Origin of the sequence: Novipirellula herctigrandis, assembly GCA_007859835.1 — a bacterium.
Lineage (GTDB): Bacteria > Planctomycetota > Planctomycetia > Pirellulales > Pirellulaceae > Novipirellula_A > Novipirellula_A herctigrandis.
Genome location: SJPJ01000001.1, coordinates 8,030,524 through 8,088,194, shown reverse-complemented (window position 1 = coordinate 8,088,194; position 57,671 = coordinate 8,030,524). Strand labels below are relative to the sequence as shown.

31 protein-coding genes and 1 riboswitch (2 of these 32 only partly in view) are annotated in these 57,671 nt (G+C 52.3%); of the genes, 14 read left to right on the top strand and 17 right to left on the bottom strand.

What is annotated here, in order from left to right:
* Positions 1–98: the 3' end of a Gfo/Idh/MocA family protein gene (locus tag CA13_RS29405; RefSeq protein WP_146402742.1), read on the top strand. The gene continues 928 nt to the left of window position 1, outside the view; 98 of the gene's 1,026 nt are visible here — the last part of the coding sequence; its start codon lies off the left edge, out of view; the stop codon is at positions 96–98.
* Positions 99–126: 28 nt separating this feature from the next.
* Here the strand turns inward: CA13_RS29405 and CA13_RS29400 are convergent, their stop codons facing one another.
* Positions 127–756, bottom strand: coding sequence for a hypothetical protein (locus CA13_RS29400; RefSeq protein WP_146402740.1), 630 nt, complete (start codon positions 754–756; stop codon positions 127–129).
* Positions 757–921: 165 nt separating this feature from the next.
* On the opposite strand from CA13_RS29400, the gene CA13_RS29395 reads away from it, so the two are divergent.
* The 3 genes from CA13_RS29395 (at position 922) to CA13_RS29390 (ending at position 4,219) form a co-directional block, all read left to right on the top strand.
* The gene (locus CA13_RS29395) at positions 922–2,319 is read left to right on the top strand and encodes a putative collagen-binding domain-containing protein (protein WP_419194984.1); all 1,398 of its coding nucleotides are present in this window, start codon (positions 922–924) and stop codon (positions 2,317–2,319) included.
* A gap of 14 nt (positions 2,320–2,333) precedes the next feature.
* The gene (locus CA13_RS35840; protein WP_419194983.1) at positions 2,334–2,456 is read left to right on the top strand and encodes a hypothetical protein; all 123 of its coding nucleotides are present in this window, start codon (positions 2,334–2,336) and stop codon (positions 2,454–2,456) included.
* A 569-nt stretch (positions 2,457–3,025) separates the two neighbouring features.
* A complete protein-coding gene (locus CA13_RS29390; protein WP_146402738.1) occupies positions 3,026–4,219 on the top strand; it encodes a sialidase family protein in 1,194 nt (397 codons plus the stop codon).
* Between the two features lie 431 nt (positions 4,220–4,650).
* Here the strand turns inward: CA13_RS29390 and CA13_RS29385 are convergent, their stop codons facing one another.
* The 5 genes from CA13_RS29385 to CA13_RS29365 all read right to left on the bottom strand — a co-directional run bounded on the left by CA13_RS29385 (position 4,651) and on the right by CA13_RS29365 (position 12,343).
* Positions 4,651–6,438, bottom strand: a complete 1,788-nt coding sequence (locus CA13_RS29385; protein WP_146402736.1) for a proprotein convertase P-domain-containing protein — start codon at positions 6,436–6,438, stop codon at positions 4,651–4,653.
* Positions 6,435–9,338, bottom strand: a complete 2,904-nt coding sequence (locus CA13_RS29380) for a secretin N-terminal domain-containing protein (protein WP_419194982.1) — start codon at positions 9,336–9,338, stop codon at positions 6,435–6,437. Before CA13_RS29380 ends, CA13_RS29385 begins: the two co-directional genes overlap by 4 nt.
* 536 nt (positions 9,339–9,874) lie before the next feature.
* Positions 9,875–10,300 carry a TadE/TadG family type IV pilus assembly protein gene (locus CA13_RS29375; protein ID WP_146402734.1) on the bottom strand — a complete coding sequence of 142 codons (426 nt, stop codon included), beginning with the start codon at positions 10,298–10,300 and terminating at the stop codon, positions 9,875–9,877.
* Between the two features lie 98 nt (positions 10,301–10,398).
* Positions 10,399–11,607, bottom strand: coding sequence for a TadG family pilus assembly protein (locus CA13_RS29370; protein WP_146402732.1), 1,209 nt, complete (start codon positions 11,605–11,607; stop codon positions 10,399–10,401).
* A gap of 337 nt (positions 11,608–11,944) precedes the next feature.
* Entirely contained in the window at positions 11,945–12,343 is a 399-nt protein-coding gene (locus CA13_RS29365; protein ID WP_146402730.1) for a hypothetical protein, read from the bottom strand.
* 56 nt (positions 12,344–12,399) lie between these two features.
* Positions 12,400–12,480, bottom strand: a riboswitch (cyclic di-GMP riboswitch).
* A gap of 476 nt (positions 12,481–12,956) precedes the next feature.
* Here CA13_RS29365 and CA13_RS29360 point away from each other — a divergent pair.
* From CA13_RS29360 to CA13_RS29350, 3 genes are all read left to right on the top strand, one after another.
* Positions 12,957–13,544 (top strand): RNA polymerase sigma factor, encoded by a 588-nt coding sequence (locus CA13_RS29360; protein WP_419194981.1) that lies wholly within the window; start codon positions 12,957–12,959, stop codon positions 13,542–13,544.
* Complete coding sequence (locus CA13_RS29355) at positions 13,541–16,705, top strand: vWA domain-containing protein (RefSeq protein ID WP_146402728.1); 3,165 nt, start codon at positions 13,541–13,543, stop codon at positions 16,703–16,705. The genes CA13_RS29360 and CA13_RS29355 overlap by 4 nt, the downstream gene beginning before the upstream one ends.
* A 66-nt stretch (positions 16,706–16,771) precedes the next feature.
* Positions 16,772–23,773 (top strand): hypothetical protein, encoded by a 7,002-nt coding sequence (locus CA13_RS29350; RefSeq protein WP_419194980.1) that lies wholly within the window; start codon positions 16,772–16,774, stop codon positions 23,771–23,773.
* Positions 23,774–23,889: 116 nt separating this feature from the next.
* Here CA13_RS29350 and CA13_RS29345 read toward each other — a convergent pair whose 3' ends face one another.
* Positions 23,890–25,977 carry a cellulase family glycosylhydrolase gene (locus tag CA13_RS29345; protein WP_146402726.1) on the bottom strand — a complete coding sequence of 696 codons (2,088 nt, stop codon included), beginning with the start codon at positions 25,975–25,977 and terminating at the stop codon, positions 23,890–23,892.
* Between the two features lie 418 nt (positions 25,978–26,395).
* Here CA13_RS29345 and CA13_RS29340 point away from each other — a divergent pair, with 418 nt between their 5' ends.
* The 4 genes from CA13_RS29340 (at position 26,396) to CA13_RS29325 (ending at position 34,158) form a co-directional block, all read left to right on the top strand.
* On the top strand, positions 26,396–28,885 hold the full coding sequence (locus CA13_RS29340; protein ID WP_146402724.1) for a polysaccharide biosynthesis tyrosine autokinase: 2,490 nt from the start codon (positions 26,396–26,398) through the stop codon (positions 28,883–28,885).
* Positions 28,886–29,088: 203 nt separating this feature from the next.
* A complete protein-coding gene (xrtU, locus tag CA13_RS29335) occupies positions 29,089–30,999 on the top strand; it encodes an exosortase U (RefSeq protein WP_419194979.1) in 1,911 nt (636 codons plus the stop codon).
* Positions 31,000–31,002: 3 nt separating this feature from the next.
* Complete coding sequence (locus CA13_RS29330; protein ID WP_419194978.1) at positions 31,003–32,532, top strand: tetratricopeptide repeat protein; 1,530 nt, start codon at positions 31,003–31,005, stop codon at positions 32,530–32,532.
* A 396-nt stretch (positions 32,533–32,928) separates the two neighbouring features.
* The gene (locus CA13_RS29325; protein ID WP_146402720.1) at positions 32,929–34,158 is read left to right on the top strand and encodes a pyrophosphate--fructose-6-phosphate 1-phosphotransferase; all 1,230 of its coding nucleotides are present in this window, start codon (positions 32,929–32,931) and stop codon (positions 34,156–34,158) included.
* Between the two features lie 69 nt (positions 34,159–34,227).
* Here CA13_RS29325 and cmk read toward each other — a convergent pair whose 3' ends face one another.
* The 4 genes from cmk to CA13_RS29305 are packed head-to-tail and all read right to left on the bottom strand — an operon-like array spanning position 34,228 to position 39,795.
* Entirely contained in the window at positions 34,228–34,896 is a 669-nt protein-coding gene (gene cmk, locus CA13_RS29320) for a (d)CMP kinase (protein WP_146402718.1), read from the bottom strand.
* A gap of 44 nt (positions 34,897–34,940) precedes the next feature.
* Entirely contained in the window at positions 34,941–37,604 is a 2,664-nt protein-coding gene (locus CA13_RS29315; RefSeq protein WP_146402716.1) for a transglutaminase TgpA family protein, read from the bottom strand.
* A complete protein-coding gene (locus CA13_RS29310; protein ID WP_146402714.1) occupies positions 37,597–38,853 on the bottom strand; it encodes a DUF58 domain-containing protein in 1,257 nt (418 codons plus the stop codon). The genes CA13_RS29315 and CA13_RS29310 overlap by 8 nt, the downstream gene beginning before the upstream one ends.
* A 45-nt stretch (positions 38,854–38,898) precedes the next feature.
* Positions 38,899–39,795 (bottom strand): AAA family ATPase, encoded by an 897-nt coding sequence (locus CA13_RS29305; RefSeq protein ID WP_146403965.1) that lies wholly within the window; start codon positions 39,793–39,795, stop codon positions 38,899–38,901.
* Positions 39,796–40,009: 214 nt separating this feature from the next.
* On the opposite strand from CA13_RS29305, the gene CA13_RS29300 reads away from it, so the two are divergent.
* Both CA13_RS29300 and CA13_RS29295 read left to right on the top strand, forming a co-directional pair.
* Entirely contained in the window at positions 40,010–42,724 is a 2,715-nt protein-coding gene (locus CA13_RS29300) for a choice-of-anchor Q domain-containing protein (protein ID WP_146402712.1), read from the top strand.
* Between the two features lie 233 nt (positions 42,725–42,957).
* On the top strand, positions 42,958–43,494 hold the full coding sequence (locus tag CA13_RS29295; RefSeq protein ID WP_146402710.1) for a hypothetical protein: 537 nt from the start codon (positions 42,958–42,960) through the stop codon (positions 43,492–43,494).
* Between the two features lie 58 nt (positions 43,495–43,552).
* Here CA13_RS29295 and CA13_RS29290 read toward each other — a convergent pair whose 3' ends face one another.
* On the bottom strand, positions 43,553–44,437 hold the full coding sequence (locus CA13_RS29290) for an SMP-30/gluconolactonase/LRE family protein (RefSeq protein WP_146402708.1): 885 nt from the start codon (positions 44,435–44,437) through the stop codon (positions 43,553–43,555).
* Positions 44,438–44,986: 549 nt separating this feature from the next.
* On the opposite strand from CA13_RS29290, the gene CA13_RS29285 reads away from it, so the two are divergent.
* Positions 44,987–47,464, top strand: coding sequence for a hypothetical protein (locus tag CA13_RS29285; RefSeq protein ID WP_146402706.1), 2,478 nt, complete (start codon positions 44,987–44,989; stop codon positions 47,462–47,464).
* Positions 47,465–47,469: 5 nt separating this feature from the next.
* Here CA13_RS29285 and rimO read toward each other — a convergent pair whose 3' ends face one another.
* The 5 genes from rimO to CA13_RS29260 all read right to left on the bottom strand — a co-directional run.
* Positions 47,470–48,891, bottom strand: a complete 1,422-nt coding sequence (gene rimO / locus CA13_RS29280; protein ID WP_146402705.1) for a 30S ribosomal protein S12 methylthiotransferase RimO — start codon at positions 48,889–48,891, stop codon at positions 47,470–47,472.
* A 138-nt stretch (positions 48,892–49,029) separates the two neighbouring features.
* Positions 49,030–52,140: a PSD1 and planctomycete cytochrome C domain-containing protein gene (locus CA13_RS29275; RefSeq protein WP_146402703.1), complete on the bottom strand. Its 3,111-nt coding sequence runs from the start codon at positions 52,138–52,140 to the stop codon at positions 49,030–49,032.
* Positions 52,137–53,564, bottom strand: coding sequence for a DUF1501 domain-containing protein (locus tag CA13_RS29270; RefSeq protein WP_146402701.1), 1,428 nt, complete (start codon positions 53,562–53,564; stop codon positions 52,137–52,139). Before CA13_RS29270 ends, CA13_RS29275 begins: the two co-directional genes overlap by 4 nt.
* A 38-nt stretch (positions 53,565–53,602) precedes the next feature.
* Positions 53,603–55,693 carry a hypothetical protein gene (locus CA13_RS29265; RefSeq protein ID WP_146402699.1) on the bottom strand — a complete coding sequence of 697 codons (2,091 nt, stop codon included), beginning with the start codon at positions 55,691–55,693 and terminating at the stop codon, positions 53,603–53,605.
* Between the two features lie 11 nt (positions 55,694–55,704).
* Positions 55,705–57,671, bottom strand: partial view of a serine/threonine-protein kinase gene (locus tag CA13_RS29260; protein WP_146402698.1) — the 3' portion only. Its footprint extends 193 nt past the window's final position; only the last 1,967 of its 2,160 coding nucleotides appear in the window; the start codon falls outside the window, past its right edge; it ends in the stop codon at positions 55,705–55,707.

Below are 57,671 nucleotides of genomic sequence, written 5' to 3'. Positions count from 1 at the left end.
CGTTTGAGACGAATGGACCTGACTATCTAAAGAACCTCGCTGTGCAAGAGGCCGCATACATGTCTGCTGAATTAAGGCAACCAATACGAGAATTTTAGCGGGAATCCAACATCGCGGTTGGCTCATTCATGGCAATGTTTCGCCGCAGTTACCCTGCGTATGCCAAAGGGAAGCCTCCGTCGTTACTCCATCAAGCGTTCGTGCAATCACGGCTGTCCGGCGCAGCGCATCACGCAGCGCATCGGCCCAAGGCCCATGTTGAGCTTGTTCCCATGCGACTTGGGCCATGGCAATGGCGGGATCGGCGTCGTCTTCGAGTGGGTTCGTGGGAAGGTGGTCATAATAGCGACGAAACATCGTCGTCGCTGCAAAGAAGGCTCGCATGCCGTATTGATCTGCCAAAGCCGCTTGAAGTCGTAGGCATGCATGCTCATGGACTTTCTTTGATGGATCAAAGCTATGGAGTCCCCAATCAAGCTTGTCGACGCACTGGGGCCCTTCGCACAAAGCATGACAAACTTCATGCAAAATCATCTGAGCCAAACAGTCATCCGGATCGAGTGTTTCAGGCGTACCAATGGTCAAAACTCCGTGCCCATCCCACGAAGCGTTGACCTCCACACTGCGTTCGACCCGCATGCCCATTTGAGCAGCGGCGTGTATCCAAATTAGATCCAAGGGATCTTCGTAAGCTTTATTGATCGTTCGCACTAGAGACTCGTCTGGTTGGAATGCATTGCCAAGAGCAGCAATCATAGTGATTCCCCGGCTATCTACCAATGGACTTCTCGACGCCAATGAATCCCGGCGCAAATTTACTGATATATTGGTATTCAATACATGATGCGAAGTGAGTTCCCCCTGCAAACGGTATTCGTTTCACGCAATCAGGATCGCAATTTCAACGGAGACAACATCACCATGTTTCGATTTGCCTTAATCTTGCTCGGTTTCGCTTGCTGTGAGTGGTCGGTGCTTGCTACCCAACCGCCAGCGACACCAGATCGTATTTGCCCGAGTGAGACGCATCCGTTTTACTGGCAATACAAAGGAAAAGACGTGTTGTTGCTGGGAGGATCGGTTGATGACAATCTGTTTCAGATCCCTGATTTAGAGAAGCATCTCGACGAGATGAAATCGATTGGAGCGAACTACATTCGCAACACGATGAGCGATCGCCACGACGGAGGTTTTGAACTATATCCCTTCCGCAAATTAAAGAGCGGTAAATACGATCTTGACCAATGGAACGACCAGTACTGGGATCGATTCGAGTCCATGTTGCGATTGACTGCTGCGCGAGACATCATCGTCCAAATCGAAATTTGGGATCGTTTTGACTATTCACGTGATCATTGGTTGGGCCACCCGTTCAATCCATCGAACAACATCAACTACACGCACAAGCAATCTGGGTTGGCGGGTAAGTACCCAAAGCACCCTGGACAAAACGAGCAGCCGTTTTTCTTTACGACGCCAAAGCAACATGACAATGCATTGTTACTAAAGTATCAGCGAAAATTCGTCGAGAAGCTGCTTTCGCATTCGATAAAGTATGGGCACGTGTTGTACTGTGTCGACAACGAAACCAGTGCGGAGGAAGCTTGGGCCACGTATTGGGCTGAGGCCATCCAGAGACGCTCGACAAAGGAAAACCTTGCAGTTTGCATCACGGAAATGTGGGACGATTGGAATCTGGATGGCCCCCATCATCGTCGCACGCTTGATCATCCAGAACGTTACGACTTCGTAGACGTGTCTCAAAACAATCATCAAAAAGGCCAACAGCATTGGGACAACTTCCAAACGCTACGTAGCCGACTCGTTAACCAGCCGCGTCCGATCAATACAGTGAAAACCTACGGAGCAGACGGCAACAAGTTCGGACACACAAGCCAGGACGGCGTCGAACGATTTTGGCGTCACGTCATCGGCGGTGCGGCATCAGCAAGGTTCCATCGTCCGACGGCCGGATTGGGCCTATCGGATCGAGCGAAGAATGCGATCCGTGCGGCTCGGAAACTGGAGGCGATAGTGCCGCTTTGGGATCTGACACCCTCAAGCGAGTTACTCACTAATCGGGACGCTAACGAAGCCTATGTTGCGGCCACCCCCGGTAAGGCCTATGTGGTTTATTTTCCCAACGGCGGCTCAGTCGACATCGATTTATCCAGCACGAGCGGACGTTGGAATGTCACGTGGATCAACATCGACACCGCTGATTTGACGCCCATTTCTAACTTACAGGGAGCGAAACGAGAAGCGTTACAGGCTCCCAGCAAAGGAAACTGGTGTTGTGCGATCATGCCAAACAAATAACAAACGACGGCCCAATGGCAATCGCTTCCTTGTCTGCAATCCGCCAATCAAAATCCGGATTCACCTTCGAATCGATCGTCTCGTCTGAATTAAATAATCCAGGCATCAAGACTGGAACGACTCTCGACGCGGAGTAAGCGGCGTTGTATCTCTGAGCGAAATTTGGAGCATCAAAATTTGAACGAACGCTTGGATCGAATTACTTTGGCACACGAATCAACGAACAGTGACGACTTCCTCCATTTACTTTGAGTGTGAGTCCGAGAACCTTCGGTGGACGGCGATGTTCACCACCGGCGAGGCGGCGGGCCGTAGTTCGCGGTTTTCCGTCGAGTGGTTTCAACGGCACCTTATTCAAACTGACCGTCTTATTCTTCTAGATACCAGCCCATTTCCGAGGCTTGACGAAGTCACGAAGCAAGCGGTTGATCTACGCAATCATGATCATCCGCTCGCAAATGGCTGCGACCAATAAATCGTCGAAACGAGATTCCCCGCGATTTTGCTCAGCCGTCGTTCGTATGACAACTTGGACGGGGACATTCTGATAGGATTATTCTTTGGATCGACTCACGACCTCGGTGGGAATTGCAATCGATCGCAAGTCCGATCCCCAATTTGTTCTGCGTTTCACTTCCGTAAACTTGACTGAAGTTACGCACTGAGCACCGATTGCCTTGACTCCCGCCAAACGAAAGATCCCGCCATGCGAAAGCATTCCAAACTTGTTCTAGTGATCGGATTACTTTATTTTTGTCCCACTCTTCATGCTGACGAGCTTGGCAAGCCTGACGGTGTCGCTCTGTTTGCGAGCGAACAGGATGGCTATGCGACCTACCGCATTCCCTCGTTGACGGTAACGCCCCAGGGAACAGTACTGGCGATTTGCGAAGGCAGAAAAAATGGTCGCAGCGATGCCGGTGACATCGACCTCGTGATCAAACGTTCGACTGACAATGGGCAATCATGGGGTGCTCAACAAGTGATCTGGGATGATGCCGGTAATACCTGCGGCAATCCATGTACTGTTGTTGATTCCGATACCGGGACAGTTTGGCTGCTTTGCACATGGAATCTTGGCGATGATACCGAATCGGAGATTATTGCTGGTAAGAGCAAGGACAGTCGACGAGTTTTCGTTATGTCATCGTCCAATGATGGAGCGACATGGAGCACACCCCGTGAGATCACTAGCGACGTCAAAGATCCCAATTGGACATGGTACGCAACTGGACCGGGCAGTGGCATCCGTATCGAACAGGGCAAACATCGCGGTCGACTGGTTATCCCATGCGACCATATCGAAGCGGACACGCGCGGTTACTATTCGCATGTTATCTTTTCGGACGACCATGGCGCAACGTGGACACTCGGAGGTGTAACGCCCAAACGGAACGTTAACGAATGTGAAGTGGTTGAACTGCAGGGCGGGCGGTTGATGCTAAATATGCGAAACTACGATCGCTCGAAAACAACTCGCCAAGTAGCCTTCAGTGACGATGGCGGCATGACGTGGGCCGACCAAAAGTTTGCCCCCGCACTGATCGAGCCGATATGCCAAGCGGCAATCGAGCGTTACCCCGTGGATGGAAAAGACGCCCACAGCGTACTGATATTCAGCAATCCGGCGTCCAAGAAAGGTCGTGTTCGAATGACGTTACGGGCTAGCTTTGACGAGGGCAAAACCTGGGCAGCCGAACGTTTGTTGCACGAGGGACCTTCAGCGTATTCGGATCTCGCTGTTTTGGCCAATGGGCGTATCGCTTGCTTCTATGAGGCGGGTGTTAGATCGCCTTACGAAACGATTGTGTTCTCGCAAACGGAACTATCGCAATTGAAAGAGGCACAATCCGAAGTAGGGACGAAGTCATCAGATTCGGATGCCAAGCGATCAGAGTGAAACGTTCTTGACACGCATCATTGCTTTAGGAGGGCATCATTGCTTTAGGAGGGCATCATTGCTTTAGGAGGGCATCATTGCTTTAGGAGGGTCCGTCGCCCAATGATCGCTAAGCATGGTACGACAACGTTTCGCAAACAGCATGCTTCCAAGACATTCGGCGCGGCTCCCTTTCGCATCGGCCGGCTCCGTCAATCAAAACTGAATTCACTCGTCCCCAATACAGTTCACCAGCGAATTCAAGCTTCTTGACATTCGCACGCCTTATGTTCGCATCGCTTCCGGTTAATGCACACTTCACCGTGCCAAAACGCTCCACAGACACAGTTTTAGAACACAGTGACAGAACATAGTGCGCAAGCGGAGAACTTAGCAGGCATAAGAAACATGCCCTACCTGTCCGAACGGTCACCCTCGGATTCGCCTATCGTCTACTTTCCAAGTAGCTCCTTCAATGATCTATCGGCGCCATTGGCTTGAGTCTTGATTTCACGCCAGGCTTGGTTCACCTGTTCTCGTGTCATCTTTCCTGACTGAACGGCCTGTTCAAACCGACGTCCCACAGATTCATAGTCAATTCTGTTTTGCCGCGTCGAATCGTTACGATTCCGCTCCGGGACGGCGTTGGGGTATCGATTGAGTGCATTGAGTGTCGATCCCATTTGTGACACTTCGCCGGTCATTCCATCGTTGTCGGGTGGAGGGGCGACTCCGCCAATCAATTCCTCCATCGGGCGAACGATAAGGCTCCAATTGTGCAGCATGCCAAAGCGTTCGTTGCGCGTTCCGCGAATGACCAATTGCCAGACACCTTGGATATTCTTGCCGTTGAAAGCGCTCAATCCGGGTTGTCGTTTGGCGACACCTTCGGGCAAGAACGTGCCACGGTACGGCGGTCTCGCTTTGGTAACCGGATACCTGGATTGATCATCAAAAATGGTGTTGTCGAAATTGTCATCCCCGCCACCGATTTCAGTAAACAACTCAATACGTTGGCCGTCGGGGCCTGTAAGAAACGCATCCAACGACGAGACGCTGGAATGCGTGATTGAAAGTTGCAGATTCAAATCGCCAATCAAAAAGTCTTCGGTTACTTCGATCTCCGAAATGATCGTACGACCGGGCGGCAACGGTTCGGCGGTGGTATTCTTATAGGCGCCGCCGACCATTGCCTTGGACAATGAGACTTCGGTTGCGGTCAGCAGTCCGTCTTCGTTTTGATCGAGCGACGTGAACTCTTGTAGGCGTTCGTCGCTCCACTCGGACGTGAACTCCATCATCGACACTTGTCCGTCTTCATCGACATCCAGTTCGTAGAACCATCCAGGGATACCTTCGGCTTCGCTGCCCAATTCCGTCTGAATTTCCGTTAGGAACGCATGCAATTCATCTCGCGACAATTCACCATCCAAGTTGACGTCGATTTGCGTTGTCGGCAATCCGAGCGTAAGCACTTCGTGCGACTCCAAACGACCGTTCTTGTTAAGATCAAATCGTCCGAGGATGTCGGATGTTAGCCGGTAACCGGTGCCACGCATGCGGAACCATTGCGACGCGTCTCGTCGGCGCTCTTGTTCGGGCTGCGACGGACGAATGTCGTTACCGGCCCGCCGAGCCTTTTGGATTAGCTCATCGGATTCTCCGGACAAAAGTCGTCGTCGTGCGTATCGTTGCCCCAATTCCAATCGACTCAAACGCCCATCGTTGTCGACGTCTTCCTCGAAGGGATCTCGATGTGTCCAATCGGCACGTCGGGCTTCTTGTCGATCAATGAATCCGTCACGGTTTCGATCAGACCGTCGAAGTGTGCGATCGGCTTCGCTTAAATCAGCTTCCGTATAGGGGTATTTGATTTCCGCCAAGCCAAAATCGGGAACAAGCGGTTCACCAGGATCAGGCCCAAACGGCAATACCGTCCCACTTTGTGTTCCCAGCTCTACCTCTCTTCTTGAAACGCCATTTTGAAGCGCGAAGTAGATCCTTGCCGCTTCCTGTAACTTATCGATTGGGTTGGGGCGATCCAAAGACATCCGCCTGGCTCTTGTGATCCGTTCCAAATAAGGCCGAGCAAGCGGCGTAACTTCATTGGGTTCGATCAACCCGTTACCGTTCGTATCGAGTCGATCTAGCGAATCTCGCAACCCCGATTGTGCAGTTACCGCTGAACCGGTGAAGCAAATCAGTGCAGCACAGATGCTGCCTCGCAAAGAGCCACTCATCTTCGATCTCCACCACGGTTTGATGTTGCCCCGGTCGGCCTCGTCTGTGGGCCAGCTGGCCTCGAAGTAGAACGCGTTGAACTTGCCCGGGAAGATCGCGTTTCACCCAACAACACTTGCCGCAGCATCGTCTCGACCACCTCGCCGTTGATTGGCGTGACGACTTCAATCAACTGCTCGCTTCGGGAGTCGATTGACTGGACAAGTTGCTCCACCTCGAGGAACAGCTGTTCTGGGGCGGTCACAATCAACGAGTTGCTCGCTTCGTGAACGGCAATCGCCATTTTGGGTTCTAAGTCGGGGGGCGTAGTGGCAACTAGTTTCTTGCCTGACTTTTCATTTCCTTTTTCTCCCCCTTGGGCAGCTCTATTGTCTTGTGCCTGCTCCGCTCGTGATCCTGCGGTTGGCCCGCGTCCACGCGGGTCGGCGATGCGATTTGGGAACGCTTCCCGTATCGCTGCTGCTACGTCACTCGCGTTCGTATTGTGTAATTCAATCACACGCGAAGTACCGTGTGTCTCGATCGACGTAATACTCGTATCCTTGTCGATGATTTCCAAGTAGCTTTGAATACGCTCGATATCCGACGCCAAACCTTGTGTGATCAGGCGGTTCAAACGCGAATCGGCAACGACTGTAATATTGCCTGAGATCATCGTCATGGTGCCATCCTGTGATGTCACCAAACTGCTTGAATAGGAACCTGTACTTGACCCAACATACCCATTGACCAACGAACCCGATGCTTCACCGCCAATGACTTCGCCACCCTCAAGCAACTCGGCCAGCATGCGAATTGCTTCGTCGACCTTCGTGTATTTAAGGTAAAACACGATCGGGGCCGATGACGCCAATTGCAGAGGCCCCGCGATCGTTTGCATGTGCTGTTCAAATTGATCAAGCGCATCGGTATCGGCCGATTGGAGAATGATCCCTCGCGACGTCAGTTGACATCGAATCGCATCATCCTGGTGATGAGGATTGCCAGCCAACAGCATGCCCTCGCCTGAAGTGGCACGACTGGTGATCGTCGAGGCGAGCGTCGTTTCGATGCTCAAACTGGATTTCGGTGTGGTGGTCGATTCGGGCTCACTAAGCGTGCGCTCGGTCTGTTCGGAATCGCCTTCGTCAGCGTCATAGAAAATGATTGGATTGCTATCTCGCCAGAATTTAGCCGCCGTTTTGAGTATCTGTATTCCTTGGCGGCCCGTGAGCGATAGGAAACGCACTTCATCGCCACGCTCGGACCCTGGATTTACGTCCAACTCCTCGACCATTTGTTTGATCTGTTCGAGTTGTTGTTTTTTGGCGCGGACAAACAGTCGACGATTGACTGGATCCGCATCGATCTTGGGAGCATCAAGATCCGAACTTTCTGAGTCATCAAGAGGCCCCGCAAGATCGAGCATTTCTTCGATTAAACCGATCACAAAGAATGGATCCACCCAAGTCAACGGAATGATTTCAAACTCGGCGCTGCTGGCTTGTATTTGAGCGACGGTTTCGGATATTTCCGTTTGAATTTCCGGTGTGGCCAAGGCGACGATCGTTCCCGCCTGTTCGTCCATCGACAATCTCACCGTTTCGCCGGCTAGCAAGGTTTGTAGGACATTGTAAACGACTTCCACATTGCCGCCTGCGATGGAATGCGTTCGCAATTCCTGGTCACCGTTCGTTACGGACATCGTCGCGTTTGGCTGGTCGATTGCGGTTACCAATCCTTCGATCAATTTCACCTTGTCCTCCACGCCGGTTACGAAAATATTCTTGCCATGTGGATCGGCTGAGATACTCACATCGATCCCGATCATTTCGTCAGTCGCTAAGCCAAGGTGTGGACGGGCTACAAGCAACACGTCTTCAGCCTCAACGTGCTTCAGTGAAAAACTCTGCACGACCGTGCCATTGTCCATCGTGTCCGGAGTGAATGCATTTAAAATGGATTTGACGCTCTTCAACTTGGCAACCGTGTCGGTCACTAACAATCGCTTTGTCTTTTCGAACACCGCGGGAGTCGACATCAGACTTAGCGCAGCCAGTTCTTGAACGGCATCTTGTGGTTCCAATTCGCCGAGCGGAAAAATACACTTGACGACATCGTGTTCGTTGGTTTCGCGGTCAAGTTGTTCAACCGTGATTAGACGAGCAATCGATTCGAGTTGCTTCATGCTACGGGCATCTCCAAGATTGATCACCGACAACAGTTTGCCACTACGAATGATTGCGAAGCCTTCGGGTAACAAAAATAAATTGATACGATCGATCGCCTCATTATGCGAAAACTCGTTGGGATCCGAATAAGTGAAGCTGCCGGGGGGAAGGTCTCCCACATGCAGTGCCAAATCCGCCTCATCCGAAATCCATCGCAGCACATCGCGCCATGCAGTGGCCTGGAACGAGAAACGTACAAAGCCAAGGCGTGGGGGCGCGACATCGTCGGCGGCGACGGGCGCGACATCTTCAGCGACCACGGGCGCGACATCTTCAGCGACCAGGGGCGCGACATCTTCAGCGACCACGGGCGAGACATCTTCTGTGACCAAGGGCACGACATCTTCAGCGACCACGGGCGCGACATCTTGGGCCGAAGCCGATGAGAAGCGGGTACCAATGTTGGCTGTGCCAAGGACGGTGGTGCATACCATCACGGCAATCGTTCGATTGAACCATCGGGTTGAATGCAAGTCACTCGTTTTGGGAGTTTGCTTTCGGGAGTTCATAGCGTGTACCAAATGAGCGGCTAGGAGAGATGGAACCAAGGCAGGTTGCATGTAAGGAAGGAGGGTAAGTGAATCGTGTTGCCCCGGCGAGATTGAATCACCAGACTTGCGATGTTTGAACGCACCAAGTAATCCAAACGAAGTAATCCAAGCGGACACCGCGACTCGATCGTTTTTCATTATAAAATGGGTGTCAACACCGAGAATCGGCTGTCCGGCCGAGCCGGGCAAGTAGAAAGATCAATTGGGCTGGACTGATGATCCCGACTCAGATCGCTTTTCGGTGTTGACCACTATTGTAGTCCTATTTTGGCATTTGTGGTACGACGATCAGCTGATAACTAACCTAAAAACCTTGCCAACCGCTTCTGTTCGGGCTGGCGATCGATCGGTTTGTACGGATCATTTGGGTGAGAACGATTTCCGTCGAACGGCTTCACCCAGCTGTCTTTTCACACAGGATTTGGGAATTCCATCTGCTTGGGCGTTGGCAGGTAGAAAATGAGAACTGGCGATTGCGTATTTTAGCCAGGTTGCCTCCTGGGCGTATTCGCACCCTAAACTCGGGCGTAATCCCCGCGGATTCAGACAACTGTGTTGTCTATTGAGGCACTTCAAGCCGGCCATATTCCGTCGTGCTGCGGACGATCAATGCCGATTGCGCATTTCGCCACTTAGGACGTGGCGAACAACCTGGGCTTTTCCTGGCTGCGCAGCTAATTAGTGCTTTCTCGGCGCATGGTCGCTTCCGCCACCAAATCGGGAGAACTGAAATTAAAGAATTGCGGCACCCAACTCAATGATGCAGTATTGACTCGCACACGAACGGTTACCATCGCCCCCGGCTCGGCATCTGCGATGTGACTAGGTTTAAGTTCGACGGTTGCATCGGAGATTCCCAACACTGCCAATTCATCGTTGACTCGTGCGGTGACATCGTCGTTGGTTGCCGTTGGTCGCACCGCCACCCTGGCGCCTTCACGCGTTGCATGAGTCGCGGTTTGCTTGACCAGATTCAATCTGCTGATCTCGACTAAAGCAAACGTAAACCCCATCATCAAAGGTGCGATCAGTGCGAACTCGACAGCAGAGGTTCCTCTGCGTCGTGAAGGCCGGATCGATTGGTGGCGAGTTTTAGACATAGGGTGAAAATCGCAATTAACATGTGAGGCGATGTAACGTTCAGAACAAAGTTTATGTAGCGAAGCGGAGTCGACAAAGGGCTCGTTTCGATAGGCTGCTATTCGACAAGCATGACCGGAGTAACCAGATGGGTGCTATAAATGCTCCCGGTGGTGTCGACTTTACACCCTCGAGCGATCACTTTTGCCGGCTGAATCACAACTTCCTTCTTGTCTTTCTTTCCTGTCAATTTCACGTTGAGTATCCTGACGCCCTCAAAGGCGACAATTGTGAACATTGCGTTATTGCCGTTTCCTGCAACAGAGGTATAGATCGGAATGATTCTTGGCTTGCCAATGATTGATGCAAGTTCATCCTTGACCCCCGCACTGATTCCTGTATCGCCATTGAGCAGTAGCTCCCCATTTGCATCAAGCATCAACGGTTTACCCAGATCGATAAAGTCTTGCTTGGAGACGCCGTGTAGAATTTGTCGTGAAAGGTCAGCCGTGCTATTGTTTCTTCCACCGATGTCGACCGTCCCACGATTACCGGGCGAACCGGTGCCTTTGGGGTAGAGGTTGGTTTCAAAGAATCCGTCGGACCCGCTAATGACACTGCCATCTTTGAAGGCATATTGGTCCAATGTTGCATTGGCAATCGCCTGTTGCCAACTAGGTAGGTCCAATGCGAATGGTAGCAGTTCGAGCGTCTCGTCGTAGTTTGAAGGTTCGTAGAAGCCATCAATGGCTTGCATCATTGCCGCAGTTGCAGTGACTTCAAGCGATTGAGTATTGCGACCTGTTAACGCTCCAAAGAACAAAGGCAATTCACCGTTGTTACACGATTGACGTCGAAGCGTGACGCGGACGGCGTTCCTGGCTAAATGATCCGATGTGCTCCACGTTCCGTCAAAGTTGTAGGTGCCGAGTTCAATGTCACTCGACTTGAGCTCTGGAGAGATGTCGCCGACGATGTTCGCCAACGCAGCCTTGTTTGCTTCACTCTTCACTTCGGCTTCAAGTTCGTAATCAACTGTTCCTGCAACCTGTTGATCCAACATCTCCCAGCATGCTGACATCGCTGCTGCATCGGCTGATCGCCGCATCTCGGTCCTGCCAACATGGATATAGCCAAAGTCTAGGACGATACCAAGTAAGGTGACCAGACTGACGCTTAGAATTAACCCGAACACAAGTGCAGCCCCACGCCGCTGCTTGCCAGATCTCGCGATTGAAATTCGGAACCGTGCAGTCGCCGGATTGAACTCTCGAAGGGTAGACGATGACTCAGCAGAAGCGGTGAGAAATTTGTTAGGATTTCGCATGAGTTTTTACCAAAGCGCCGAAGGGGGAATCGGAAGTATAGAGACAAGTTGAAAATGGAGTCTGCTATCGAAAGGCGATGTATACAGACACTAGGGTTGGCAGTTGACCGGCACCGTGACTATCCGTCCATCGGCATGGAATGCCCGAACTTCAATGAGCGTTAAGCTTTCGACCCGATTGCCTCCGAAGCCAATGTCAACCGAATCAAGACTATCTTGTGGGTGGTAGTATGAAAGGTCAGTAACAGAACTCGCCGGAATCCTGACAAGATAGTCCGGACCTCCAAACGCCCCCCATTCTTGTCCCGTACCATCCTTCACCGCGTACAACAATTTTTTAATCAATCACGGCCATCACGCTTGTCCAGCGGATTACGTCTCCACTGGTGGCGAGGACTCGACGAGTGACACTTCGAGCTTGGTCTTTCATTTGACCGTCATTGAACGCACCCACATGAAATCCGCCACCGGAAAATTGGTCGTCAGCGGCGTAGTTCATTTGCAGTTGAAAATAGCAATTCTCGAGACCCACGTTAGGAGAAATGAAGAACGTGATTTGAGGAGAATTGCTGGCAGCGTCGGGTTCATTGACAACCAACTCCCAAACTTCTTCAATCTTGAAAATGGTTGAGTCGTCGGCATAACATGGGGCCGCAGTGACCAAAACCATCATGAGAAGACTTGTCACGCTAATCAATCGATAGCGCAGCACGCAAGGCGGGTGGATTTTCTTCATCTTATTTCGCTCGGATTGAAGTGACAGATTAAGTCACCCATTCTGGTTCGTTTACCTTCGGTAGTCTGGCGATCCACTCGTGGAATGGACCCATGACTTTGCGTCCCAAACTTACGTTTGGTTTGCCACTTGTCGTGCAAATCGAGTGAGAGAAGGATATCGAGCACAAATGGTGATTAGCTATTGAAAAACCTAGCTCGAGTTTTCCATGTCTGTGAAATGTTTTTCTGAAAATTTGTGGATTTCGTTCCCCCGGGTTTCCGGCGAGTTCCACCCCCAACTATCGGTCGCACCGGATAATGCTGCCATCAATGACCGGCCGGCAAGACTGGCGTGATGAGGCGACCCATGCTGGAGAGGGGCGTATCTTTTTCGCTGATTCTCTCGCTCTTCCATTAGGCAAAACGCGACGCGATTCACCAATGGGGCCAGCACCCTATTCCGTCACGGCCAATCCGGACATCGAGCGTCGGGAACCGAGTGCCTGCATAGTGAAATGCAGGGATTCTTGGCCGTATTCCCGCTAACGCAGATGTATTTCGAGAAAATGCCCCAATATCCCCTAAGAAACATGATCGTTTCGAGTCGTCTATTATGAGAGGATGATTGGGTCGTGATTCAAGATCGTCATGCACACCGAACCGAATTAATGTTGAAACCGACTCCGGGGGTCAAACCATCAAACGCCAAGGGTGAGTGTGAGCTCACCCTTCGAGAACTGTTTGATACCGAGGAGGCTCCGCTGCTGCGTTACGCATTCGCACTAACCGGTCACCGCTCGGTAGCAGAGGAAATTGTGCAAGAAGTCTTCTTGCTGCTTCATACACATTGGGACGACGTCGATGCGCCAAAAGCTTGGTTGATGCGCTGCGTGCGTAACAAGGCGTTCAACTTCATCCGCGACAAACAACGGGAAGTGTCGGGAATTGCCGGTGGAACATCGTCCACCTACACCGAAGACGAAAGCCCCGAAGAGATGATCCTGCGAATGGAGGCCACGGGAATCGTACGTCAGATGTTGTTGGAACTCGACGAACCCGACCGACAGTTGGTGAAGTTGAAGTATTTCGAGGATCTCAAGTACAGTGAAATTTGCGATCAAACGGGTCTCAGCATCGGTAATGTTGGCTACCGTTTGCACCACATTTTGAAAGAGCTTGCCGTCAAGTTGCGGCCACTCGGAATCGACGGAAAGTCATGAACGAAGAATCACATAATCGAAAAATTGATCCACAGCTCGAAGCTCGAATCGTGGCTCTCGTGATGGGCGAAGCGTCGGAGCTGGAACGCGACCAACTGAGTCAACTGATGGAGGAAAATCCCGAGTTGGCCACACTCAAATCGGAGTATGAGTCGATTCATGGTCTGATGCGTGAAGTTGCCGCTGGGGAAACGCTACCGCAAGACGATGATTGGAAACTTTCCGCTGAAAAACGACACTCGGTACTTGCGGTACTCGATGGGAAGTCGCACGAACCAACCTCCGCGCCGGTTCATGTCCAATCCAGTGAAAGGCGACGATGGTGGACGGGAAGTTTTGTACCAAGTTATCCAAGAATCGCGGCGATCTTATCGGTCGCTGGCTGCTTGGGACTGCTCGCGTTTTCCATACTCGGGCTATCGATCTCCAGCCCCATGGCATCTCGTAGCGTGGATTCACAGCTTGCCGTTGAGGAATACGAAGCGTACTTGGACGCCGTACCGGCTGGCGAAGGGTTTTCAAGTGGCGGTACGAGCATCGGTGTAATGATAGAAAATGCCGCAGGGCGACCGGCAGCAGATGTTGAATACGACTTCCGACAGAATTCCAAATCATCTCTATCTCGCCTTCGTGCGAGTCTCGATACCGAGTCTCCTCCCCCGAGTCCCTACTACGTTGATGAGGACGCCGTTTACTCACGGCTGATCCCAAATGCGGAGTTGCCTGATGTGGTAGGTGCGCCAGGTGAAGCTCCTGTTTGGGAGGATCTAAATCGTGAATCAGTGCGACCATTGAGCCGTGAACGTTCATCAGGCCAGACGACACAAAACTACTCTGTAACCGTTCCGAATGCGCCAAGTAGTGGCGTTACCAAAGAATCGGAACGCCTTGGAACAAAAGATTCTGTGTGGGTTGATCCAGGTCCTCTCAGCTACGAAGCGGTCCAGCCGACCGTTGAGAATTTCAGCGGTCCTGGTAGGCAGTTGGCTGAAAGCGACTTGGCCCAGAAGAGACTTCCAGAGATTGAGAAGAAGGTCCCAGAAGAATCGTCGATCGCACTTGGAATTCAGGAAATGGCCGTTGATGAGAAAGCCGAGAGAGCAGTCAGGGGAAAACGCGGCCAAGCAACTTTTGGGGACACAGCCGAAGGTCGGTCGTCACGCTATGCGTTAGATGGCATTGATGTCGATAATGACGGTGATGGCGTTGCCAGTGCAATGGAATGGTTCGGAGGTAATGGCGCGATGGGAGGGGGAATTAGCGGGGGAGCAAGATTGGAGCAGCTTGAAAATGCTCCCGGCAATGACCACTACTTCTTTGGCGTGCCACCCTCTGACGTTCCGCCTCAAACGCCACGATTCGATTTTTCTCGAACCGATCAGGATGTAACAAAAGGCTTGGAAACGCGTTCGACTGAGACGGTTAGCGAAGCCTTGGCATTCCATGATCGTCGCATAAAGGACCTTGAGGACGACATTGGGTTAGCAATCACGGACAAGCTGGGACGAAAATTGGAAGCGGGAAAGCTTGTGACTCCTAGTGCGAAACAAGATGCAACACCACGAGTTCCTACACAGGCGGCCCTTCCTCAGGAATCAAGTTCTGCACCTGCGGCAGTCTACGGTCACGATCTATTGGGTGACTTCGCAAAAGCCGTCGACCAGACCGAACTTTTACCGAAGAAAAAAGGGAAGCAAATTGAGTTGCAGCGTCAACTTGGTCAACAAATGGTTGATGGCGAGCGGTTCCGCGGGATTGCGACACGGGCGTATGGGGAAAAGGCCCAATCCAAATTCACGCCTGCGAAAAAACGACCCGCCGCAGCCGGACTGAACGAAAAGAACGCCTTGGAAGATGCGTTTTCCACTTTCTCACTCCACGTCAGTGACGTTTCTTTCAAACTCGCCCAAGCAGCACTCGCCCGTGGTGAATGGCCAGAGACAGCAAAAATCCGCATCGAGGAATTCGTCAACGCATTCGATTACGGCGATCCAATGCCCAGTCAAGACGAGAAAGTTGCCTGTCGACTGGAGCAATCGATCCATCCGTTCCTTCAACAGCGAAACCTGTTGCGAGTCGCGATGCGAACGGCTGCTGCGGGTCGTGCGAGCAATACACCGCTGCGACTCACATTCCTACTCGACAACTCGGGATCGATGGAACGCATCGACCGCCAACAAACCGTTCGCCGCGCCTTTGCGATGCTTGCCGGGCAACTCAAATCGATAGATCAGGTCACTTTGATCAGCTTCGCACGTCAGCCACGGCTTCTTGCAGATAAGGTTAGCGGATCTAGATCGAATGAACTCGTTCAGCTTATCGAAAATTTGCCGAGCGAAGGTGGCACCAATATTGAAGCCGCACTGCAATTGGCTTTTGAGAAAGCACAAGAGCAACAGGCCGACGATGCTCAAAATCGCGTTATTCTGCTGACCGATGGCGCTGTCAATCTTGGCGACGCCAATCCAAACAGTCTGGCGGGAATGATCACCACCATGCGAGACGCGGGTATCGCTTTCGACGCCGCGGGGATCAGTGCTGAGGGCTTGAATGACGAAATTCTTGAAGCACTCACGCGAAAAGGAGACGGCCGCTACTACCTGCTTGATTCAATCGATTCTGCCGATGATGGTTTCGCTCGCCAGATTGCGGGTGCGCTACGTCCATCGGCCAAGAATGTGAAAGTGCAAGTGGAGTTCAATCCTAAACGGGTTGGCCGCTACAAATTGCTCGGTTTTGAAAAGCATATGCTGAAACAAGAAGACTTTCGCAACGACAAAGTCGACGCCGCAGAGATGGCAGCCGCTGAAGCCGGAGTAGCGGTTTATCAGTTCGAAGCGAGACCGGACGGCGAAGGCGATGTGGGTTCTGTGTCGGTACGGTTTCGCGACCTGTCGACTGGACAAATGATCGAAAACCGTTGGCCGATACCCTACAAAACTGACGCTGCGCGGCCTGACCAAGCCGCCCCGTCAATGCGTATCGCAACCACCGCAGCGATGTTCTCTGCGAAGCTCCGTGGCGAGCCCCTAGGGGAAATGGTGGATCTGAAAACGTTATCCGACTTGATCTCCGGATTACCTGATCGCGATCGCAATGCCAAGCGAGTTCAACAACTTCAGCTGATGATCGATCAGGCCCGGCAAGTAAGCGGCGAGTAGCGCACGTGAAAAAATGCAACTATGGAAATTCCGCATATAGCAATCGACTCCTAGGAACATACTGTCATGACTACGAAAGCAGCTCCGATGTTCAAAAATGTGTTCTTCTGTTTTGCGTCACTGAGTTTATTCGGATTCATCAGCTTGACGAGTTTTCCATGTCAGGCTCAAGAGGAATCCGAGCGAGCCAGCATCAACAGCTCCATCGGCGAAGATGGCACTGGGACAATCATTGTCGAAGCGCGGGGACATTTGCCCGAACCGCCCGTTTTCTACACCGCAACAGCCAACGCCAATGTACAAGTCGGCGCTGAACGTATCGAGCAAGCCATTCAACTGTCAATCAAGGTGATCCAAGGTAATGCCAAAACCCTGAGCCTTGGGTTTACCGGTAATGCCGAAGTCACCGACATCCAAGCTGCAGGTGACAGCCTGCGTTCATGGTCCGTTCGACAAGAAGGTGCCGAGCGTTTCATTGACCTGCATGTGAACGAAAACGGCACTGACTTGGAAGTCGAAATCAAGACGCAATCCGAAAAGCAAAGCCTTCCCGTTGTGATTGATTTGTCCCATCTCACGCCGGCCGACTCGGTTGGTTTCAATTCGATCATGAATGTGAATTACGCCCCAGGTGTGGAGAGAACGATTGCTGCCGTAGAGGGATTTGCTCCACTGGAATCGGATGCCGCGAACACGGGAAACACAGTAGACCGTTTCCAAACCGCCACAGGTGGGTTGATCAAGCTTTCGCTGAATCGTGACGGTACAGCACCTGCTGCGGTTGAACTCGTCGACACCACGTTAGCAGGCGAATTGCATCCCAACGGCAAGTCGATTCTGTTCCAACTTCGTAGCACCGCCCATGTCACCGAGGCCAATGCGGAAGTCATCGTTCTTTCGGGCAACGCGGCCATCAGCGAAGTACCAATGGATGCCAGCTATCGATTGCGGCTTACGACGGACACCGAACACCCCGTCTATAAACTTGTCTTTGCCGACGAGGGCACCTATCCCGTGACGCTCAATTTTGTCGCCACCTTGGTCACGTCGGATGTGATCGGCCACAGCATGGATTTCACCATTGGCGCTAGCGCCGTGGTACCGATAACCATCCGCGGATTGGATTCGGATCTTGAGTTCCATCGTGACCAGGAATCCGTCGTGCCGCTGCGCGACAATGAAATGTGGTTAGGATTTTTGCCTGCAACCGGCCACGCCAAATTGCAGTGGAAAACCGCTCGCAAAGCAGGCGAAGGAAAGCTATTTTTTACGACCACCGCCCACATCGAGGCAAGAGCTGGCGCGGGTTTGCTGCGTCAAGACCACCAAATCGATTACCAGGTTCTTCAGGGAGAACTAGAATCTCTCAGCATTTTGCTGCACGGCCCTGGAGAAATCCTTGACGTCCAGGGCAAAAACATTGTCTCTTGGCAGGTCAGCGGAAAGGGAGACAATCGCCAATTGGACCTAAAGCTCAGCCGGGCAATCGATGGCGAGAGTCAGATTAAGGTTCGCAGTCAGACACCGCTTGGCGCATTTCCAGTGCGTGTCGATGGCCTGCGATTAGATCCTATTGGTGCAATTCGGCACTCCGGATATCTTCGGCTAACCAATTTGGGATCGGTCCGTCTCGAACCCACTGGCCTAACGGGATTGACCCAATTGGCACCCGACCAGTTTCCCGCCGAGCCGATCGAAGCTCGGCAAATGTTTGTCTATCGTTTTCCAGCTTCACAATATGCATTTACCGTGGCCGCGGATCGAATCCAACCGGAAGTCAACATTTCCGAACTTGTCCTGTATGAAGTCGCCGAGACCGATCGTGTGATCAAGGCGGACATTGAGATGGACATTCGCGAGGCGCCCATTCGGGAGTGGGACATCCTGATTCCGTCCGACTATTCGGTCGTGTCCGTCACAGGCGCAAGTGTTGCGGATTATATCGCGGCTTCGGAAGCCTCTAACGACCTCCGTAACTTGAAAGTCATCTTTGGCGACGACGTTGACGGACGTCAATTGGTTTCGTTGCACTTAGAGAAAAGCAAAGCGGCGGTCGAAGAAGATTGGGTTCTGCCGCGGATCGAGTTTCCAGAAGCAAAAACCGTGCGTGGCGACATCGGAATTATCGGTGCACCGGGATATCGGATTGCAATTGACCAGACGGAACTTTTGGTTGAAAAACCATTGTCCTACTTCCCAAAACCCTCGGCCAATCTGCAACAAGCCTTTCGCATTCGCGAACCTGATTGGGCGGCGACGTTGCATATCGAACTGCTCGACCGAAGCGTACAATCGGACGTGTTTCACTTGTATTCATTGAGCGAAGAAACGGTTTATGGCAGCGCGTTGATCAATTACTTCGTCACCGGATCGCCTGTTTCCGAATGGAAAATTGCTGTTCCCGAAACGTTGGGCAATGTGATGGTCGATGGCCGCGACGTCCGTACTTGGCGCCGAGAAGGGGACACGTTGATCGTTTCACTGCACCAACCGGTGATGGGACCGTACACGCTATTGGTGACCTTTGAAGAAAAGCCGAGCAAGACGAAAAGCTCGTTCCAGGCGGGCCAGATTGCTCCGATCGGCGTCCAGGGCGAACGTGGATATATCCAGGTGGTCAGTCCGATGCAGGTGGAAATCAATACCGCCTCAGTCTCGGATGACATGTTGGAACTAGATCCACTTGAATTGCCCGCTGAACTGCGTTTGCTTAGCACTGCACCGCCGCTTGGCACGTGGCAATACACCGAACGCCCGTTCGACTTAAATCTGAATGTGAAGTGGTTCCAACCAGGCACGATGGTGGCACAAGTCGTCGAGTTCTCGGAAGCCAACAGCCGTGTTTCAAAGGACGGGGAATTGGTGACCGAAGTGATCTATTTCGTCAAATCGCGTGGACAACGAACACTCAAACTGGAACTGCCGGAAGCCCCCGTACGTCTTTGGGAAATTTCTGTTGACGGTCAACCCGTCACAGCGCGGCAAGCAGATGATGCCACCTTGATTCCCTTACCGGGCGGAACGGATCCCAACATTCCGGTCGAGGTTCGTCTGCGTTTGGGCAAACCGACAGTCAAGGAATCCCGCCCGGAATTGGCGTTGCCAATCATCTTTGCGCCGGTCCTAAAAACCCAATGGAATATTGTAGGAGATGAAAAACACGTGCTTGTTCCAAATGGTGGAACGGTCGCGCCGCCCGTCCCAGTGGTTAGGCCTTCTGGATATAACTGGGTGGCCAAACATGGAATTCTCTATCTCCTGCTAATCTGTTTGTTCATTGGAATCGGAGTCTGGAGTAGCGGGCAAACGGGATTCATCCGTGGCGCTGGTTTGCTAAGTTTTGCAATTGCCATCGGATTTTCACTTTCGGCCGCTTCGACAGCTCTTTCGCAAACGGGGTCACCTCAACCGTTGCAACTAAGTGTGCCCATTCTATCGTCAGGCGAAACGATTGAATTACAGGTAAAAAACGTTCCGCTGTGGCGAATCAACCTGTCGTGGCTGGGCCTGATTGCGTTCCTTGCCGGCGTTGGCACGATCGCATGGTCGTTCACCAAAGGCGAGTCGTGGCTACGCATGCTAATGCGGTTCGGTGCCATTCTTCTCATTGCTTTGGGGGTGTTGTATCAGGGCGATGGAGCTCCGTGGTTTTTCGCATTGCTGGCCCTTGCCGTTTTGATTCTGTTTTTCATCCCCGCAGCATGGGAATGGAAAGGACGCTTTCGGAGATGGTTGGACAACCTTAAAGAGCAACGTAAGGAGGAAAAGAAAATGAAAGACTCGGTTCCGACAGAGAAAGCGGGTGCTGTTACCTCAGCGATTGTTCTGATTGCTCTCTTGTTATCGTCTTCTGGCGCCTGCTTAGCAGCGGTTCCGAGCGGTTTCGAAGCCGCCGATTCGATCAAGCAGCAGTGGCAAGTTTCGCATCAACATTCTCGTCTTAGCGCAGGCGGAACGATCACGCTGTCTGGGCAACCGGGCGACCGATTCTTGCTTTTGAGAGCACCAGCGGTATTAACTCGTTTTGAAGGAGAAGGATTGCGTCTGACCAAGAGAGACGTGGCAGAGGAAGGTTTGAGTTACATCATCAATATTCCTATTGACGAAGACGCGGTATCGATAGCGGATGAAGCGAATTCAGCTATCGAAACCGTTGATTACGAGGCAAGCTTTGAGTTTCAATTAGAAGCACTCAATCCGACCGAAGGGATGCCCGTGCTCACAGGAGCCGCTTCGCTACAAGAAATCGAACTCAGCTATGACGAAGCCGGATGGGATGTATTGAGCCCGACCGCTGTCCGTGTTGAAACGCTCCAAGCAGCCGCCGACACGACTAAGGCAAACGTACTTCTTGGTCCTGGAAACGCGACTCTTTTTCTCAAGCCGAAAGCCCGCGACGTGACCGCCGAGGAAACACAATTCTTCGTGGAAGCTTCCAACCTATATTTACCAGGCCCCGGTGTTGTCGATGGACGTCATCAACTGAATATCCGGACCTCGCAAGGTCAAGTGAGTGAATTAAATGTCGTGGTTCCCCAGGGGCTAACAGTAAGTGCGGTTAGTGGCCCCGTCGGTTCTTGGCAGTTCGATGCCGATAGCGGACGTTTAAAACTAGAGATCGAACCGGCACAATCTCAGGCTTTCGCTATCGTGGTCGAAACACAACGTGGCCTCGATCCACTGCCAGCGGATGTCAATTTGGCGCCACTGAAGGTCGCTGAGGCAAATGGTGAAGTCGGTTTGGTGGCGATCGCTTTCGGTCCGGAAGCCCAACCGGAGAAGTCAGAACCGCAGCAAATGTCGGCCGTCAATCTCGGTGACTTTGACGCCAATTTAATTTCTAACAAGCAGGCCGTATTGCATCGTGTCTATCGCTATGGTGCCGACGGTGGTGAAGTAGCCGTGCGAGTGGCGCCGGTCGACTCGGAAGTGCGGGTGATAAGCAAACAAGTGCTTTCACTTGGTGACGAACGTGTCGTGTTGGGCGTCAATTTCACAGCGGAAATCTCGCGTGCCGGCTTGTTCCAACTGAGTTTTCCATTGCCGCCGGGACTTGAAGTCGAGTCGCTTACGGGCGCCGCACTTCATCATTGGGCAGAACTATCAGAGGGCGAAGAACGGCAAATCATTCTTCACCTCAACGGCAAGACACTCGGCACGCAAAGTTTCTCGCTGACACTGTCCGGCCCATCTCCAACCGATGTTGCCGATTGGGAAATTCCACATTTTGAGTTACAAGAAGCAACGCGACAAACCGGTGAGTTGGTTGTAAGGCCAACCACAGGAATCCGCTTGAGAACAGTGTCTCGGCAGAACGTATCGGAGACAGATCCACGCAACATGGGAGGCGAAGCACAAGGCTCGCTCGCGTTCCGGTTGCTGCAACGTGATTGGAACTTGGTTCTCGGCATTGAGAAACTTGCCCCTTGGGTGACCGGCCAAGTGCTGCACGAAGTCACCTTGCGCGAAGGCCAGACCCGAACGGCATTAATCGCAAATTTCAATGTCCAGAACGCCTCGATTCGTACACTCAAAGTTGCCTTGCCAATTACGGACCAAGAGGAAATCAAAACGCTTCGAGCCAGCGGAAATACAGTGAGCGATTTTGTCCGCGAAGGACAGGACTCAAACATCTGGGAAGTACGATTCAAACGCCGCGTTGTGGGCAAAATACAATTCCGGATTGAATACGAACGCCGTGGGGATCGCGAGAATGATAGTGAAACGCTAAGCCCAGCCGAATTCCCTGAGACACGCCAACTTTCATATTACTTTGGTATCCGCGCTGGAGGTCGCCTCGAACTAGAACACGATTCGCTCGCAGACGGTTGGCAACAGATCGATTGGAGTTCGGTTCCCCCGTCGCTTCGTGAAGCGGAAAACCGAAACGCCCCGGTATTCACTCTGCGCGCCGTCGAGCCCGATAGTGCTCTGACCATCCACGCTAAACGCCATTCATTGGCTGATGCACTGAAGCTCCGAGTCGCCGAAGGTTCCTTGACCACTGTTTTGTCGCCAACCGGTGATCAGCTAACCGCGGTCGATGTGACGATCGAAGTGATCCAGCGTAGTAGCCTGAGCGTCGGTTTGCCCGAAGGCGGCGAGTTGTTCAGCATCTTTGTCAACGGCGAAAGTGTGAACTCGATTCGCCAAGGCGGTACCGTGAATGCATGGCAATTCAACATTCTACCCGGTATCGACGACCGTTCCGCAAAGGTCCGCTTTGTCTATTCGGTCACTGGCGATCGCTTGAGCAATTTGACGCTAAATAGCCCTGAGCTGAATGTTCCATTGGAGAACATCCAATGGAACGTCATCGCTCCCAAAGGCTATGAACTGACCGACAACGATGGAAATCTCGAATTGACGAGTCAAACGAATCAAGAAAACTATGACCGTAAATCTTACCTGTCAAAGGTGACCGGCAAACGACAAGTTCAAGCACAACAAGCGGCACAGTTATTGGAACAAGCGAATCAGCTTCTCCAAGCCGGTGAGCAAACGAAGGCTCGATGGGCGCTCAACAGCGTCGCCAATCAATATGCCCTCGACGCCGCCTCGAATGAAGACGCTCGCGTGCAGTTGGAAAATCTACAAACGCAGCAAGCGATTGTGGGTTTGAATACGCGCCGCCAACGTCTGTATCTGGACAATAGCCCAAGCGACGCCGCCTTAGTTGAGAACCAACAACTCCGGGAAGCTGCCGCTGACAATCCGATCCTACAACAAGATCAACTGAATTTCCGGCCTCAACAGCTAAGTCAACTGCTGCGAGGAAACACGACCGAAGATAACGCCATTCTCGGGCGGATCGCAGGCCGCCTTGTCCAACATCAACACACGACCGAACCTGCGTCTCAGGCCATCCTTATCAGTCTGCCAGAGGAAGGTTCCGTCTATACCTTTAGCCGTAGCGTGCAAGTCGCAGAGAACGCACCGCTTGAGCTTGACCTCGACTTCGATTTGAAGCTTAGACTCTATTTTTGGCAGGTAACGTTGGTGCTACTTCTCCTGGCAGCCTTTGCCGCAATCTTGGCGTTTGTTATCACCACAAGAGAAGCAGCTTGATGCTGCGTTTTCGTTGGAAGCATTGAGTCGCGGCGGAAAGGGACGGCGATTGTTGGGAAAGACAAGTATTTGGAACGACTCAGTCCAATTGCTAACATTTGGTCGACAAACGGCCGCTAGTATAAAACGATTGGCGATGCGATGAATATCGTTCCTCGATTTGGCTTCCGGGTTGGGTTGTCAAGCAGAAAGAGAGAATCCCACACCAAAGGTTCATGAACGCGATGATCTTCGGCACCTCCCCAATGCCCACTGTCGCGATTCAGCGGAAATTCGATGTAGCGCCATCCGGTCCAGTCGATCTCGTGACCGCTGGGCTGCCAAGTTTGATTCGTCGAATCTCGGACTCTCAATCGCGGGCTGGTTCCCTGGCTGTCGCCATAAATCCAAAACCCAAAACCGGTTGGTTTGCCTTCGATTTCGGGGGGATTCCGTGGGACTACTCGCATGAACTTCCATCCGTCCCCAAAGTCATACTTGATTTTCATCACCTTCGCATCGGATTTTGACAACGTCTGGGGCGCAGCGGCTATCTCAATCGTAAAGTCCGATGGAACGTTAGGGTCACCGTCTTTGACAACATGGCAGTTATCGAGCAGCCTATTTGCAAGGAAAACGAAACGCCGTGCTGGCATATGGAACATCACTTGTCCAGTCTGATCTTCGATCCGAAGTCCAACCCGGTACTGCTGAGTCGGATTTGTGCGTAGTTCGAATCGGATGGCCCGCTCGGTTTCATCAGCTGCCATGTCCAAGGTTTGTTCATAGCGGTTCGGTTCGATTCCCTCTGCATCAACTAGCCGCACGGTTCCTTGAAAATCGGCGTCGCTGAGGTTGGCCACCTGAACGGAAAGCACTTTGCCGAGTACTGGCGTCACAGTCGCACGCAGGTCACGAGCGTTTGGAGCAAGATCCAATTTTTCGTTTGGCCCGCTCGTGATCAAAAATTGTGGCGAGTCGGAGATAGTCACGGTCAACGAGTTGGAATGTGCCGAGACAATCTCAAGCCTTTCCCCCGTATGGGATTTGGCGTCAAACGTGCACGTGCTTGCCGGGAGCACGATTTCGTGAGCGTCCGCAGAGACGGTCCATAAGACTAAGCATCGCTGCGTATCGCTGGTGAACAACAGCGCATAGTCATCTGGATTGCCCGTCGCGATTCGTTTTGTAAAACGAAACCCGTCCAATGTCGATGTTAAGGTCTTAGCGGCCAAATAGGCCGGCTTGGGATCATAGACGGGATTTCGCGTTTCATGATATTCATGCGCGACGGATCCGAAATGATGTTCCGGTTCGTGTTCGTCACGGCCGTCATCGTGCCAGTCATACCAGATGGAAACGGGGATTTGGTTGGAAAGATTGGTGAGCCATTGCCGCGAGAGCAACTTTCCCTGGCTTTTGGTATCGAAACCGTTCCACGCCGAGGAGTAGCCCCATTCGCCCGATACGATCGGAATCTCCTTGCCATTCGGAGCATATTGTTTGATCAGCTGCCTTAACTTGTGGTACTCCAATGCCGCCGTTTCGGGGCCGGAGCGTCGGTAGGGATGAACGGAAACGGCATCCCACAGCTCAAGCAGTCCCGCGTCAAAACAGCCTTTCAAGAATGCGATATCAATGGTGGAAGTGGCAGGTCCGATAATTGCTTCGTCCGGAGCCGCATGGTGAATCGCTCGCGATGCAGCTAGCGCCATCGCCGTGTATTGTTCAATGTCGGGTGTGGGGCTCCAGAAGCCGCTAATATTCGGTTCATTCCAAATTTCCCACAAAATTCCACGACCTTGAAAGTGCTTGGCCGCAGCTCCGGCCCACCTCGCATAGGCTTGCCGTCCTGCTTCCGTCGCAACCGATCGATCTGCCTCGTACAACGGATTGCTGTAGTCCAGAATGAAAAGGCATCGAAGATGATGCTTTTGTAGTTCAGCAATGAGTCGATCGTAAGCGGAAAAATCGTACTCTCCCCGCACGCGTTCTGTCGCACTCCATCCAAAATCCATCCGCACCCAACGAACACCGCCGGCGGCAAGCATCTGCATCTCGCCCGGCTGTGGGTCAGTGAAGTGAATATTCACGCCAAGACCATCGATTCGCCCAGCCAGGGGAAGGGACCGATGCGGTTGGGCCCAACCGGTTTTTTGCCCAACAAAACAAGACATCAGAAACACAGCAGCGAGATAAAACCCGATACGGGGGGATGGTTTCATGGGAAATCCAAGAAAGGCAGGGTCAATTTGGAAGGAAGGAAAATGGCGGGGGCAGGCAGCCAGACAATGTTACCGGACCGACGAAGCTTTGTCCTGGGACCGATAATCGGAGCGGCAGAGATCCCCCAGCCTACCCGATTGATTCGATTGGATCGGTTCTGCGGCGTTTCAACTTCAAAACTGCGAATCTAGGCCCTCTTTTCCTAGTCCATGGGGGGCTCAATCGGTAAACTATGAAGCACATGTCCATGTCGTTAGACCTGTGCGGCTAGTCCCGGTGCAGGCTTAATACCCCAATTGGGTGTTATTAAGCCAGTTTTAACAGTGGACGATTTTGAGATGCCAGGTAAAAATGAGCTGACGCGGCCGTTTGCAACGTTTTCCACACAGATATTCCTCCTTGTGACTTTTCCTGAATATGAATTCATCGACTGATCGCGGACTCGCGTACTCTAAGACCCCAGGAATTGCTGGTTCGGATTTTGCAATGGGCGATCCCAGTAGTGCCGGTGGCAACAACTCACCTGACCTTCTGGCTGCCCTCTGGCGATACCGCTGGGCCGTCATTTTGTCCGCAATTGCCGGTGCGGTCATTGGCTTTTTGGTGTTTTTGAAAATGCCAGAGACCTACGAATCGGCAACTCGTTTGATGGTCGAATCCGATCAGCCAGCGATTCTTGACACGATGACCGGTGACTTGGTCGGCGGCGTTCCTAGCATCGAGATTTTGGAATCTCAATTGTTCAGTGACCGTGTTGTCGCGATGACTTTCCAAGATCCTCGAATGGTCCCTTTCCACGAGGAGTTTGAAGGGAATGTTTCGAACTTCATCTCGGTGGCCCAGAAATCGATGGAGTTGGAGTCGGAGATCCAAGATGTCCGGTCCGCTCAATCACTAGTGGCGGTGCTTCGATTCCAACACACTGACCCCGAGCTTGCGGAAGCCGCGGTGAAGTCGTTTAGCGATGCACTACAAAAATTCTTTAATGAGCGTCACAAGAATTCGCGTGGCGATCTCATTCGCTTGATTTCCGTTGCGATTGAACAATTACACCCGAAGATGTCCGAACTGGAACGTCAGTACCGAGATTTCCGCCGGGATGCCCCGTTGGTTTGGAACGCGGATGGTGCTGCGATCAATCCTCACCGCGAACGGCAATTGTTTTTGGTTGGACGAAGAAGTGAGCTAGTAGAGCAAATGCGGCAAAAAGCAGTGCTGTTGGCTGCTGTAAAATCCATTTCCGGCCAAACAGAGGACCCGCGGATCTCGTTGAACGTGATCAGCCAACTGTTCAACATTCGCGTAAACCTTCCCTACAGTTCCGAGCAAGCAGCGAAACACTTAGAAGCCGAAGACACGAAGCTTGGACAATTGCAGATTGACGAGCAATTGGTTCCTTTGTTCATCGAGCGAAGTAAATTGGCCAGCCAATTCGGTGCCGAACATCCAACGGTTCGCGACTTAGACAAAGAATTGTCCATGATGAAGGAGGAATTGCAACGCATTGTCACGGAGCAAATTAGTCGTGTGTTGGAATTGCGAGCGGAAAACCAAATCGAGTTGTCCGACCCAGCCCAAGAAGCCCAAGAAGCAGTCGACGCGATTCTTGTTGCCGCAGAAGCGGAAGTCAACTTGGTCGGCGCCCAAATTAATGAGCTGGAAAAGCAAATCGAGGATGAGAAAATCGCGGCCATTAAGTTGGCAAAATTCGAACAAGATGACGCGGGCATGCTTCGCGAAATCGAGCGTAATCATGAATTAATGAGCCAACTCGAGGAGCAAATGGCTCGTGTCAGTTTGACCGAAGAAAGCGGTGGCACACGCGTCGTCGAACTAACGGCCCCATCAATGGCCTACCTCATTAGCCCAATGATCATCAAGTGTCTCGGGATCGGGATCTTCCTCGGATTGGCCCTGGGCTCAGGCTTGTCATTGCTATTAGAAAAGAACGCGAACACATTCCGCGACCCCGATGAAATTTCAGAAATGCTCGGCGCTCCTGTTCTAACTCACGTGCCCTTCTTCAAGGCTCGTCCAAAGAGAGTCAAGCAAGGAGAAGAGGACGTTTATCAAAGCCTCGACAATTCGTTAGCGGTATTGCATCACCCTGCGTCTGTCGCAGCGGAGGCGATCCGGTCCTGCCGAACAGCCGTCTTTTTCGATACCGCTTCCATTGAAGGTGGAAAGGTAATCCAAGTTACCAGCCCGCTTCCGGGTGATGGGAAAACGACCGTCGCAGGAAACTTGGCGGTATCGATTGCACAAAGTGGTAAACGAGTCTTAGCGATTGATGGTGACCTTCGTCGCCCTCAATTGACCGACAACTTTGTGATGCAGGATCAAATGGGCCTGACCAATGTGCTCAATGGTGATTGTGATCCGAGTGATGCGTGTCACGACACACCCGTGCCGACGCTGCACGTAATGCCAAGTGGCCCCATTCCTGCCAACCCAGCCGAGGCATTAACCTTGCCTGAGATGGGTGAATTACTAGACCTGCTCCGTGAAGAGTACGATTACATTGTGCTCGACACCCCGCCACTATTGGTTGTGACCGACCCTAGTATTGTCGCTAGTTTGGTCGACGGCGTCGTGATGACATTGCGAATTCGCCGCAAGAGTAAGCCAAACGCAAAAGAGTCCGTTAACATTTTGCGTGCCGTGGGCGGAAACTTGCTCGGCGTCGTGATCAACAATTCTGACGAATCCGGTTCGAGCGATGGTTACAAAGGCTACGGATATTATCGATACGGTCATTACACCGGTCGATACCATCGCCGAAAATCGGGCGACGGAAAGAGCCACCGGCGCAGTAACAAAGATTCGAAAACGCCAATGGTCATCGAAGGTCGCGGTGTCTCGATGCGAAAACCGCGAGCGGCAGAAGTCGTTCGAAGCGAAGAGTAGTGAACTGCTCGGTCTTTGGCTGTCACCATTAATGAATCGCCGAGAGCATTAGCTCTCGGCGGATAATGTCCTGAAGGAATGGGGCGATGCGACAACGTTAGTTCAAAAGATTCTGCCCCCTATCCCCCTTGCCTCCCATGTCTAGCACTCTGACTGATTCTCCAAACTCAGCTGATTCAGGGATATCGAAAACCTTTTCGAAGATGTCTTCACCTTGGGCTTGGTTCTGGGGTTCGCTTACGGTTGTTTCGCTGCCCATGTTGATTCCCTACTTCGTGGGAATGTGGCGTTTGGAACATTACCAGTACTTCCCATTCGCGCTGCTCGCCGTTGCAGCAATGGCGTATTCGAGAATTGATCGCGAGCAACCCATCCGAGGGCCACAGAGCTTGTCGATGTGGATCGTGTTGTTATTTGCGGCAATGATGGTCTTTTCAAGCTTAGCAATGAGTAGCACTTGGCTTGGTGCGGTTGCCTTTGTCTTTATCGGTATAGCCTTTTTTGGGTCCCAGGCCGGCTCGGCTGAGCGAACGCTCATCGGATTATCGGTTCCGCTGCTGATGATACTTAGGATGCCTGTTGGCTTGGACCAGATGTTAGTGATTCGACTGCAGGGAGTCACAACTCGGTTAGCCAGTGTTCTGCTGGACGTCATCGGAGTGACGCATGCAGTCCAAGGGAATGTGATTCAGTTAGCAGGCAGGGAATTGTTTGTTGCCGAAGCGTGTAGCGGAATACAGTCGGTCTTTACGCTCGCCTTTTTGGCCGCCGTGATCATCGCCTACTTCCGCCGTCGACTCTGGTTGACGCCGGTCTATTTGCTGATTGCTGTTATCTTGGCCATCGCGGGAAACGTTGTCCGTGTCACGACGGTCGCAGTAGCCGAGTACTTCTGGGGAATCGACCTGGCCAGTGGCGTCGGTCATGACGTCGTAGGCTACATCTCGCTTGCAATTGCCGGCCTCATGCTGTTGTCGTTTGACCAGTTAGTCATCACGGTTTTGCATCCCGCAGCGATGCTTGGAAACGACATGTCCTCTAATCCAATTCTTCGGGTGTGGGATTATTTTGTTTCGGACCCGGATTCCCGGATTGATTATTCGCGGGGCGTCTATTCGCGTGACACCGTTGAACCGATGCGATCGAGTGGACGCGAAAGTTGGCTCAGTTCAAAGAAACTTGATCCGATTCTTGGCAACCGAGTTGTTTGGGCTTCTATGCTTGGCTTGTCAGCAATCTTGGTGGTAGGAGCTAGCATGCGGGCGTCGAACGCTAGTATCGAGACACCGATGGCGAGCCTGTTAAAGGAGAACGTCATTTTTAAACCGGATGCGAAATTACTCGACGGTGAAATTGGTGCGTTAGAGTTTTACGAACACCTTGAAACTCGCGGCGGTTCCAATCCACGACTTGGTCAAAACTCGGACGTCTGGACATGTCGATTCGGCGAAAATCTAGCTCAGTTTGTTGTCAGCCAAACTTACAGCGGATGGCACGAATTGTGTGTCTGCTACGAAGGAATGGAATGGCAATTGGTCGAACGCGATGTGCTTGCGCCCGACGATACATCTATCGACCGTTCCACGCCGACGGAATTGCTGGCCGATGTGGATACCAATTCCACCTCAAATTCCAATGAGGCGATCCAAGGCGATGTGACTACTGAAACCGACACGATTGATGTGTTAGAAACAATGAATGACACAACGCCTGATGACTTATCACCTGAAGACCTATCGTACGTGTCGGCGAAGTTTAAACGCCAAGACGGCAACTATGGATACTTGATTTTTGGAGCGGTTTACGAAGACGGAACCATTTGTCCCGCGCCATCGAATCTTGGTGCCTACGGATCGCGATTCCTAAGCCGTCTGGATTTGTACGGAGTGGTCGATCAACAAGACCTAGTAATGGTGCAACTTTGGTATGTCTCGGTTGGAAAGCTTGATAACAAAAAACTCAAAGAGCTTCGGAGAGGTTTCGAGTTGGCTCGCCAAAATGTTGCCGCAGCGATGTCAAAACAGGCCCCTTTACCGCAAGCGTCGATCGATCCCACCAAACCATCATCGTTTGCATCGGCAGCGACGATCACCGCCCATGAGCTAACAGAGTAAAACATGAATATTCTACGATACTTTAATCCGATACAGTGGTTCGGTTGGATCGGCCAATTCATACGTGCCTGGGTTGCTTCGCTTCCACTTCAACAAATTCCCAAGGCGATCCCTGCGTTCGTGCTGTTGATGGTGTTGTTGATCACCGGCATTGTCGCCTATTCCGACGGAAACCGATGGCGCAGCAATCTGATGGGAAAACAGTTCAAAGCGGCATGGGATGCCGATGATTACGAGACTGCCGAATTGGTGCTTCGTCGACAGATCAAAGAACGCCCCGATGACACGCAGTTGGTGTTTCGGTTAGCGCTTGCCCGTGATGAACAGGACGCTCGCGAGGATGCGATCGAGATGATGCGCGGCTTGGTTTATAGCCGAAAATACCAACCTGCTGCCCGGTGGTTGCTTCAAAACAAATTTGTCGGTGGAAAGTGGACCGAACTTGAACCAGAGGAGCAGGCAGAATTGGGGCAACTGCTTCAACTGTTGCATGAAGAGACACCCGACGATTTTCAAATCAAACGGCTATACGCTGACTACTTAATCGCGACAGAAAAGGCGGCCGCTGCAGTTCCTCTGCTAACGGATCTAGCCAAAATCCAACCGATGCAAGGGTTACGGGCTGCTGCCATTTCACGACAACTCGGCCAAACGGCTCAGTCAGAACGGCTGGCCGAAGCAACACTTGGTACGGTCATGAAACTATGGGAAGAAGAACCAACAAACATGGCCGTCGCTTTGGCGGTCGCCCAGAACCAATTGTTTCTTAATCGGCATAGGGAGTCCGTTCAGACGCTGGAAAAGGCACTTACGCGGGCGAAGAAACCCGAAGATGCGAAAGTGCTTCGCGTTGCGATGGGTGACGCGATTGTTGCATGGGTCAACCATATTGAGCAAGTGCCGACCGGAGACGCAAAAGACGACTTACGGTCGTTACAGATGCTGCAATTGGCGATTCAATATGCGCCGAACAATCCTCGGGTATTAACCGTGGTTGTCGATCGAGTGTTGGCTGCCGCCAGCGACGATGATGCAGAGGTAAAGAAAATTCGTGACGCGCTTGTCAAAGGAACTTCTCCCGGGATTGCTCACTTCATTCAAGGGACGGCTGCTCTTGTCAAAGACGACTATGAGTCGGGCACGATGCACCTGAAATTGGCTGCGGAAATGTTGCCACGAAGTGGTGCGATCTTGAACAACCTTGCCGTCGCGTTGGCTACTCGCGAAGACCCGCAATTGGAACAGGCCCTGAAAATAGCGAATTCTGCGATCGAAAATACGACCAATCCAACGCCGCACTTCTTCGAAACTCGTGGCCAGATCCTGATGAAACTTGAGCGACATCCGGAGGCCGTTCCCGATCTTGAACGAGCGTTGATGGTCAAATCGCTTGCCCCCAAGGCGCACGAATCTTTAGCAATTTGTTATCAAGCGATGGGGGAAAAGGAGATCGCCGAACAACATCAGGAAGCTGCCAAGGAGCAACAGCTCGAATTGGAACGCGAGCAGGAAAAAGCGGCAAAAAACAAGTAGCAGAATGCTGATTTGCATCGCAGCTATTCATCAAACTCCTCGCTAGTAGCAACGTCTTTGGCGTGCGGCAACGTGTCCAAGCTCGCGTGGAACGTCCTATGGCATTGGTTGCCTGGCCTGCCAATGTCGGATCTTATGCCGCTAATGGGGCGTGATGTTTCTCGTTGCCCCAAAAGTGACTCCATGCCCGCGGCATTGCATGAGGTGATCATGGACGAGACTCATATCAAGAGGCGGTTGCCACTCGGTGTTGGCAAAATTCCCCACACGCCCCCCCGCGACGACTCGAGGGATATGCGATATTTTTGGGGCAGATGATTTTAAAATCCACGACAGTGGATGGCCCCTCCCACCTTTTCTTGCACCCCATCGAACACGTTAGTTGGAGCGAAAATAATGTCAGTCAAGCGAGTTGGAATTCTTACTGCTGGGGGACTTGCCCCTTGTCTTTCTTCGGCGATCGGAGCGTTGATCGAGCGTTATACAGAGCAAGCGCCGGAAGTCGAAATCCTATGCTACCGATCTGGTTACAAAGGATTGTTACTGGGTGACAGCTTTTTGGTTACCTCCGCAGTTCGCGAAAAAGCAAATGTGCTACATCAGCATGGTGGTAGCCCAATCGGAAACAGCCGTGTTAAGTTGACCAACGTAGCGGATTGCGTCAAACGCGGTTTGGTCGCAGACGGACAAGACCCACTGGAAGTCGCGGCTGAACAACTGCGTACCGATAGAGTTGACGTATTGCACACGATTGGTGGCGACGACACAAACACGACTGCGGCCGATTTGGCTGCTTTCTTGGCGAAGAACGACTATGCTTTGACGGTCGTTGGACTTCCGAAAACAATCGACAACGATGTGATCCCGATACGGCAAAGCCTCGGCGCGTGGACTGCCGCCGAACAAGGCGCCCGTTTCTTTGAGAACGTCGTAGCCGAGCACAATGCCAACCCGCGAATGTTGATCGTCCACGAAGTGATGGGACGCAACTGCGGGTGGTTGACTGCCGCCACAGCAGAAAAGTATCGCGAGCGATTAAACGAACTCGACTTCTTGCCTGAAACGGGCCTCAGTCTTGAACGAAAAGACGTTCATGGGATCTATGTTCCCGAGATGCACTTTGATCTGGAAAAGGAAGCCGCGCGGCTTTGCAAGGTAATGGATGAAATTGATTGTGTGAACATCTTTATCTCCGAGGGTGCGGGTGTGGATACCATCGTCCAAGAGATGGAATCACGCGGCGAAAAAGTTCCCAAGGATGCATTCGGGCACTTCAAACTCGATGCGGTTAATCCAGGCAAATGGTTTGGCAAGCAATTCGCCAATATGATCGGCGCAGAAAAGACTCTCATTCAAAAGAGTGGTTACTATAGCCGAGCCGCCCGGGCCAATAAGGCCGATATCGAGTTAATCGCTCGCTGTTCCAATAAGGCCGTCGAGTGTGCACTTGCCGGTGAAGGTGGTGTGATCGGTGAGGATCAAGAGCAAAATGACGAACTGCGAGCAATCGAATTTGAGCGCATCAAGGGTGGGAAACCGTTTAATATTAACTGCACTTGGTTCGGTGAATTACTCGCAGCGATCAACCAACCAAAAGGTGACGTCGTCGAAACGCAACACGCGTAAGGTTTTACAAGGGCACGACCGGGGCGTGTCCCCGGCGGCCCACACGTGCCCCGACTGACACAAGTGAGGCTAAGTCGCCTCACTACTTGTTTCGATACGCTCGCGAGCGATTTTGACAACGGTTTCAAGAACATCTTGCGGCGACATGCCATCGGTATTCAGGATTACGGCATCTTCGGCCGCTCGCAAACGGCCAACCGGACGCATCCGGTCCTCCAAATCGCGTTTGTTTTGAGCGATCAATATTTCATGGACCGGAATATGGCGTCCTTCGCTTTTCAATTGTTCGTAGCGGCGCTGTGCCCGTTCCTCTGGTGAAGCGGTCAGAAAGATCTTGCACTCAGCTTCGGGAAACACCTCGCAACCTTGGTCACGTCCTTCGGTAACGATATTTCGTCCCTCGGCGATACGTCGTTGTTGTTCCGACAATCGGCTGCGTACTTTGGGTTGGTCGGCCAAGTAGCGAATTGCATCGGTAACGGTCGGCGTCCGAATTTCGACCGAGACATTATCACCGTTTAGAAACACGTGCTCCCCATCCCAATCGATTTTGGCATTCTCGGCCAATTCAACCAACCGCCCGACATCAGAAAAGTCAATCTGAGCTCGAATAGCGGCCAAAGTCACAGCACGATATAACGCACCAGTATCGAGAAATTCGTATTTCAATTGTTTTGCGGCTAAACGAGCGATACTGCTTTTTCCGGCACCGGCAGGTCCATCAATGGCTACGATCACGAGCTGACTTCTTTGTTTCTAGGTTAGAACGATTCGTATTGAGGCTATTTCGTCGGCGCTGTCTTCCAATATGCTGCCCGGCGACGTTTTCTTAAACGACTTGCGGCGCGTTTAACTTCGTGAAGCGCTTCAGCGATTTGCGTATGCGATGGCAATGTAGTTGCTTCCGATCCGTTTTCATTTTCCAATGCGACATCATCTGTGCGAACGCCCCCGAAACGTACTCGATAAAACACGTCCGTCAAGAGTCTCATCGGTGCTGCGTCATATCGTTCGGATTTCGTTTCATCAGTACTTTCTAGCTCGGAAACGGCATTCAGCTCAATTGCCACCTTGTCGGCAAACTCGGCTGGTGTTTCGGAGGGAAGTCTAAAGATTCCGGCTTTCTCTAAACAAACGATTGCCTCGGCATAGAAAGCAACTTTCGGTCTCGCCACATACTTTCGCTTTCGCGATTTCTTTCTAAATCGAATGCTTCCAAAGTATCGACCGAGCGTTACAAGGCAAAGCAGTGTTCCGATTCCAATCGCTGCCGCTTTCCACGAAAAGCCATGTCCACCAGAAAAAGCGTCTCCTCCCAGTTGCCCAGCGCGCACCGAATCCATTGTGCGTTGCAACCACGACGCAAACTCGGTTCGCGTCGAAGTAATTGTAGCCACATGTTTGACCGATTTCTCTCTTAACTGATCTTCGCTAGCACTGAGATCTACCACATTAGTTTTCCACCACGTCTGTGCCGCATCCAGAACACTATTGACGCCTTTCGATTGTGCAACAAAAGACGCGCCGCCTGGTGTCGGGTCAAGCCGCAGCCAATACTGGTCACACTCATTCTGTCCATAGATGAGCGAATCCACTTGCTTAGCTGGAATAAGTGCTTCGACCCAAGCGTGAGCGTGCGATTGTCTAGCAACATAATAGCCACCAAGCTCGTTGTAATCATCGGTGTGATAGCCAACGACCAAGCGAGAGGGAATACCTTGGCTGCGCAACATCATCACAAGAGCGGAAGCAAAGAACTGACAATGACCTCTTCGATTGGTCGCAACAAACTGTTCAATCGGGTCCACGCTCATTTGTGGCGTCGAATCCAAACGTAGCGAGTATTCGAAACCGCCTGTTGCAGCGAGGAATTGCTCAAACTGTCGCGCAATGGCAACGTCCGTTCGTTCGTCCTCCGGAATGCTTTTTGCAATCGCGTTTGCCAAACGTTTGACGGTCGGCATTGCCTTACCGTCGAACATGACTAGATGCCTTCGATAGTCTTCAATGGAACGATTCTGTTTCCGTATACTGAACCGAATGGTTCTTCGGTTATTCTCTACAAACGCTGCGTCATAACTCGATTCGACAGGCATGTCTTCGATTTTCGGCATGACCACTTTTTCCCCTTTTGCAAACCTGCCGATCCACTCACTCTGCAATCCGCCACGAAAAGAATGGGTACCAAATACATACCTGACACGAGGATATTCAAACTGATCTTCATACGATCGTCGGATCGTCCAGCGGCCAATTTCATGAAAATACTCTGAGTCGCGGCCGACGTTATGATAGGGTGCAATCGCGAACAATGAGGGACTACTCATCGCTTCACAATCGATCTCCACTCGCACGGAATCATAAAAATTTTGATCACTCGCTCGAGGCGAATAATATTCGTTTGGCAACCGCGTCGCGCCGTGGATCACGCCCGTCCTTAGTGATGACCAATCAGCACTCGGACGCTCCTTGTCAACAATCGCATGGTAGGCTTCCAGAACTCGACCACGAAGATACAAACCATCGTAAGCCTTGTACGGTTCCCCGGTGGAATGCTTTTTGAGCCAAATATGCATTGCCACATCACTGCTTTGAAGCATCTGCCCAAATTGTTCCAAACGCACCTTATCACTGAAACCGGTTAACACATTCCCCTGGCCACGCATTTGTGCTGCTTCGGTCGTTCGCGGAATCGCGTAGAAAAATGTGATCCCAATCAAAATCACTGCGGGAATCAATAGGATCATCACCGATTGAAACATCAACATATAGGGACGCTTGTTTGATGATTCGCCGTCCAATGACAACAACATCAAACCAAACGCCGTGAAGACACCGATAGGTATTAGAACCAGACCAAACAATATTGTATTGTTAAAAACAGCCGCCACGATCAATTCCAACAAACAGAAAACGCAAAGCTGTTCACAAACGCGCCGCGTCTTCGCTTGCAGCATTAAGATGCCTTGAACGAGGACTAATAGTTCCGACACCGCGATCAAGTGACGATTGTTAGTTTGCTGTATAGCAAGCGAAAAGTAATACTTGCTTTCAACATCGAAATCGACAAAGCCACTTACACAGTACAGCGCCGAAACAATCATCGCGAAGTAAGCAACGAGTGGCGGCAGACAGAAATACTCTAACCAATCGACATACACAAAACCAAATATAGCAACAAACACCGCGCCCCAAGCAAAGGCCTCGGTATCGGGATCGCCCGCCAAAACCAATCCCCCCAACAGCGACAACACGGCGAAAACGAATCGAATCCGCACGTCGACCAGTGTGTCTTCGGGAGTGACTTTTTCGGTCAGCGGATTTTCGGCGGTAGTAACGCCCGCCACTTCTCTCGGAGGAGTTCCAAAGGCAGGCAGCCGCGCCTTTAACATCAGCCGCAATGACTCAATTCGCGAGTTTAAATCGTTGGGAGATTGACTATCCACGAGTGGCTTTCAACACGGGACTGAGACGTGACTTTTCCAAATTCGGCTTGGACTTTCCACGAAAATCAAATAGCTGGTGTTCGGATTCCGTGATATTTATCCATTTTAGCGAATCGCGGCGTTGGAAGGGTTCAATTGTTTGATAGGTGTCATCGTCCATTGCCGCGATCGCTGCGTCTTGTGATCGAGGACTCACGACCAAAACGTTTCGAAACCGACCTGTTACCGCTTTGGCTTTTTCGAGAGCTTCAACAATGACGGGACGGGCAGTCGGTTTGGAGACTGCTAACACCCGCAACAGTCGCCGTTGGTCTTCGATCGTACCGCCTGCTGGCGCCGCTGCCGCCTCGGCTCCGGCAACGGCGACAACCATGCGGTTCGATCCACTTGCTCCCAATTGCAATGCCACAGTGGCAACAAAGCTGATTGCCGCTTCAACCGATTCATCATCGGAACCCTCAGGCAAATAGGCGTCAACGAGCAAGCAAAGATCGTAGCGACGAGGTTGGTCGTATTGGCAGACGACCGGTTCATTCATTCTTGCGGTCGATCGCCAATGAATCCACCGCAAGATATCTCCATGTTGCCATTGCCGGAGGGCGAAAAACTCTCCTTCACTGCGGCCACTCTGCTGCGACGTCTTGGCGACACCACCTTGATCACTTAGCAACACGCGTTGCCAGCCGCGCCGAAGCTTTACCAGTTTCGGATAAACGGTCAAAGTCTCGGGCTGTTCGTTGACAATTTGGCAAGTCATCAAGTCCAACGGAAACGACGATGAAACCGCTATCGGTCCAAAGTTCCATAGCCCGCGAGCACGAGCAACGCGTTCGACTTCACAAGACGCTTCGGTTCCACGTCGAATTCTCTCCTGCGTCGCTTTTACATCGAGCAATCCGATTTCATTGCTAGAGGAGACTAGATCCGTTACGCGAAGCATCCATAGGGTCATCCACTGACTGTGGTTGCGAATCTTGTACTTAATCTTAAATGATTGCCCCGCAAAAACTTCCTCAGGGAGACGCCGTTGAATCGACAACGCGACTAACGAGGAACGACTCCACCGCCATTGCATCAGCAATGCTCCAACCAAAACGCCTGCAATCACCAGCAGAAGATTGAATCCCCGCAGCGCACCGCCAAACAAGGCGAAACAGCCGACGAATAGGAAATGTGCTCCTAGTCGAGTGAACCGAATTTTCCGCCGATAATGGGGCGAATTCAAAGACTGATTTCGAAGCGGTTTCACTATGCTCGCTTTGGTTCTCGTTTTAGATGCAACTTTGCGAATGCCCTATGTCGGGACGGGAACAGTGTCCAATATTTCCGCGATCTGCTTTTCGACCAATTGGCGAGTCGGACCTTGGAACACACTGTCATGAACCACTCGGTGCGATAAGGTCGCCACTGCCAACGCTTTAATGTCATCGGGCGTGACAAAATTTCGACTCTGAGAAATCGCTCGTGCTTGGCAACCACGATAAAAGCTGAGACCACCACGGGTGCTCACGCCGAACTCGAAACCTTTATGACCGCGAGTCGCATCAACGATGTCAAGCAAGTAATCCACTAACGATGGTTCAAAGGCTACCTCTCGTACAGCGGCTTGAGCCGCCAGTACTGATTCGGTGGTTGCGACACTGTCAAGCCGATCTACCGGTTCGCCACTTCGATGGGTCAATAAGACTTGCCGTTCCCGTTCTCGATCGGGGTATCCAAGCGACGTACGAAGCAAGAATCGGTCCAATTGGCTTTCCGGCAACGCGTACGTCCCTTCGAACTCGTAGGGGTTTTGTGTGGCGACAACCACGAACGGCTTAGGCAATGGATGCGTCACGCCGTCGACAGACACGCTCCCTTCGCTCATTGCTTCCAACAGAGCCGATTGCGTGCGCGGTGGCGCGCGGTTGATCTCGTCCGCCAAAACGACGTTTGCAAAAATTGGGCCAGGGCTAAATTCAAACTCGCGACGATCGCTACGGTAGATCATACTGCCAGTAATATCACTGGGCAATAAATCAGGGGTAAACTGAAGTCGCGAAAACTTGGCATCAATGGATTGCGCCAATGCCTTGGCCGCTAACGTCTTGCCAACTCCCGGAACATCTTCAAGCAGAATGTGTTCGCCGGCCAACATCGCGACGACCAACATTTCGACTACATCGGGTTTTCCGAACAACACTTGTTCAATGTTTTCGCGAAGCCGCCGCGAGGTCTCAAATGCGTCTCGCGTCATCAGTCCGCTTCGCCTTGGTTGGATTTGGTAAGGAAATGTCTAAAATTGACCTTTTGCTTGTTCCAAAATCATACCCAACCCCCTCGCATCGTTCCATTGGGGGAGGCTCGATTTCGACTTTACGGACACCCTCGCATCTGACGCGATTTTCCGCGATAATGATGTCATCATGAATACCTTCCTTTCAAATTGGTTTACGGGTCGTTTGGGTCTCGCTAATCGTCCGAGACGTCGGCTTGCCGCCGAGTTACTTGAGGATCGCCGTTTATTGGCTGCGGTCAATTTGGCGAACAGTTCCCCAATGAACAATTCCCTAATAAACAATGTCGAACAGGCAGCCCAAGGAGAGGTTCCTGGAATGACATTGATTGTCACCACGGCCGAAGATGAGCTTGACGATGACCCGCTCGCGGGCGGAACCGACGACCTGAGTCTGCGCGAAGCGATCGAACTAACCAACCTTAGCCCTGGCTTTGACCTGATCCAATTTGCTCCCGAACAGTTTTCCGGTGAAACGATCGATCTCGTTCTTGGCGATTTGTCGATTCGCGATGACTTGAAAATCGAAGGGCCCGGCGCGCTGCATTTGACAATCGACGCCTTGAACGCTTCGCGAATTTTCGTGGTGACGGATTTTTTGGTCGAAAGTACGCTCAATGTGGAAATTACCGACATCACGCTTACGCGGGGCGTCGCGCTCGGCGTCGGAACCAATGGAACCGGCGGAGCAATCACATCGCTAGAGAATTTGACGGTACGACGGTCACATGTGACTGGCAATATCGCCACGACACTTGGTGGCGGCATCTATAGCAGCACGCTCGGTTCACTGACGATCGAAGACAGCACGATTGCAAATAATGCAGCTGGCATTGGCGGAGGCGTTGTGATGGGAAACCAATCCACCATCCACCAAAGTACCATTTCCGGTAACCAAGCCAACACAACGGCGGGGGGCATTCTGCACTTCACGGGCACTTCTACGATTTCCAATAGTACCGTAGTGATGAACGAAGCAGGCGACGAAGGTGGTGGTATCGTCAGCGCCGAAGCGTCGACGCATCTGGCCAGCACGCTTGTCGCTGGAAACACGGCGACCGCCGGAAACGATCTGTTTACGCTCGGCGGTGGATTTAGCGGCAGTTTCAGTTTGATCGCGGATCCCGATTCTGCGGGTGGATTCAGTAACGGGACAAACCAAAACATTGTCGGCGAGTCACTCGGGACGGACCGCGTGCCAATCGATGTCACGACCCTTGTCGAACCACTTGCACTTCATGGAGGTGCGACTCCGACTCACCGGCTTGTTCCTGGCAATCCTGCGAACGACGTTGGATTGTCAGCCGATGCGACGGACCAACGAGGCGTGTGGTATGAACGCAACGTCGGTGCTGGTGTGGATATCGGGGCCTATGAACGACAAAGTGGCGACGATCGATTGTTGGTTGTTTCAACCATCTCCGATGAACTTGATGCGGACCCGATGGGACCGGACAATGTCTTCTTGAGCCTTCGCGAAGCGGTGCAATTGTCAAATGACGCAAGCGACGATTTTGCGATCCGCTTTTTGCCATCACTAACAGGCCGAATCGAATTAGGTCTCGGCGAATTGGCGATCACTGATAATGTTTCGATTATCGGTAACGGACTCGATCAAACGGTCATCGACGCGAACGGTTTGTCGCGATTAATTCAAATGCCTAACAACGGAACACGACTTTCGTTACAAGGAATTGGCTTAACAGGCGGTCGTGCCACCAACGGCGGTGCGATCCTCGCCGCAGACGCTGACATTGAGTTGTTGGGGGTTTCGATCGGGGGAAGTCAAGCAACCGTTGATGGCGGCGCATTGTTGATGCAATCAGGCACTCTATCCATCCGCGAAAGTCGCATCTCTGGGAATTTGTCGGCCAATCGGGGTGGCGGTATTGTTGGCGCAGATGTGCAAGTGACGGTTTCTCAAAGCACGGTGTCCCAGAATGCCAGTCCTATGGGGGTTGGTTTCCACACGATCTCGTCCATCGCCGACGGACCTTCACCCACGATCCGTATCTCCTCTGACGATAAGTCCGGTACCAATACCGACGGAATCGATATCCAATCGGGTTCGATTCGAGTCGAAGGAGCCTCCGGGGACGAGACCTTCGAACTCGATTTCGTAACGGACTTATTGGGGGACACTTTAGCACTTTCGATTGACGGTGGAGACGGACACAACACGCTTGAATTTGGCAACGCGTTGACGCCGACCGACGTTACCGGAAATGAATTTTTGGTCGAGAACTTTGCCGTCATCCTGCTCGCAAATGGTATTTCACAGTCACTTAGGCTTGACGGCCCCGCCATCGAAAGGTTGGCACCCGCCGTGCGCTCAATTCAGGTTGCCGGGGTGGGGAATTCAACGTTTGAATTTGTCGATCAAGACGATTGGCGGATGGGAGAACCGCGAATCCGCAATGGCGTTTTCTTAAGGACCGTCGTCAATGATCTTGGCGTTTTTCCATTGACGATTGAGGCCGGTCTGCCGTTCCCATGGAGGAATCTTGTTGATGAACAAGATGTAACCAATGACGGGGAAACGAGCGCATTAGATGCCCTTCGGATTATCAACGAATTGAATGACCGAGATTATTCGGCGCTCGATGGAACTCTAACCAATCCGATTGACGTCGAATCATGGCCAAACCAATATTTTGATGTTAACGGAGACGGAAAAGTGACGGCACTCGATGCATTGAATATCATTAATTTCATAGCTATCCCCGCCAATAATGATGGTGGCGGTGAGGCCCAAGGCGAACCCGTTTTGGCTTTCGCGGCGTGGCTCAATTCGATTGCTGACGATGGCGACGAAACAAGCGACGCGAACGTTCGTTTATTCTAAAAGCTTGATCGAGGACCGGATAACCGTTCCGCTCCGCGAAAATGAAGCATTCGCATCATCACTATACCGCTCGCTCAGCGGGCCCGGTGATTCACTCATTGCGTGCCCATTCCAAGCGTGTATTTTTCGGGAATGCTCGATACTTTCCAGCAGCGGATGGGTTAGACTTAAACTCGCACGATCACGTGTGTGTGTCACCACCCCCCTCTAAATCTCGCAAAAAGAGACATTCAATGATGATGAAACTGATTGGTACTGCTGCGTTAGTTGCTTTATTGGTAGTCCCCGCCTCGGCTGACGAAGCTGCGGGAAAGAAAAAGAAGAGCAAAGAAGGCGGGCAACAACGTAACATGGCTGTCCAAATGCTTAAGCAATTCGAAGCGGCTAAATTGACGGAAACGCAAACTGCCAAGGTCAAAGAGATGGCCAAGAAATTGACGGACCAAGTCAAGACACTCCGTGCCGACGGGGGTATTACCAATGAATTGATGAAGAAGCGAACAGCCGCGCAGAAGGAGCTCCGAGATTCGGGCAAGAAAGGAAAGGAACTGATGACCGCCGTCAACGAAGCCGCTGGTTTGAGTGAAGCTCAAGTGGCTGTGTTTGGCAAAATCAGCGAAATCCGAATGAAGTTTCAAAAAGAAATCATTGCATTGTTAACGCCTGAACAGAAAGAGCTGTTGCCCGCCCGATTAACCAAAAGTGGCAAGCAGACAAACGCCAAGAAAGAGGGCAAAAAAGGCGGCAAGAAGAAGGATTCGAATGGTTAAGTTCGCTACTTCTATCAGCGCTAGGTCCCATCGATGATCTGACAACGATAAAAGAGACTCAAGACCGCTGATAACGAAACGGATGGGATGCAGTCCCTTTAACGGACATTGGGCATCGAAAGACACCTCCGGAAAGTGGACTGGCTGTTTTGGCCGTGTTGTCCAAACCGGTTTTTGCCGTCGTGATGAAAAGTTCATTCAAGTCATCGCCGCCGAAACAGCACGCGGTGACTTGAGGTGCAGGAACAGCGATGCAGTCGATTTGTTTGCCTGTGTTACCGTCGTAACAATGCACCGCACTGCCGCCCCAAAGCGCGACCCACACATTGTCATCCGCGTCGACCGTCAATCCATCGGGGAAACCGATGTGTCGAGGAATCTCTACAAGCGGACGTCGATTTTCGATTTTTCCATGCTTGAGGTCAAAATCAAGCACGTCGATTCTCTGGGTCGGAGTATCAACGTAGAACATCCGCGAACAATCACTCGTCCACCCCAATCCATTGGAGATCGTAATGTGGGTTAACCACGTGACGACTTTCCCATCGTTGTTGAGACAATAGAACGCGCCCGAATCCGTGTCACCATTTAGGCTCATCGAGCCGATCCAAAAGCGACCCGCAGCGTCACATTTGCCATCATTAAAGCGAACATTCGGTGATCCAAAGTCCAAGTGATTTAGGACGTCCACCTTGCCGGTTTCCCAGTCCAATAATTGCAACTGATCCCGGCGTGCGAGTAACCATCGACCGTCATCCGTCGGGACTGCCGCTCCCAGCAAATCACCGGTGCCTCGACTCTCGCATCGACCACTGTTTACGTCAAATCGATTTAGCTCACCCGTTTCGATGTTCACCCACCATAGGCTTCCGTTGTGCCACAGAGGACCTTCGGCCAGTTCGGCTTTGCCATCGTAAAGGAGTTCGGCTGACTTTCTTTTCATGGTGGATTGCACTCCAAAATGGGTTTGTCTCGATCAACGACAAAGTGGTTTTCTAAGCAACCAGTTCGTCACATAAATCCGCATGGTTCCACGTGGGTCTATTACAAAACACTCAGGGGCATCATTTCGATTGGACGGCTGTTTTTAAAGAACGGATTGTATACCCAAAAGCCCCTATCGTGTTATCCGCAGCCTCGAAATCCGATGCGACGATCAAAGGATGCAGATCGCCAAGGACGATTCGGGTGCCGTTCTACGATGCGAAGATCGAATAGCAATGGCGTCGATTCATGAATACTTCTTAGGGCCAACAAAACGCATTTCTCGAACACCGAGAATGACTCAACCAGTGAGTTTTTAACACACATGACGAGCCGCTGAAGAGGACAAAACACCACGTTTCCACAGCGTCCGGGGGGTGGCATTCCTCTTTTTTCGATTTTTTGGGCTTCTCTTGCACGGCCAATGGAGCGACGGGTCACTAATTAAACAGGGCATATCGGTGTAGAGCTCTTTGACCTATTTTTCCTTTCCCATTTGGCTGATCCCATGCGTTTAACCCTTCGCACGTTACTTGCTTACCTCGACAACACGCTCGAGCCCGCTGATGCAGAAAGCTTACGGGCGAAGGTGGCCGAGAGCGGTTTTGCGGGGCAATTGGTCCAACGGATTCGCGATACGATCACTAGCGGTCACTTGGCAGCACCGGCGCCGGATGCGGTTGGGCCGGTCGAAGAAGCGAACATGATTAGCGAATATCTCGACAGCACTTTGCCGACGGAGCAAGTTGCGGAGATCGAGAGGGCTTGCTTGGAATCGGACACACAATTGGCGGAGGCGGCGGCATGTCATCAGATTTTGACAATGGTCTTGGGGAAAACGGCAGATGTGAGTCCTGCCCTTCGCCATCGCATTTACGAACTTCCCGATCGTGAGATTGCCGACATCGCATCGGCGGGAAGCTTTGCTTCGGTATCAATGCCGGACGCGGATCCGACCTCCGACGGCCTTCACGATTTGGAAGGAATCGACGTCGCCGAGACCGTGGCACCGTCTTCAAGTATGATGGAAAACGAAGAGTCGTTAGTGCAACCGGTTGGGCCAGCTGACTCAGGCGTCTCGGACGCTCCGACGCGCATTCGACAATCCGATGCTCAAGACCAATCGACTAGCCCGCGTGATGGCACCATGGCGGGAAATCGACCTCGCTCGGCGTTGGAAGCCGCCCAACTCTACGGTGGCACGATACGCACCAATCGTATGGCTCCGTGGCTGGTATCGTTTGCCCTGGCCGCTGCATTATTGTTTGCTTTGGTTCAAATCTTTGAGCCGCTGCTCAATCGCGGTAAACTCGTCGGCCAAGGAGACGAGCCGTTACAATCGCTCGCCTCGGATGCGGACCGCAGCGAAGCAAGTGCCAGTGACGCTGTGGTTGAACCGACTGAGGAGATCGAAGTCCCGCCCGAGTTGGCTCCGGAGATGATTCCCGTTGACGAGGCGGCTCGAAGCATGGAACCAGACAATGTCACTGAAACGGAAGAGAGCTATGAGGATTTACCTCTACCAGCTCCCGAGCCGGAACGGACTGAGCCAAATCCTTCTGAGTTGGAAAGTATCACGCAGTATGATGAAATGCCAACTCCGGATGTGGAACCTGAAACCGACGCTGATGCGCCGCCGCCCGTCGATCCATCGGTGCCTCAGTTGCCAAGCGATTCCGAGGCACCACCGGCTGTGGATGAAGTTGGTGGAGAAGGAATGGAGCTCATACCTGGGGTCAGCGGCTCCATCTCGCCAACAGCCGGCGAACCGGATAGCGATATGAATGCCCCACCGATGCCCGCAGGAGTAATGGACGCGGATTCTGAGCTAGGAACGGCGGATGAATCGGAAATTGAGGGCGTTGCCAAAGTCACAACGGATTCGGGACTTCTAATTGGTCTCGGCGTCGATGGCGGAGCATTCGAAGTGAACCGCAACGACGTTGTTACAGCGGGTCAAACGTTGGTTTGTGCCCCAACCTACCGTGTTCGGCTCGACACAAGTTCGGATGTGGCAGTGACCCTGATCGGACCGGCACGTATCCATTGGTCGGGAGGCGGAACGGAAGAACTCGTGCTACACGTCGAACACGGACGTGCCTTATTGGAAGGAACCAAAGCGGGTGCGGATTTAAATGTCGTCGTTGGAGCTACACAAATGAACCTCTCGTTTCCCAATATCGAAACATTGGTAGCTTTGACCACCGCACCTTATCGACAATCCGGTTTTGACCCTGTTTTGCCTGAAAATCACGTGATCTCCGTCGGCGTCTTGGTACCACAGGGCGAATCAACTTTGTCAATCGAATCGGAGACCATTCCATTATCGACAGGCGATCGTTGGGTCAAACGAGGGAGCGAAGCGGACCAAAAATCCGCCGGTGATTCAATTCCAAATTGGATTAGTCCTCCAAATCCGAACGACCGGTCGCTTGAAGCGGCGGCGCGCGAAGCACTGCTGAGTTTGATGGTCGATGGCCAATCCGCTGAAAAATCCCTACGTGAAGCGACCATGTTTCGGAGGGCCGAAGTCGGCGCATTGGCGGCAAGAACACTCTTGTCGATTCGTCGTCCCGACGTTTATTTTGGTGGTGACGGCGTCTTGAACAATCCTGAACAACGACTGTATTGGGTTGACCACTACGCGTCGCTTGTAGCTGCGATCGACCGCGATGCAGAGACCAGCAATGTGATCAAGACGGCGATCGTGCGAATGGATTCGGCTAACGCCCAGGCACTCTATAAACTACTGGTTGGCTATTCGCCGAAACAACTAGCCGAAGGTGGCGATGCAGAACTAGTGAGCTTGCTTGACTCTCCATCGATGGCGGTGCGATCACTAGCGTTAGAGAATTTACGGAAGATCACCGGCGGAGCCACCTTGGGCTACCGACCGGAGCAAGATAGTTCTGCTCGGCGTTCGCAAGCGATCAAAAAATGGGAAGTGCGATTGCGAAAAGGCGATATTCGAATGCCGATGGAGTGATAACGTTAGCTGCCTAACGATGCCGCGACCAAGTCATATCCGTCCGCTGCAACAATCTCGCAGCGAATTAGATCGCCCACGTTAATTGCTTCGTTTTCATCCGAAGCGGTGACATAAACGATCCCGTCAATGTCGGGTGCTTCGGCGCGAGTTCTGCCGATCCAAACCCCAGGTTCATCCGGCAATGGCGAGTCGATGATGACATCTTCGACCGTTCCAACCCGGCTCTCATTCCACTCGAACGCAATCTTTTGTTGCATCGCCATCAACTCACCTTGGCGGCGTTCGGCAATTTCATGGGGCACACGGTTGGGCAATTTTGCGGCCGGTGTATCTTCTTCGACGGAGTAGGTAAACACGCCTAAATGTTCGAAACGTTGTTTTTCAGCAAAATCCATTAGCTCGGCAAAATCATCGTCTGATTCGCCTGGGAAACCCGCGATCATCGTCGTTCTCATAACCACGTTCTTAATCCGCGAACGGAATTTCCCCATAATGTCTTCTTGAATCGCTCGCGTCGTCTTCCTTGACATCCGTTTCAGCATCGAATCGCTGGCGTGTTGCAACGGCATGTCGATGTACGGCAAAATCCGCTGCGCACCGGCGAGCGTGTCGATCAATGCATCGTCGATATACATCGGATAGAAGTACATCAAGCGGATCCAATCAACCGAATCAATCTTGTCAAGTTCGATCAATAAGTCGTTCAGTCGCGGTTGTCCGTATAGGTCTTTTCCATAGTACGTCGTGTCCTGTGCGACGACGACAATCTCGCGGACGCCACTGTCACCAAGCCGTTTCGCTTCATCGATCACTTGTTCCATCGGCTTACTGAAGTGTTTGCCGCGCATTTTTGGAATTGCACAAAACGTACACAATCGATCGCAGCCTTCACTGATTTTCAGATAGGCGAAATGGCGAGGTGTGACGGCACTACGAACCGCGTCGCTAAGCGGTTTGATCGGCGCAGGACGAAAAACTTTCTGCTGTTCTTCTACCCCCGATTGTAGACGATCAATAACCGACACGATTTCATTGCGACCAAAAACACCGATCATCGCATCAATTTCGGGCCGTGCTTCGAGTAGCTTTCCTTGCTGACGCTCAGCCAAGCATCCGGTCACAATGACGTTGCGAATTTTTCCTTCGCGTTTCAGTGCCAACATCTCGTCGATCGCCCCGAGGGATTCCTCGCGTGCCGAATCGATGAAGCCGCACGTATTGACGACGACAAAATCGGCATCATCCACTGACCCAACCATGTTGTAGCCGTCCTCGTCTAGCCGGCCGAGCATCTGTTCGGTGTCCACCAAGTTTTTTGGGCATCCCAAGCTTATCACGGCGTAACGACCACGCGCGTTGGGGTCTGTACCCTGTGGTCGGGCGGGCTTGGCGGACGAAGTATCGGATACGACAGGAAGCTGCATTGGATGCCAAAAAGCGCGTGTGGAAGCGGGGCAAAACCACGCCGAGAAAGGCGGAATTGCACGAATTAGCTTGAATTAAACCGGACAAAGCCGTTTTACGCTACCTACAATCCATGGAATTGCGTGTTTCGCCGTAGTTCAATACCGAGTGATGGTTTCGTGCAAATTCAATATCACACGGCAAACCTGCCCCATCGCGGCAACCGTCGCGGCGTTCTCCGCTGGGATCAAATTCTCTGAATTACCGACGTTCATGAACGCTTTTGCGGCGTCCGGGTGATCGCGGTAATAGGCCAACTGTGAATCAAACAAATCCCGAAGCGAGTCAATTTCTAGACCGCTTGGCGTCCGCGCAACTGCCCGTTTGAACGCGACCTTCACGCGATCTTCGAACGTACCTTTAGGCATTTCGTCAATTAAACCCTCCGCCATGACGCGAGACGCTTCAGCGAACGTCGGATCATTCAAGAGCGTCAACGCTTGTTGAGGGCTATTGGACAAAGGTCGGTCGGCCGTACACTCATCGCGAGCAGGGGCATCAAAATTGACCAGCATCGGGTGTAAAAAGGTTCGTTGCCAATGCATGTAAACACTGCGGCGATATTGGCGGGCATCTTGGCTTTCAGAATACTTCCGATTTGGGAACTGCAAGTTTCGATAATGGCCATCCGGCTGATAGGGAAACACACTCGGCCCGCCGATGTAATTCAAATTCAATAGCCCCGCGATCGCCAGTGCATTGTCGCGAATCGCCTCCGCTTCCAGGCGTCTAGCGGATTGTTCGGCAAGCAAACGGTTGTACGGATCGACTTCGGACAAGTCCGTTCGAACGGCCGCCGTTTGCTGATAGGTGCGACTGGACACGATTTGTCGAACCAAGTGCTTTACATCCCAACGGCTATCGACAAACTCCGCTGCCAACCAATCGAGCAGTTCTGGGTGACTTGGCCATTCCCCCTGGCTACCCAAGTCGTCCAGTTTTGAGGAAAGCCCTGTGCCGAAAAATTGCTTCCACGTATGGTTCACAAAGTGTCTTGGCGTCAACGGGTTCTCAGGGGAAGTCAACCAATTGGCTAAATCCAATCGCGTCAAACGCCGTTCTGTCTGGATCGTCGGCTGAGGCAAAAAATGGGGAACCGCCGGTGCTGCCAATTCCCCAGATTCATCTTGCCAATTGCCTCGACGTAGAACGCGACTTACGGGCAATTCATTCGGCGCAACGGATTGAGCGATCAAGGTGAATGCCATGCCACTACGCGCTTTGAGTAGCTGGTCGCGGTAGTACTTGGCTGGCTTGCATTGGTCAGCAAATGGAACTGTCGAAAGATGGAACTCGGCAAGTAGCGTTTCGGCTTCGTTGTCTGCCACGATCGCCTTTCGCAGCGACTCGGATGCCGCATCCCATCCAGCGATTGCGTGTCCAAGTGGCGTTGCTGAAATCCGAACGCGACCGATGTCACTACTTTTTAACTGAACCACCAATTGGCATTCTTCATGCAATTCAAATGGCACTGCAAAGTGATAGACAGCCGTGTGTGGCAGCTTGTTTTCATCAGCAGGCAATTGAAAACGCGATGGTCCTGAGTCCCAAACTTCATCCAATACTAACGGTTCTTTTCCACTGCTGTACGATTTCGGTTTGCGTCGATCGGCTTCACCCCACGCAATTTGGAGCTCCGTCGCTTGCTCGGAATTGGACTCTTTGGCCTCTAACCTCGCAGTGACGCTAACTTGAAAACCACCATTGTCACCGCGACCAACGAAGCCGCTGGTTTCGTCAGGTAAAGCTTCCAGACGAAACGAATTCACCGTCATCGCTTTTGGCGTTGTCAACTTTATGGAGATCCTATCGTCGTGCACGACACGCTCGGCAACCTTCATTGGTGCCCAACCATCGGGATACACTTTCAAGAATTCCCGGATCGACGAGGCCCATGAAGCGACTTTGTCCTTGTTGTCGATGGGGGGACCGATTTGCTGCCTGATGGCTGCGTTGCGTTCTGATTGTAGAAAAAGGATTTCTTGGCGAAGCGATGGGCTATCGACGCGTTGTTCGGGAGGAAATGGATAGTCGTTATTGAACCCTTTCAAATCATTATTCGGAGTGTATTTGTAGTTGGAGTAAACGCCCCATTGTTTCAGGTCGTCAAAGAATGCCCCCAAAGAATAGAAGTCCTTGGCGGTGAACGGATCGTACTTGTGGTTGTGACATTCGCAACAACCGAGTGTTGCCCCGAGCCAGGCTGTTCCTATTGTCCGAACGCGATCGGCCTTGTATTTCGCCAAATACTCACCTGGTTGGGCTCCCCCTTCGCGGGTCAACATATTCAATCGCAAAAACCCGGTGGCTGTTAATTGTTCGGGAGTCGGCTCGGGCAACAAATCCCCAGCAATCTGCTCGCAAGTGAATTCATCAAACGGCTTGTTCTCGTTGAAGGCCGCGATCACATAGTCACGATAGGGAAATATCCGTTGGTTCTGGTCCCCGTGGTATCCCACCGTATCGGCGAACCGAACAAGATCAAACCAGAAACTGGCCATTCGTTCGCCAAAATGCTCTGACGCCAATAGCCGGTCAATTTGCTTCTCCAAAGCGTTTTCGGACTCGTCCGTTAGAAACGCCGCCAACTCAGCCTCGGTCGGTGGCAACCCGATCAAATCCAAACTCAACCGCCGAAGTAGAGTTGCTTTGTCGGCCGAATCACTCGGCGCAAGACCTTCCTGTCTAAGCCGTGATCGAATGAATGCATCGATCGGATTGGCAGTCCATTGCCGATCCGCTTGCCCCGTCGGCACCTTTGGACGAACAATTGGCGAATAGGACCAATGCTGTTCATACTCGGCCCCTTGCTCGATCCAGCGTCGGAATAGCGCCTTGTCAAAGTCCGTCAATTGATGTCGGAAGTCCGACGGCGGCATCGACTCACCGTCATCGGTAACCGTGATTCGCCGATAAACTTCCGACGCATCGGGATCGTTCGGCTTGATGCCAACGAGGTCATCGTCCGAGGGTAGCAAACCGGTAGCCGCTTCGAACGAATCGATTCGAAACCCACTGTCGTTGTCTGCGTCGTCAGGCCCGTGACACTGAAAACAGGTATTGGACATGATCGGCCGAATGTGTGCATTAAATGTTACTCGCGCGGGCAAAACATGCGGTTTCGCAGGGGATTCATCCGCCTTAGCCGTCACGGTGATCGCGACAAGAAGGGTGACACAGATTGATCGATTGGTGTGAATCATTCTCATGCCATGATCTCCCGAACGACACGTGCCGGTTCCACACCGGTCAGCCGAAGATCCAGCCCCTGAAAACGAGCCGACAATCGCTCGTGATCGACGCCAAATAGATGTAACATTGTCGCGTGCAAGTCATGCACGGTGACGACGTCCTCGACAGCGTTGTAACCAAGTTCATCCGTCGCGCCATACACCGTACCTCCTTTCACTCCACCTCCGGCCATCCACAAACTGAAGGCGTTGATGTGATGATCTCGTCCGCTGCCTTGTGCCATCGGAGTCCTACCGAATTCCCCCCCCCACAAGACGAGTGTGTCTTCAAGCATTCCGGATCGTTTAAGATCCGCCAATAGCGCCGCAGTAGGTTGGTCCGTCGCCTTTGCCGAAGTGGTGAAGTTCGGTATGAGGTTTCCGTGATGATCCCAACCACGATGGTAAAGCTGGACAAACCGTACGCCGCGTTGGAGCAATCGTCTAGCCAACAAACAATTTGACGCATAGGTTCCGTCGCCAGGACTCTTGACCCCGTAAGCGTCGAGTGTCGCTTGGGATTCCGTTGTCATGTCCGTGAGCTCTGGCACAGCTGCTTGCATCTTGAACGCCATCTCGTATTGTGCAATTCGAGTATCGATTTCAGGATCCCAGTGACGCTCTGTTAATAAACCATTTAACCGTTGGACTTCGTCAATCACTTGCCGCTGAGTCGATTGGCAAACTCCGTCGGGGTTGCCGATGTAATGCACCGGAGCGCCGCTTGATTGGAATGCGATCCCTTGATAGCGACTTGGCAAGACGCCGGCGCTCCATTGTCGTGCCGACACCGGTTGAGCCCCAGGCCCCGATGATGTCATCACCACGTAACCCGGCAAATCAGAGGTTTCCGCACCGAGTCCGTAGAGCATCCACGACCCCATGCAGGGACGCCCTTTGATGATCGAACCGGTATTCATGAATGCATGTGCGGTGTCGTGGTTGATTTGTTCGGTCGTCATGCTCCGAATGACGCAAATCTCATCAGCCCATTTGCCCGTGTGAGGGAACAACTCGGACATTTCGATTTCCGACTCGCCCCACTTCTTAAACTTGCAAAACGACTTACGAGCCTTCAACTCGGTGTTTTGAAGTTGTGCAAGCTGTTGGCCAGCGGTAAACGAGGCGGGAAACGGTTGTCCATCAATCCGATCGAGTTCCGGTTTAGGGTCGAGGGATTCTAGGTGTGATGGCCCACCGGCCATGCAAAGGTGCACAATCCGTTTTGCCTTGGGGGCGAAATGCGGTAGGCCTGGGATCGCGGGCCAAGGATGTCCGGCCACCGTCGAATCGCCATATGCTTGGTTGTCGCCCATGAGCGAAGCCAACGCGATACCACCTATGCCCGCAAACGATTGGGTCAAAAACGAACGGCGTGCAACGTCATTGGGGGTGGGATGCATGGCGGGCTTCTTACGGGGCTAGCGAAAAGATGAAGCAATTACAGCGGCAATCGCGACTTCAATTCTACCTTAAACTCCTCTCGAGCATGGTAAACCGGCAAAGTCGGGCCAAACGCATCGCGACGAATGATTTGAGACAAGGGCAAAGTGACTTTGCTCTGTGCGACCTTGATCGTTGTCGGTTTCGCGGGGCGATTGACGCCGAACGTATCACATAAGACAGCGTGGAAGTCAACCAACTGCTGTTTTGCGGCCTGTTGCCCGACGTTTCGCGTGTTGGCTTTGCCCGCCCAAATCGCAGAAAGAGCCGCCAGTCCCATGGCGGCAAACAACTCTGGAATCGATGCCGAAGCGATCACGGTGGTCCCAAAATCGATAGGGATCATCAAAACCCCGCCGAATGCCGCCAGCACTGCCGCAAGTGGAGTCAATCCAGCGACCAATTTTTTGTGCATTGGAACTTCGCCCCACATTTGTCGCACCGCTTCATCGAGACGCCGCGGATCCAGGCTGGTGAAGTCGTCCCGTTCAAAGCGGCTAATGGCCGCTTCGGAACACTCGGTCAAGCACGATATATCGGCGCCCATTTCGCTTTCAAACCAATGTGGCAGTGCGATGGTTCCTCCGTAGCGATCGATTGCAAAATTCAAACTATCGGGCGTCACCAATCCACCGTATTCGCCCCGGCGAAACTTTTCCTTAATTTCGCTGGCCGTCCGCTGGGCCATCGCAGATGGAGTCAATTGTCGCACAAAATCGCCAGCCCCGCCTAACACTCGACGAATTCGCGAGTTCATTCGAACACCCCACCGAGCATACCACGGTGCTGTTGCCGCAAATGATTCCGACAACTGACGAACGATTCGTTCGGATTGATGCAGTCGCAACTCGATCACTTCACCGCCGGCTTGTCGATGAGTAAAAAACTCGAGTGCTGCATCCAGTAGACACTGCTGAGCCTTCTCGGTCGCAGCGTTCGATGCCTCGGCGTCCTTTTCGATGCAGGCCATCCCGCGGTTCCAAATAAGCAAACGCAAACTCGATTGCAAAGCGACGCGAAATTTCTCGAACAACACCGTGCGATCAAGTCGCGACGGCATCGCTTCGAGCATGCGGGCTTCGTCAATCGCCGCAGGCGGATTTTCGTCCGGGTTTGCTTGCACCGAATAGAATACCGGCAAAAGATCGTTTTCCAGATTCAATGCTACTTTTGCCAAACCGTCAGCCGATGGGATAAACGGACGGCTAGCGGGAACATCATAATCGTATGCCGCGTAGATCGTCTCGATTCCATGAGCTTTGGCCAATGGCGAAAACGTCTCGAATACCTGGTCGGGCGTTTGCCGTGGACGGATCTTATTGACCGCAAGCATGCGTGGCACACCCGGCATCAAATCGGAAGCAATCCGAAGCAGGTCACCAAGTGTTGCATCGCGAGAAGATTCGACAGACGTCACGATTAGAAATGCCGAACACAAGGTCGACGCACGGCCCAACAGTGTTCGGCGAATTTCGGGTGACCCAAGCCCGAAGGCTTCGTCAGAAACAATATCGGGACAATCTAATAGTCCCACGCCCGATTCATTCAATCGCTCATCGGTTGCAACTAATGGAATCGCCAATGTTTCAACATCGCCGCCGTGGTTGTTGTATTGCAAATGAGCTTTCGCGGGGTCTTCGGAAAGCATTTCAGGCGGATGGCCAATCGCGTCGCCGATTCGTCCTAGAAGTAATCTCCAAAGTTCTTCATCCTCTTGCCATTGGCAAGGCAGCCATAGGACGAATCGATGCGTGCCTTGCGAATTGCTTGGGCCGCGCAGCGTGCGAGACCGACCGGCGTCGCTCAAATAGGTAGCCACTAAGCTGGTTTTGCCGCTGTTGAGCATCCCTGCGATTGCCACCACAGGCCAATTGATCAGCTTTCCGGCGGTATGAACTTTACGGCCGGATGCCAAAACATCGTCCACAAGTGCCGAATCGACACGACGGATCGCCGTTAGGTAGCTCTCACGGTGCTCAGTTGGAAAACGCATTTGCACGGCCGAACGGCGATCGTCGTCTTCCAATAGCGACAACAAATCAGGCCAATCAATTGGCGGTTCTTCGATCTTTTTGCGTTTGCCAAACATTCAGCGTCGTTTCATCCTTCGCTGGGCGTCAATTTACTTGTTAATTTACGATGATCGACACGTTCTCCATCGAACACATCGGTCCACCATCGCATCGCGTCCACACTAGACCACCCATTGTGATCGCGGCAATGGCGAAGTGTATCAGCCAATTCGTCCATCGACACCGGGCGCTGCGCGGCATCTTTTCGCAAACAACTCAAAATCACATTCTGCAAATCGTCAGCCAATGGCACACCAATTCGGTCAGATGGCCGCATCGGCTCTTCATTGAGTTGTTTCAAACAAATATCAACCGACGGGCCACTGTCAAACATCGTACCACCGGTAAGTAGCGCATAGCCAACCGCGCCGACAGCGTATAGATCGCTACGAGCGTCCGCCGACGATGGGTCACGAACCGATTCGGGCGACATATACATCGGCGTTCCCGTGATCGATTCGCTTTGCGTGATCTCAACCGTGTTTTGCGAAATATCTTTGACCAAACCAAAGTCAAGCACTTTGACCATATCAAATACGCCGGCCTGAGCGGTCAGGAAAACATTCGCTGGCTTAATATCACGATGCACGATACCACGGTAATGTGCCTCCGCAAGCGAACCGCAAATCTGCAATAGGATTGCAATCACACGATCCGCCGGTTGCCGTCCGTAGTCATCGATCAATTCCTGCAAACTGATTCCTTCGAGATACTCCATCACATAAAAGAAAGTCCCGTCATCGGTTCGACCGTAGTCGTAGATAGCGATGGTGTTTGGATGACGCAGCCTGGCGGTCAATTGGACTTCACGAGCGAACCGCTTGGCCATCGTGGTTGTCAACTCGTCGCGTTCGAGGACCTTAATGGCGACTTCGCGTTTGAGCATTTCGTGAGCCCCGGAGTAGACCGAACCCATAGCACCGCGTCCAATCATTCGACCAAGAGAATATCGACCAAGTCGGCGAACGATGTGTTCGGGTTGTAAACGACGCGTGAGTCGGTCACACCAGAACACCAAACCGGCGAATCCCACATTCGCGGCCGCTAAAAAACCGATCAACGCGTAGACCAGCCAACGAAGATTCCGTAGTGGTCGATAAATCGTCGCCGTTTCGATTTCCGTTGTCACACCAAAACCGTCTTCAGGCAACCATCGCCATGCCCCAACCACTTCGACGCCTCGGTAATCGCGATATCCGACAACGTTGTCGCCTGTCGCACCCCGAGTTGCCTGGTCCGCCATGAATGTCAACGGTTGCCCCAATACCGCCTTGGTCAATTTCCCAACCTCGGTGAGGTCAACCCCAGGATCACGAACCTCCAAATGCAGGATACAACTCGACGTCGGCGAAGGGTTGATCAAACCAATCGCTCGAAGTTGGTCTCGATAGTGACTTTCACTCAGCATTACGCCCCGACGATCAAACGCATAAGTCTCGCTCATTCGCGCATCGTCGGAAACAGACAACATCCGGCTAAAGCCGTCACGAGGATCCAACAACCAGGCAACCGCACCGAAGACACGAGATCCATCGTCGATCGGCGCAAGGGCTGCAACAATCGCCTGTGAAGATTCGGCCAACACTTGACTGTTCTCAAGCCTCTTTTGATCAGGTTTTAAAACGACCGACTCAAAAGGTCGAGTCACAATCGTCTTGCGAGCGATAATTTGTTTGGTCGCATTGGGTGGCAAATCAAGGGGAGTGCAAAGCAGCTCGTCGTGGTCGCTGGCAATGACGCGGGACTGAACATCGATGATTGCCCATCCGATGCGATCGGTCGCTAGTGTGGGCTCCGACGTTTCATTTTCTTCCGACAACGATTGGCCGAGTGCCTGTATTTCCGGATCCATTTGCAGCAGGTCGGGGGCCAGATTTCGAATGCGTGAATATCGATCCAAGATGTCAACTGCGAGTGTTCTGCGAGTCTCATCTTCGATCCACTGTTTCACTCCGGTTTCACAGTCATTTCGCCAAGTTTCAAAGGCAACGAGAT

Excerpts from the sequence above, each read along its gene's own strand:
- CA13_RS29395 (WP_419194984.1), top strand. The coding sequence starts at position 922 with ATGTTTCGATTTGCCTTAATCTTGCTCGGTTTCGCTTGCTGTGAGTGG.
- CA13_RS29375 (WP_146402734.1), bottom strand. The coding sequence starts at position 10,300 with ATGTCTAAAACTCGCCACCAATCGATCCGGCCTTCACGACGCAGAGGA.
- CA13_RS35840 (WP_419194983.1), top strand. The coding sequence starts at position 2,334 with ATGGCAATCGCTTCCTTGTCTGCAATCCGCCAATCAAAATCCGGATTC.
- CA13_RS29385 (WP_146402736.1), bottom strand. The coding sequence starts at position 6,438 with ATGAGTGGCTCTTTGCGAGGCAGCATCTGTGCTGCACTGATTTGCTTC.
- CA13_RS29400 (WP_146402740.1), bottom strand. The coding sequence starts at position 756 with ATGATTGCTGCTCTTGGCAATGCATTCCAACCAGACGAGTCTCTAGTG.
- CA13_RS29275 (WP_146402703.1), bottom strand. The coding sequence starts at position 52,140 with ATGAGAATGATTCACACCAATCGATCAATCTGTGTCACCCTTCTTGTC.
- CA13_RS29370 (WP_146402732.1), bottom strand. The coding sequence starts at position 11,607 with ATGCGAAATCCTAACAAATTTCTCACCGCTTCTGCTGAGTCATCGTCT.
- CA13_RS29330 (WP_419194978.1), top strand. The coding sequence starts at position 31,003 with ATGAATATTCTACGATACTTTAATCCGATACAGTGGTTCGGTTGGATC.
- CA13_RS29270 (WP_146402701.1), bottom strand. The coding sequence starts at position 53,564 with ATGCATCCCACCCCCAATGACGTTGCACGCCGTTCGTTTTTGACCCAA.
- CA13_RS29340 (WP_146402724.1), top strand. The coding sequence starts at position 26,396 with ATGAATTCATCGACTGATCGCGGACTCGCGTACTCTAAGACCCCAGGA.
- CA13_RS29365 (WP_146402730.1), bottom strand. The coding sequence starts at position 12,343 with ATGAAGAAAATCCACCCGCCTTGCGTGCTGCGCTATCGATTGATTAGC.
- CA13_RS29380 (WP_419194982.1), bottom strand. The coding sequence starts at position 9,338 with ATGAAAAACGATCGAGTCGCGGTGTCCGCTTGGATTACTTCGTTTGGA.
- rimO (WP_146402705.1), bottom strand. The coding sequence starts at position 48,891 with ATGCAGCTTCCTGTCGTATCCGATACTTCGTCCGCCAAGCCCGCCCGA.
- CA13_RS29390 (WP_146402738.1), top strand. The coding sequence starts at position 3,026 with ATGCGAAAGCATTCCAAACTTGTTCTAGTGATCGGATTACTTTATTTT.
- CA13_RS29265 (WP_146402699.1), bottom strand. The coding sequence starts at position 55,693 with ATGTTTGGCAAACGCAAAAAGATCGAAGAACCGCCAATTGATTGGCCT.
- CA13_RS29295 (WP_146402710.1), top strand. The coding sequence starts at position 42,958 with ATGATGATGAAACTGATTGGTACTGCTGCGTTAGTTGCTTTATTGGTA.
- CA13_RS29325 (WP_146402720.1), top strand. The coding sequence starts at position 32,929 with ATGTCAGTCAAGCGAGTTGGAATTCTTACTGCTGGGGGACTTGCCCCT.
- CA13_RS29285 (WP_146402706.1), top strand. The coding sequence starts at position 44,987 with ATGCGTTTAACCCTTCGCACGTTACTTGCTTACCTCGACAACACGCTC.
- CA13_RS29300 (WP_146402712.1), top strand. The coding sequence starts at position 40,010 with ATGAATACCTTCCTTTCAAATTGGTTTACGGGTCGTTTGGGTCTCGCT.
- CA13_RS29290 (WP_146402708.1), bottom strand. The coding sequence starts at position 44,437 with ATGAAAAGAAAGTCAGCCGAACTCCTTTACGATGGCAAAGCCGAACTG.
- CA13_RS29355 (WP_146402728.1), top strand. The coding sequence starts at position 13,541 with ATGAACGAAGAATCACATAATCGAAAAATTGATCCACAGCTCGAAGCT.
- CA13_RS29345 (WP_146402726.1), bottom strand. The coding sequence starts at position 25,977 with ATGAAACCATCCCCCCGTATCGGGTTTTATCTCGCTGCTGTGTTTCTG.
- xrtU (WP_419194979.1), top strand. The coding sequence starts at position 29,089 with ATGTCTTCACCTTGGGCTTGGTTCTGGGGTTCGCTTACGGTTGTTTCG.
- CA13_RS29350 (WP_419194980.1), top strand. The coding sequence starts at position 16,772 with ATGACTACGAAAGCAGCTCCGATGTTCAAAAATGTGTTCTTCTGTTTT.